A 57,671-nucleotide genomic window follows, 5' to 3' on the forward strand; every position below is an offset into this window, starting at 1 on the left:
CTTGATGTTGGCATCAAAGCGATCAATGGTCTTTTGACGGTGGGGAAAGGGCAGCGTATCGGCTTGTTTGCCGGCTCTGGGGTGGGTAAATCTGTCACCTTAGGGATGATGACACGCGGTACCACTGCACAAGTGGTGGTCGTGGGGTTGATTGGTGAGCGTGGCCGAGAAGTGAAAGAGTTTATCGATGATATCCTCGGAGAAGAAGGCCGTGCCCGAGCGGTAGTGGTTGCCGCGCCTGCCGACGCCTCACCGCTGGTGCGGTTAAAAGGCTGCCAAACGGCGTTGACCATTGCTGAGTATTTTCGCGATCTGGGTCTTGATGTTCTCTTATTGATGGACTCGTTAACGCGGTTTGCGCAGGCTCAGCGCGAAATTGCGTTGTCAGTGGGCGAGCCACCCGCGACCAAAGGGTATCCGCCCTCGGTGTTTGCGCGCTTACCCTCACTGGTTGAGCGCGCGGGGAACGGCGCCGTTGGGCAAGGGTCGATCACGGCCTTTTTTACCGTGCTGACCGAGGGGGATGATTTACAAGACCCTATTGCCGATGCAGCACGAGCGATACTCGATGGTCATATTGTGCTATCGCGCGAGTTAGCAGATAGCGGTCATTATCCTGCCATTGATGTTGAGCGTTCAGTGAGTCGAGTGATGCCCAATATTACCAGCGATGAGCAAATTCTGATGTCGAAAGCGGTGCGGCAAGTGTTGTCCGTGTGCCGTAAAAACCAAGATCTGGTCTCGATAGGCGCCTACAAACCTGGCAGTGATGCGGCGGTTGATCAGGCGTTTAGCTTGAAGCCCAAGCTCGACAATTACCTGCAGCAAGGGATCAAAGAAGTGGTTCCTTTTGATATGTGTGTCAACATGTTGCGTTCAACCTTACAGGGGTAACCGATGGCCGATCACGCACTTCAGTTGCTGTTAGACAAAGCCCAAGAGGATGAAAAGCAGGCTCAGCTCAGTGTGAGCGCGGCTCAGCAATCACTTGATGATTACTATCGCCAGTTGGAGCAAATTGAACAGTACCGGCTTGAGTATTGCCGTCAGATGTCTGAGCGTGGTCAGTCAGGCTTATCGGCCAGCGCCTTTGGTCATTTAAATAAATTCATTGTTCAGCTTGATGAAACCTTGGCAAAACAAAGAGATGCAGAGCATCAATTTAAAGATCATTTAGAGCAGTGCCGTCAGACATGGCAACAAACCCGCCAGCACCGGCAATCACTAGAGTGGCTGATAGAAAAACGAGAACGTGAGGAAGCAGAGCGTGCTCGTTACCAAGAACAACGACAAATGGATGAAATGGCAGCGATTATCGCACGTCGACGCCCCTCGCCCTTCTCTTCACAATAAAATGGCGCGATAATTGCTTTCTCATTACCGACGCGCCAGCTGATGCCAAGCTGACGCATAGGTAACCATAGGTAATGATGAGAAACTTATGACGCAGTCAATGCTGACACTTTCCAATGTTTCGAGTAAAACCCTGTCTGCGCCGAGTGAGGGCGCGTCCAGCGAGGTGAAAGGAGAGCAAAGTGCCGGCTTTTTGTCCGCTTTGCATCAATCCCTCGATGGAAGTGAAGGACAAGGGGAGTCTATCAAGCTAACCCCTGATGGCAAAACCTTACTCGTCGATGGTCAGGCCATTGATGCGGAAGCCATGTTGGCTGACGGTGTTTTCAGCGAGGCGGAGATGGAAAAAATTGCCGATATGACGGCAATGGAAGAAAGCCAATCTTTATTAATGCGTTTGAATCAAGCGGCGGACATGCTTACTGGCAAAACCTTGCCTGCCGGTGGGGATACCACGGCATTATCTGCCGATGCATTACCGATGAGCGACGCTGACAGTAACGCGCGAGTAGACCTACAGGGTCAAGAGGGTGAAGTAGACAAACAAGCACTGCTTGCCGAACTCTCTAAAGCGCTGCCGGATGAGGTTTCCGCGGAGGAGGTATTGGCACAGTTATCGCCCGAACAACTCGCCGCGTTAGTCGCCCAGGTTAAAGCCACGCAAGATCGTGGCGCCGCATTGGAACAAGGTGCTGGGCGCCAAGTGGCGCTTGATAGCAGTGGTGAGATGCCTAAAGGGGGGCAATCTCTCCCAGTGGATGGGTCGGCGATCAAATGGGCGGCCATGAAGGCGCAGCAGGAGAGTCAACATGGGGCTGCCGCCGCTAAGATGGCGCCCGGTGAGTCTGCCTTAGGCGATGCTGCGTCAGCCAACAAAGAGTCTGCGCTCAAAGATTTGTTGGCCAAAGAAGGGGCGACGACGAAAACGAACGAGCTGGCTGATAAGCTGCGACAGGCGACTGGCCTACCACAAAATATGGCAAACCCTGACGTAAAAGGTGGCGCAACAGGCAACCCGAATGCCGCTTCTATGTTAGCCGGGCAAAATGAACGGTCAGACAATGTCAGTAAAGCGGCATTGAAAGCGATGGCAGAACAGGCGGTTCAAACTGACGCCGCATTGGCTGCAGGCAGCGCTGCAAGCGCGGCGGAAGGGGCCTCACGAGGCGAGAACTTGGCCCAGCAATTGGCAAGCAGTCTAGGCACACCAAGCGCGAACGCAGCGACAGCACGGCAAGATATTCAGGTCGCTCAAACTGCGCAGGCCCCGCTACCTTTGGGGCAAACACCTAGCGACGCGGGCGCGGCACTGACTGAGCGAATCAATGTCATGTTGTCTAAAAACCTCAAGCAAGTGGATATTCGTCTCGACCCTCCCGAGCTTGGACGCATGCAAATTAAGTTGGGGATAAACAACGACCAAGCCTCTGTGCATATCACGGTGGCGAACCAGCAAGCGCGTGATGCTGTCGAGCAAGCGATGCCAAGATTGCGCGATATGTTGCAGCAACAAGGGCTACAGTTAGCCCAGGGCTCGGTTCAACAGCAAGACAGTGGTGCACAACAGATGGCCTCTGGCCAGCATGGCGATGGTGCTGGCAACGCAGGTGGAGCACCACGTGGCACGACAGGGCCGGATGATGGCGATGATGCCATGCTAGCCGGGCAAACGCTGAACGTCTCACACAGTGATCGCGCCGTCGATTACTACGCTTAAATAACAAGGAGCAAGACCAGCCATGGCAGATGATAACGCAACCCCAGAGCAAGGTGGGAGCAAGAAAAAGCTGATTATTATCATTGTCGCCGCCGTTGTATTGCTCGCGGCGGTAGGCGGTGCGGCGTTCTTTTTCCTATCTGGTGATGACGGCAGCCAAGAAGACATTGTCCTCGAGGAACAAAACAATGCCCTGCCCGCGATTTATGTCACCTTGCCTAAACCGTTTGTTTTTAATGTCACCGGTGATGAGCAACAACGACTGGTGCAAGTCAATACCCAGTTGTTAGTGCGTGGCAGTGAAATGGAAGCCTTGGCCAAAGAAAACTTACCGCTGATTGAGCACGCGCTTCTTAATACGTTTGGTGCGGCCACGGTGGAGCAACTGCGTACACCGCAGGGGCAGCTCGAAATTCGCCGCCAATCGGCAGAGAATGTGCGCGCGGCCTTAATCAAAGTAACGGGCGAGCCGGTGGTAGAGCGTGTGCTCTTCACTGGCTTTGTGATGCAATAGGTGATGACGTGACTGACTTACTCAGCCAAGACGAGATTGATGCGCTGCTTCACGGTGTTGATGACGTCGAAGAGGAAGACAACGAGCCCGAAGCGGATCAAGAGGGGGCCGTCTCCTTTGACTTCTCGTCACAAGACAGAATTGTCCGTGGGCGGATGCCGACGCTCGAGCTTATTAATGAGCGCTTTGCCCGTCATATGCGCATTAGCTTGTTTAACATGCTGCGTAAAACCGCCGAAGTGTCGATCAACGGCGTGCAGATGATGAAGTTTGGCGAGTATCAAAACACCTTGTACGTGCCGACCAGTTTGAATATGGTGCGTTTTCGCCCATTAAAAGGTACCAGCTTGATCACCATGGAAGCCCGTCTGGTGTTCATATTGGTGGAAAACTTTTTTGGTGGCGATGGGCGCTTTCATGCTCGCATTGAAGGGCGGGAGTTTACCCCGACAGAGCGGCGTGTGATCCAGATGCTGCTGAAGTTGATGTTTGAGGATTACAAAGACGCGTGGGCGCCCGTGATGGAAGTGGCCTTTGAGTATTTAGACTCAGAGGTTAATCCGGCAATGGCCAACATTGTCAGCCCTTCAGAAGTGATTGTGGTGAGCTCATTCCATATCGAGCTTGATGGTGGTGGCGGTGACATTCATATGGTCATGCCCTACTCAATGCTGGAGCCGATTCGCGAGCTACTTGATGCCGGGGTACAAAGTGACAAGATGGATACCGATGTGCGCTGGAGTAAAGCGCTACGGGATGAAATCTTGGATGTGAATGTTGAATTGAGTGCCAAGCTTTTAGATGTCACTTTATCCTTGCGCGACCTGATGGAGCTGCAAAAAGGCGATGTGATTCCGGTTGATATGCCGGATGCGTGTACGGTGTTCGTGGAAGACTTGCCCACCTATCGCGCGAAGATGGGACAATCTAACGATAAGCTGGCACTGAAAATTGTGGAAAAACTTAAGCGTCCTGAAATGGCGAAATCGGATATTTCGTTGTTGCAGGATAAACCTGAGCTACTCGATGATCTCGAGGAAGATTTACCCATCGATGATAAACAAGGTAATGCTCAGTGATCAGAATCTGTAAACAAGGGTGAGACGTCATGGATCAAAATGATGTAGACGATGATTGGGCTGCAGCCCTGGCTGAGCAATCTGATGCCGAGGGCTCTGATGATGTACAAGCGGCACCACTTGAAGAGCTCACTGATGACAGCGAGCAAAAAATGGGGGCGGATGAACAGCGCAAACTGGACGCGATCCTCGATATTCCAGTGACCATTTCTATGGAAGTGGGGCATACGCAAATTAACATCCGTAACCTGCTTCAGCTCAACCAAGGCTCGGTGGTTGAGTTAGATAGGTTGGCCGGGGAGTCGCTCGATGTGCTGGTCAATGGCACGCTTATCGCACACGGTGAAGTGGTGGTCGTTAACGACAAGTTTGGTATCCGCCTCACGGATGTGATTAGCCAAACTGAACGGATTAAGAAACTACGATAGGGATGACGGTGAACCGACGCGTTTGGGGTGTACTCTTGGTGCCAATGCCCGTGTGGGCGGCGGCGCCCGAGGTCAGTATAGTGACAATGCTGTTGTCGCTGGGGTTGGTGCTTGGGCTTATCTTTGCTCTGGCCTGGTTGCTGCGACGATTAAAAGTGCCGGGGCTGGCACAGCAAAGTGACGGAATCACGATCGTCAGCCAATTGGCAGTGGGTCAAAAGGAGCGCATTCTGGTGGTCGATATCCACGGCGAGCAGCTGGTTGTCGGCGTAACGGCTACCAGCGTGAACGTGTTAAAAACACTGGATAACCCCATTCCAACGGCGACGCCAGCGTCTGACAAGCCTTCTCGCTTTGCCAATCAGCTTAGCCAACTGTTGAATCGAAAATGACGATACGAATGTTATTGGCCGCTTGGGTCTGGGTGGCAGCTACCTTATTTACACCGTTTGCTGCAGCCGAACAAGAAGCGACGCCAGCACAAGAAAGCATCACCACCGAATCGATTAGCGAAAGTGGTGAGGCGGCACGTTTAGAAGTGGGTCGCAATACGGGAGGCGGGATCCCAGCGGTCACGATGCGTGTCAACCCGGATGGTAGTGAAGACTACTCCGTCACGTTGCAAATTCTGGCAATAATGACCGCGCTGGGCTTTTTGCCAGCGGTTGTCATTTTAATGACGTCGTTCACTCGGATCGTGGTGGTGATGGCCATTTTGCGTCAAGCCATGGGGTTACAGCAAACGCCATCGAACCAAGTGATCATTGGCATCGCGATGTTTTTGACCTTATTTATTATGTCACCTGTGATTGACCGAATGAACACAGAGGCGATTCAGCCTTATATCAATGAACAAGTCACAGCGCGGGAAGCCTTTGATCGGGTACAGGTGCCGCTGCGTGAGTTTATGCTCCGGCAAACGCGGGTTAAAGATTTGGAAACCTTCGTCAATATGTCTGGGTCGCAAGTCGATGAGCCTGAACAAGTCCCGATGACGGTGCTGATCCCCGCGTTTGTAACGTCTGAGCTCAAAACCGCGTTCCAAATTGGCTTTATGCTGTTCTTGCCGTTTTTGGTGATTGATTTGGTCGTGGCGTCGGTATTGATGGCAATGGGTATGATGATGCTATCGCCCATGATAGTGTCGTTACCCTTTAAGTTGATGCTATTTGTTCTGGTTGACGGGTGGAACTTGATCCTCTCCACCTTAGCCGCCAGTTTCGGCTAAAGGAGGCAGCGATGGCCCCAGAAGCGTTTGTCGAGCTTTTCCAAGATGCGCTCTATTTGGTGTTACTCCTCGTCTCAGCGATTGTGGTGCCTGGTTTGTTGGTTGGCCTGATTGTCGCCATCTTTCAAGCGGCAACCTCGATTAACGAGCAAACGCTGAGCTTTTTACCGCGTTTGATCGCGACCTTTATTGCGCTGATGTTTTTTGGCCACTGGATGACGCGAATGCTGATGGAGTATTTCTATCGTTTGATTGATCACATCCCCAACATTCTCTACTGACGAGGCAAGCCATGGAATATCCAGCCTCGGTGATTTTATCTTGGATGGCTAACTACTTTTGGCCCTTTACCCGTATTTCGTCAATGATGATGGCGATGACCTTCTTTGGCGCGCGGTTTGTGCCTGTGAGGATCCGCCTCTACCTCTCTTTAGCGATTACCTTTGCTGTGATGCCCGCGTTACCGGCCGCCCCCGAGAATATCGAGCTGGTCTCTTTTGCGGGGTTTACCGTGCTTGCGCAGCAAGTGATCATTGGTGTGGCGATGGGGATGGTCACCCAATTTATCACCCAAACCTTTGTGGTGTTAGGGCAAATTTTGGGGATGCAGTCGAGCTTGGGTTTCGCATCCATGGTCGACCCGGCCAATGGTCAGAATACCCCTTTGCTAGGGCAGTTTTACTTGTTTTTGGCTGTGATGTTGTTTCTCGCCACGGATGGGCATCTAAAAATGCTTAACCTGGTAGTGATGAGTTTTGACACCTTACCGATTGGCGAAATGATTGGTGCCGCCGACTACCGTAGTTTGGCACAGTGGTTTGGCATCATGTTTAAAGTAGCACTCAGTATTTCCCTGGCTGGCGTCATTGCCTTGTTGGTGGTTAACTTGTCTTTTGGTGTGATGACGCGGGCTGCGCCGCAACTAAACATTTTCTCTCTTGGCTTCGCTTTTGCATTGTTAATGGGGTTGCTGATCAGCTGGTATTTGCTGTTCGGTATGTTGACGCATTACAACAATCATTGGGAAACAGGGTTGAACCAAGTTTGTTCGCTGATTCGAATTAACTGTGGATAGAAGCTGATGGCAGAGAGCGACGGTCAGGAAAGAACAGAAGACGCCACGCCCCGAAGGCAGGAGCAGGCGCGGGAAAAGGGCCAAGTACCGCGCTCAAGAGAACTGGCTTCCGTGGCAGTGTTAGTGGTCGGGGCGATCAGTTTGATGTGGTTCGGGCAAGCGCTGGGTGAAGCCCTAATGGCATTGATGACGCGCCTATTCTCCTTGTCACGTGCAGAGATCTTTGATAGCTCAGAGCTGATGCTGGTGGTGGTCGGTGAGCTACTGCATTTGATTCTGCCACTTGGGCTGATCTTGATTGTGCTATTTATCTCCGGCCTCGTGGGGGCAGCCGGGCTCGGTGGTGTGAGTTTCTCTTGGGAAGCCGCACGGCCTAAGCTGTCGAAAATGAGTCCGCTTTCTGGGTTCAAGCGTATGTTTGGTACCCAAGGCTTGGTCGAGCTATTGAAGTCTGTCCTCAAAGTGCTGTTGGTCGCGGGCGTGGCAGCCTATCTGGTTTATGTGAACCTGGAAGACTTCTTTGAGCTGACCATTGATACCTTTCCCAGTAATCTCTATCACGCGCTCGACATTTTACTGAACTTCGTATTGCTCGTGTGTTGCTCACTGTTGGTTGTGGTGGTCATTGATGTGCCGTTTCAAATTTGGCAACACAATGAGCAGCTTAAAATGACCAAGCAAGAGGTAAAAGACGAGCACAAAGAAACTGAGGGTAGCCCAGAAGTGAAAGGGCGTATCCGAATGTTACAGCGTGAGATGGCGCAACGCCGGATGATGGCGGACGTGCCTCAAGCCGATGTGGTTGTGACTAACCCCGAACACTACTCCGTGGCGCTACGCTACAACAGTGATATCGATAGTGCGCCCGTCGTGATAGCCAAAGGCTCGGACTTTACTGCATTGAAAATACGAGAAATTGCGGCTGAATATGACATTGCCATTGTCCCCGCTCCCCCTCTGGCGAGGGCATTGTATTTTAGCACCGAGCTTGAGCAACAGATCCCTGACGGTTTGTTTACCGCCGTCGCGCAGGTCTTGGCGTATGTCTTCCAGCTTAAGCAATACAAAAAAGGACGGGGTCGACGACCCACTCGTCCTGATGACGCTTATTTACCTATCCCTTCCGACTTGCAACATGACTAAGCGTTGCCGAACGCGGCAATGTCAGCGCAGTGCCAAAATGCTGACACTTTATTGTCTTTTTTTGGCGTAAAACTTGCTTTCTCTGCATTCCCGTTTTGATTATACGCGGCACCAGGCCCGCGTTCACCAATCATGGATTTGAACGCTTAACATGTTAAAAGCCAACTGGCGATTGCCATTTTCTGACAAAGTGCCTTACCACAGGTTAGGAGCGATGCCGGCTATCGGCGCGCCAGCACTGGTATTAGCGACCTTAGCGATGGTGGTTCTGCCTGTTCCACCGATGCTGCTCGACTTGATGTTCTCATTTAACATTGCATTGTCGCTAGTGGTCTTGCTGGTCACCATTTATACACGGCGCCCACTTGAGTTTGCGGCTTTCCCAGCGGTGCTCTTGATTGCAACGTTAATGCGGCTGGCGCTTAACGTTGCTTCCACGCGTGTGGTTTTGCTTTATGGGCACGAGGGCCCGGATGCAGCAGGCCAAGTGATTGGTGCCTTTGGCTCGGTGGTCATTGGCGGTAACTATGCCGTGGGCTTGGTGGTCTTTCTTATCCTGATGATCATTAACTTCATGGTCGTCACCAAAGGTGCGGGCCGGATTTCAGAAGTGACCGCGCGTTTTACCTTGGATGCATTGCCGGGTAAACAAATGGCGATCGATGCCGACTTGAACGCAGGGCTTATCGACCAAGAACAAGCACGGTCACGACGCCAAGAAGTCACGCAAGAAGCGGACTTTTATGGCTCAATGGACGGTGCGTCTAAATTCGTTAAAGGCGATGCCATCGCCGGTATTTTGATCCTTTTCATCAACATTGTGGGTGGCTTGTCTATCGGGATGGGCCAACATGGCTTGGGTTTTTCCGAGGCGTTGGAGGTATATACCTTACTGACCATTGGTGATGGTCTGGTTGCGCAAATACCGTCGTTGCTGCTGTCGATAGGCGCCGCCATTATGGTGACGCGACAAAACACCGAAGAAGACATGGGACAACAGGTGGTGTTCCAGCTGTTTGATAATCCGCGTGCGTTGATGATTGCCACCGGTATTTTGACGGTGATGGGGCTAGTACCGGGGATGCCTCATTTGCCTTTCTTGCTGCTGGCAGTGATTTGCGGTGGCCTGGCGTACTGGAAATACAAGCAATACCAAAAAGCACAGCAAGCGCCGGAGCAAACCGATCTTCCAGAAGCCGCGCCCGCTAAACCGAAAGAGTTATCGTGGGACGATGTGCAGCCGGTGGATGTTATCGGACTGGAGGTTGGATATCGTCTGATTGCCATGGTCGATCGTGATCAGGGCGGAGAGCTGCTCGACCGAGTCAAAGGCGTACGTAAAAAGCTGTCGCAAGATTTTGGTTTTTTGATCCCACCGGTACATATTCGCGACAACCTTGAACTGCCACCCCATAACTATCGCATCACCTTAATGGGCGTCGCTGTCGGAGAAGCCGAAGTCCACCCTCAACATGAACTCGCGATCAACCCAGGTCAAGTTTTTGGCCCTATCGACGGCGAGCCAACCCAGGATCCGGCTTTCGGCCTTGAGGCGGTTTGGATTGAGCCAAGCCAACGAGAGCATGCCCAAGCACTCGGTTACACCGTGGTTGACTCTGCCACTGTGTTGGCCACCCACCTTAGCCAAATGTTGACCAACAACGCCGAGCGTTTATTGGGTCACGAGGAAGCGCAAAACCTGGTCGATATGTTAGGTAAGCAAGTACCGCGCTTGGTTGAAGGACTGATCCCGGATCAAATTCCGCTCAGTGTGCTAGTCAAAGTACTGCAAAACTTACTGAGTGAAGCGATCCCTATTCGTGATATTCGCACTATCGTGCAAACCATGGCTGAGTATACCGGTAAGAGTCAAGATCCTGACATTTTAACCGCAGCGGTCAGGATTGCATTGCGTCGTCTGATCGTTCAAGAAATCAATGGCAGCGCCCCTGAACTGCCAGTCATTACCCTTGTTCCTGAACTGGAACAGATGTTGCATAAAACTATGCAGGCATCCGGTGGCGAGTCGACAGGGATTGAGCCGGGTCTGGCTGAGCGGTTGCAGTCTTCGTTGGCTGAAGCGACGCAACAGCAAGAGTTGCAAGGAGAGCCGGCCGTATTACTAACGTCTGGCGTGCTACGAGCGACATTGGCGAAATTTGTTAAAAACACAATACCGACGCTACGCGTCTTGTCTTATCAAGAAGTGCCTGATGAAAAACAAATTCGTATCGTCAATGCGGTTGGCAACAATTAACATCGTTTATGAGTAGGGCAGTGCTTTGAAAATAAAACGTTTTTTTGCAAAGGATATGAGAGCAGCGTTAAGCCAAGTGAAAGAAGAACTTGGCGCTGATGCAGTGATCATGTCTAACAAAAAAGTGACAGGCGGCGTAGAAATTGTCGCGGCGGTCGATGCGGATACAGAGCCAATGCCTGATAAGCCCGCACCAAAAGCGCAGCAACAATCTGCTCAGGCTTATTCTCAGGCTCACCGCCAACTTGCGGATGATCAAGTGCAACTGCGTCAACGGCAACAGGCAGGTAGCCGTCAAAACGGTCATACTAAGCGCCCACCTCGTTTTTCTGCCATGTTGGATGAGTACCGTGACCAATCTCAGCCCGCGGAACCAGAAACAGAAGCTGATTCGTTGAGCGCGTTGCTACAACGCCAACAAAAGCAGCCAGCACGGAGCCCATCGCCATCAGGGGCTGACGAGCGGCCCGCCGCGCTAGGACGCGGTTATGAGCCTCGTCGGCAACTTAAAAGTAGCAGTCGTTCTGGCTGGCAAACGGCTGCCAATAAGTCGAGCGGTCCGCATGCATCTCCGTCAACGTCCAAGCCTAAGCTAGATCCATCCCGGTTTGAGGCACGTCAATCCCAGGCCTCTCATCAAGAAATTGATGCAATGCGTCAGGAAATGGCATCAATTCGAAGCTTATTAGAACACCAATTGTCGGGGCTTATGTGGCAAGAGGTAGAGCGGCGAGAGCCGTTACGCGCCATGCTTATCAAACGCTTAGAGCGTATGGGACTATCTTCTGAGCTAGCGGATCAACTGGCCTGTTATATCCCAGAAGAGACACCACCGAATGAGGCGTGGCAAGCGCTCCTTGACCTGGTTGCGGATCAGGTGATCACGGTTGACGAGAATATGCTAGAAACCGGCGGCGTGATTGCACTTCTTGGTCCGACAGGGGTAGGGAAAACCACCACGATTGCTAAGCTGGCGGCGCGAGCCGCGATGGAATTTGGCCCGGAAGATATTGCCTTGGTGACCACAGATACATTCCGTATCGGTGCCCATGAACAGTTAGCCACGTACGGCCGTATCCTTGGTTGCCCCGTTAAAGTGGCTAAAGATGCCGATGAGCTTGCCGACATCCTTTATCAGCTGCGTCATAGACGCTTGATATTGCTAGATACCGCCGGGATGGGGCAGCGTGATCTTCGCTTGTCGGAACAGCTCGATACCCTGATGCAAAATAGTGGCTCGCATATTCGTAGCCTACTGGTGTTACCGGCGACATCACAACGCCGCGTATTGCAAGAAACCATTGAACATTTTCGCCGCATCCCGTTATCGGGATGTGTTCTGACCAAACTCGATGAATCGCTCAGCCTCGGTGAACTGTTGTGTGTCACCATCGAAAATGCCCTGCCTGTGGCCTACTTAGCCGACGGGCAACGTGTGCCGGAAGATATCCGCCAAGCCACGGGACAGTTCCTGGTTGGCAAAGCCAGTGAAATGTTGGAGTCAGGTGCGGATCAGCACAATCACTTCTGGAACAGTGATGTCCCAGAGTCGAATGGGGCGGACTTTTATGATTGAGACAAGCATGCAAGATCAAGCAAGCGGCCTGCGCCGTTTAACCAATCCGTCACGCACCAAGGTTATTACCGTAACCGGGGGAAAAGGTGGCGTAGGGAAAACCAATGTCACACTGGGAATGGCCGCGTCTATGGCTCGCCAAGGGAAAAAAGTCATGGTATTGGATGCCGACCTTGGCCTCGCCAATGTGGATGTGTTACTTGGCCTAAGAGCGGGCAAGAATCTGTCTCATGTGCTTCAAGGCGTCTGTGATCTGAAAGATATTATTCTCGAAGGTCCGCACGGTATGAAAATCGTACCTGCATCGTCTGGTCTTCAAGGTATGACGGAGCTCACACCGGCGCAACATGCTGGTTTAATTCGCGCTTTTGGTACACTCGAAGAAGAGGTTGATGTACTCTTAGTGGATACTGCCGCGGGGATTTCAGACATGGTACTGAGTTTCTCGCGCGCCGCACAAGATGTCGTCATTGTGGTCTGTGATGAACCTACATCAATTACTGATGCGTATGCATTGATTAAAGTACTCAGCCGTGAACATGGTGTGACACGCTTTAAAGTTGTTGCAAATATGGTCAGAAGCTACCGTGAAGGACGAGACTTGTTCACAAAATTAACGCGAGTCACTGAAAGGTTTCTCAATGCTAATCTAGAATTAGTAGCATGTGTTCCCGTTGACGAAAGGGTGAGGCAAGCAGTGAGAAAACAAAAAGTTGTCATTGACGCATTTCCTCGCTCGCCCGCATCATTGGCAATGAATGCGCTGGCGAACAAAGCGCTGACTTGGCCGGTGCCGCGAAATCCGGGAGGCCATCTGGAGTTTTTTGTTGAGCGGTTGCTTATCAAAAATGATGACGCAGGAGAGTTAGTTCGTGAATAGAGCGCTCACGTATAGCCGCACAGGGGCAGATCGCCAAGCGGTACTTGAGCGTTATTCGAGTTTGGTCAAGCGCATCGCGCATCACTTGATGGGGCGCTTGCCACCGAGTGTTCAAGTAGAAGATTTGATCCAAGCTGGTATGGTCGGCCTCCTTGAGGCACAGCAAAATTATGACCCCTCCAAAGGGGCGAGTTTTGAAACTTATGCCGGTATTCGAATTCGCGGTGCTATGCTGGATGATATGCGCCGTGGTGACTGGGTGCCACGCTCTGTCCACAAGGCGAGTCGTTCAATCAGTGATGCTATCGCATCGCTAGAAAAAGCGTTAGGTCGGGATCCAACCGACGTGGAGGTTGCAGAAAAGCTTGATATGAGCTTAGAGCAGTACCATCAGGCGCTTAACGATGTAAACTGTGGACGTTTGATCGGGATGGATGATCTGGGCGTCTCTGAAGATGCATTCACAACAGAGAGTCGCCGTAATGACAACACTCCCTTTCAGGGTGTTGCGGAAGACAGTTTCAAAGCCGCATTAGCGGCGGCGATCAAAAGTCTTCCTGAAAGAGAGGCGCTGGTGCTATCTCTTTATTATGATGAGGAATTAAACCTCAAAGAGATAGGAGCAGTGATAGGGGTCAGTGAATCCCGGGTCTGTCAGATTCAAAGTCAGGCTACGCAACGTTTGAGAGCTAAGCTATCCGCTTGGCATAGTGAGTAAGTAACTGTTTCGACAATAAAACGAGACCTCACCGGAGGCAACCTTGGATAAAAACATGAAAATTCTCGTTGTTGATGATTTTTCAACAATGCGCCGTATCGTAAAGAATCTTCTTCGTGACTTAGGTTTCAACAATACCGTTGAAGCGGATGACGGCTTAACCGCGCTGCCAATCCTCAAAAAAGGCGGTATTGATTTTGTCGTGACCGATTGGAATATGCCTGGTATGCAGGGGATTGACTTGCTTAAAGAAATCCGTAAGGACGGCGATCTTAAGCACCTGCCTGTATTGATGATCACCGCTGAGGCGAAGCGCGAGCAAATTGTAGAAGCCGCGCAAGCAGGGGTGAACGGTTACATTGTTAAACCTTTTACTGCCGCTACGTTGAAAGAAAAGCTCGATAAGATTTTCGAGCGTATGTAATTCGCAAGCGCACAGTAAGAAGGAACCGCCATGATCAATCTGGACCAAGCGAAACAATTGGTCGCGTATCTTGAAAACGGAGAGCAAGATAACGCTAATACGCTTCTTACCGAAATAGCGAAAGAAGCGCGTGACCCACTGTTTAATGAAGTGGGGAAGCTCACCCGCCAATTACATGACTCAATTACTGACTTTCGTTTGGATCCTAGAGTGAGTGATTTGGCCAACGTGGACATCCCTGACGCTCGCGACAGGCTCACGTATGTCATGCAGAAAACCGAATTGGCCGCCAACAAAACCATGGATTCGGTTGAACGAACCATGCCGATAGCAAGCGAGCTGCAAGACAACTTGCAAGCTGTTCGTCCCAACTGGAACAGCCTGATGCGCGGTGAGATTGCCTTGGATGAGTTCAAGTCGTTGTGTCACAACATTGACGAACTCTTGACCCAAGTAGAAGGGGGCGCGACAGAATTGCACGCGCACCTGACTGAAATCCTCATGGCACAAGACTTTCAAGACTTAACCGGCCAAGTGATTCGGCGCGTGATTGAATTGGTGCAAGAAGTTGAGCAACAGCTGGTAGAAATACTTACCGCCTTTGGCATGGATAGCGCTGCGATTGACGCAGCACCGGCGAAAAAAGCAGATGATACCACCGATAAGTCAGCCCCTGAGGGTCCTGTGATTCACCCTGAAGAGCGCGATGACGTGGTTCACAGCCAAGATGATGTTGACGATTTATTATCGAGTTTGGGTTTTTAGAGGTGCGCTATGAGCTTTGAGATGGATGAAGAAATCCTTCAGGACTTTTTGATTGAAGCGGGAGAGATCCTCGAGCAGATGTCTGAGCAGCTGGTCGATTTGGAGCGTGCCCCTGATGATGCAGACTTACTAAACAGTATTTTCCGTGGCTTCCACACGGTAAAAGGTGGCGCGGGCTTTCTTGGCTTAAATGCGCTGGTCGATACGTGCCACGGTGCTGAAAACGTCTTTGACAACTTACGTAATCACGGACGTGAGCTGACATCAGATGTGATGGACACCATTTTGCAGGCGCTGGACACTGTCAATGATCAATTCGCCGCGGTACAAAACCGCGAAGAGCCAGTGCCAGCCGATAGTGCCTTGCTCGAAGCACTGCACCGCTATGCGAAACCCGCGAGTGAAGATGAGGCTGTGGCGGAAGAGCCTGCACCTGAACCAGACCCCGAGCCAGAACCCGAACCCGAACCTGAGGCGTCTGAAAGTGACGCATCAAGCCAGGACGACAGTGCGATCAGTGGCGACTCAGTGGATGAGATCACCCAAGATGAATTCGACAAGTTGCTCGATCAGCTCCATGGTGAGGGAAAAGCACCCACGGCGTCTGATTCAGCATCAGAAAAGCCTGAGGTGGTGGAAAGCACTGAGGCCGATAGCGGCGATATTACCGACGACGAGTTCGAAAAACTGCTTGATGATTTGCACGGTGCAGGTAAAGGCCCTGCTGGAGGGGCAAGCGACACCAGCAATGAAAGCCCATCAGCGCCATCGGATAAGCCCGCTTCGGCGTCGTCCCAATCTGGTGGTGATGAGCTGATTGATGACGACGAGTTTGAAAAGCTCTTGGATGATTTGCACGGTAAAGGCAAAGGCCCCGCCGCCGAAGCGGAGAAAGCGAAAGCGGATGCCGATAAGGTGGATGCACAAGCCAAACCTCAGCCAAAGTCGGAGCCTGCGCCCGCACAAAAAGCGAGCAAGCCTGAGCCCGCGAAAGAAAGCACACCGAAAAGTGCCGGCGCGGGTGCTAAAGCGCCTGCTGCGGCAGAAAAGGCACCTGAGAAGAAGCCACCGGCCGCCCCTCAACAAGAGCAAACGGTACGAGTTAATACCTCCACGCTTGACGGTATTATGAATATGGTCGGTGAGCTTGTGTTGGTGCGTAACCGCTTAGTGAGTCTGGGCCAAAGCAGCAACGATGAAAGCATGGCCAAGGCGGTTACCAACCTAGATGTGGTTACTGCCGACTTGCAAGGCGCGGTGATGAAAACGCGTATGCAGCCAATTAAAAAAGTATTTGGCCGCTTCCCCCGCGTTGTCCGTGACTTAGCACGTAGCTTGAAAAAAGAAATCGTCCTGGAAATGCAGGGCGAAGAAACCGATCTGGATAAAAACCTGGTCGAAGCGCTGGCTGACCCTATGGTCCACTTGGTACGTAACTCGGTGGATCACGGTATTGAAATGCCTGATGAGCGTGAAAAAGCGGGTAAACCTCGTGTCGGTACCATCACCCTCAAAGCGTCACAAGAAGGGGATCATATTCTCCTGACCATTGCTGATGACGGTGGCGGTATGGATGCTGAAAAGCTGAAGAGCATCGCGGTTGACCGTGGTGTCCTTGATGCAGAAGCGGCGGCTCGCTTAAGTAATAGTGAAGCGTACAACCTGATTTTTGCACCTGGCTTTTCAACCAAAACCGAGATTTCCGATATTTCTGGTCGTGGTGTGGGGATGGATGTGGTGAAAACCGGCATCACCAAGCTTAATGGCTCGATTAATATCGACTCTGAGCTCGGCCGAGGGACGGTTCTGGAAATCAAGGTACCATTGACACTGGCGATATTGCCAACCCTCATGGTCGGCGTCGGTGATAACCCGTTTGCGTTCCCTCTGTCGAATGTCAGTGAAATTATCAGTTTGGATATGTCCAGAACCAATACGGTTGATGGCCAGCTAACCTTAATCGTACGCGATAAAGCGATCCCACTGTTCTTCTTGCAAGATTGGTTGTGTAAAGGATCAACTGATATCGATAAAACCAAGGGGCATGTGGTGATCGTGCAAATCGCGCATCAACGCATCGCGTTTGTGGTAGACACCTTGTTTGGTCAAGAGGAGGTGGTCATTAAGCCACTTGACGAACTACTTCAAGGGACGCCGGGAATGGCAGGGGCAACCATCACCAGTGATGGTCATATTGCTCTGATCTTGGATGTGCCCAACCTGTTGAAACACTACGCAGGTTAATTTGAGAAAAGGACGCCCATGGCAGTAAAAGTATTGGTGGTAGATGACTCCAGTTTCTTCCGTCGCCGTGTTAGTGAAATCATCAATGCCGATCCGAGAATGGAGGTCATTGATAGTGCAGTGAATGGCAAGGAAGCGGTGGAAAAAACCGCTCAACTCAAGCCTGACGTTGTCACTATGGATGTGGAGATGCCAGTACTTGATGGTATCTCGGCGGTGCGCCAGATCATGGCGCAAACGCCCACACCAATTTTGATGTTTTCATCGTTGACGCATGATGGGGCGAAAGCCACGTTAGATGCACTTGAAGCTGGGGCGCTCGACTTTCTTCCTAAAAAGTTTGAGGACATCGCTCGCAATCGCGAAGAAGCGACCAGTTTACTGCAACAGCGCGTACTCGAAATTGCGCGTAAACGGCCGGTACTTAGACGTGCGACGCGCCCATCCTCCCCAGGCAGTACCGGGCAAACGGCTTCGCCATCGGGCGGTGTGCGCACGCCTGCGCGCCCAGCGTCCCGCCCTGCGGTGGGGACGAGTGCGCCGTCCAAGGCGCCAGCGCGATTTACCGCCACAGGGAAACGTTACCAATTGATGGCGATCGGTACGTCGACCGGAGGCCCCGTTGCGCTGCAAAAAGTACTGACCAAGCTACCTGCAAACTTTCCGCTGCCGATTGTTTTGATTCAACACATGCCTGCCACATTCACATCGGCGTTTGCGCAGCGCCTGAATGGACTGAGCAAAATCACTGTCGTTGAAGCGAAAGATGGGGACACGCTCAAACCTGGGCACGCCTACCTGGCGCCGGGAGGGATGCAAATGATGATTGATGGCAGACCAGGCGCGGCACGTCTAAAAATTCTCGACGGCGGCGAGCGGATGAATTACAAGCCTTGTGTGGATGTGACCTTTGGCTCCGCCGCTAAAATATATGGCGATAAGGTTCTGTCGATGGTGCTCACCGGTATGGGCGCAGATGGTCGAGAGGGCGCACGTATGCTAAAAAGCGCGGGGGCAACTATCTGGGCACAGGACGAGGAAAGCTGTGTCGTTTATGGCATGCCGCAAGCAGTGGCGAAAGCGGGTATCTCGTCGGAAGACTTACCGCTGGAGAGGATCGCCGAACGCATCATGGTTGAGCTGAATTTAAAATAAGGAGTGGGGCTTGATAGTCTGGAGTATCGCCAACCAAAAGGGCGGTGTTGGTAAGACAACCACCACGGTGACATTGGCAGGATTGATCAGTGAACGTAAGAAACGTGTCCTGCTAGTGGATACGGATCCACACGCTTCTCTCTCGACCTATTTGAATTTTGATTCAGAGCAGCTGCCAGCGAGCTTGTTTGATTTGTTTCAACTACAAACTGTCAATAAAGAGACGGTGAAGCCGCTCATTGTCAAAACACAGTTTGAGAATATGGACTTAATTCCTGCACACATGTCGCTGGCGACGTTAGACCGTGTGATGGGGAACCGGGGTGGCATGGGGTTGGTGCTAAAAAAAGCACTGGATGCATTGGCTGACGAATATGACTATGTGTTGATTGATTGCCCACCGATTTTGGGCGTGATGATGGTCAACGCGTTGGCGGCCAGTCATCGTGTATTGATCCCGGTTCAGACCGAGTTTTTGGCGATGAAAGGGTTGGAACGTATGATGCGCACGTTGCAGATCATGCAAAAGTCTCGTAGCTCTAACTTTAATCTCACTATCATTCCAACCATGTACGACAAGCGTACGCGGGCATCGCTGGAAACCCTACAGGAGCTTAAAATTCGCTATAGCGATCAGGTCTGGGCCTCAGCCGTGCCTATCGATACTAAGTTTCGAGATGCAAGCTTAAAGCATATGCCAGCGTCTTTCTATGCGAAAAATTGCCGCGGTGTATTTGCCTACAAAACTCTATTAACCTATTTGGAGCGACTGGAGCAGGATGAACAAGCATAATGCCCTATCCAGTGGTCAAGCGCTCGACGATTACTTTGAGGCCCTGCTGGATGACTTAGGTGAGGTAGCCCAACCAGGCAAACAGCCTGTAGAGCCCGCTCGTGCTACGCCGGAGGTGTCGTCTGCATCGTACCTCGGTGATGCTTCCCCACGGCTTCAGCCACAACCTGTCACGGAGGCAGTAACACCAGAACCGGTCGCGTATGCTGAACCAGAACGTGACTTGGCGGAAGTTGAGCGGTTACTTGCCCAGCTCAAAGTCGATGAAGAGGCGGAGCTGGAAGCGAAAACGGCGACCCAAACTGAGGAAGACGTTGCCCAAGAGACGGCCGAGCAGGTTGTCGATCCTGTTGTGGAAGAGGCACAAGAGCAAACCCTTGAAACCTATACCATGGCCGATTGGGGGCTTGATGTTGAGGAGCAGGTTCAGGTAGACGAGGCGGTCCCTGAGGTAGAAACTCTTACCGAGACCGAGACCGAGACCGAGACCGAGACCGAGACCGAGACCGAGACCGAGACCGAGACCGAGACCGAGACCGAGACCGAGACCGAGACCGAGGAAGAGGTCAGCGTAGAGGCCGACGTCGTTGCCCCTGAAGCCGATATCGGGGTGACTGAAGAGGTAGAGCAAGCAGCCCACACGCAGGAAACGGTGGAGGCTGACACCCAAGCGGGAGAAGATCTTCCTCCTACTCAATGGGAAAATGCTGAAACTGAAGCAGAGTTTCAGGTATTATTCTTTGAAAGTATGGGCGTGACCTACGCGGTCCCTTTAGCCGAACTTGGCGGTATTCATCAATTGGGCGAGTGCAATCGCCTTATCGGTCGGCCTGATTGGTATCTAGGATTACAGACAGAAAAGCAACAACAGCTTGATGTTGTCGATACCGCTCGCTGGGTGATGCCAGAAAAACTGGCAGATAATCAGCACAGGGACGACTATAATTACATTGTGATTCTGGGCGATAGTAAGTGGGGGCTGGCGTGTGATCAGTTACTCGGCACCCAGGCGCTCAGTGGCAAAGCGATTCGCTGGCGAAAACAAGCGGGAAAGCGGCCTTGGCTAGCGGGCATGGTAAAAGAAAAAATGTGTGCTCTGATCCATGTTCAAGCATTTATTGCTATGTTAAATCAGGGGATTGACGCCAAGGCGATGGCGTAATAACTAGTTACACAGCGCGTAAAGAGGAAAATCAATGTCTCAGGTAGCTGAAGTTCAAAAAGAAGGCGTCAATGACGAGGTGTTGCAGTGGGTTACTTTTCAGCTCGAAGAAGAGACCTACGGCATTAATGTGATGCAGGTGCGTGAAGTGCTGCGTTACACCGAAATTGCACCCGTACCGGGCGCCCCTGACTATGTATTAGGAATTATCAACTTGCGCGGCAACGTCGTTACCGTGATCGACACGCGTTCACGTTTTGGCTTAGCCTCTACCGAAGTGACGGATAATACCCGCGTGATCGTTATCGAAGCCGAGACCCAGGTGATTGGTATTATGGTTGATAGCGTCGCGGAAGTGGTGTATCTGAAAACATCAGAAATCGATACCACGCCAAGTGTTGGCACTGAAGAAAGCGCTAAGTTTATTCAAGGCGTGAGTAACCGCAATGGCGAGCTTCTTATCTTGGTTGATCTCAACAAGCTGTTGACCGACGAAGAATGGAATGAGATGGCAATGCTGTAATGATGGAGCTTGTGCTGACGTGGTCGCCTGTTGCTGTGACGGTGGTGTTTGCCATCGTTGCTTTATGGCGCCTTCGCGCAGAAAAGCGTGCCAGGCAGCGACTAGAGAATAAGCTGCAAGCTATGGAAACCGTGCTCAAGAGTGCGCGTCAACGCCATGACAGCTTAGCGAAGCAATTTAATGAATTGCGGGCAGGTAGCATGGGGATGGGGCAGAAGCTCGCCGATTTATCTGCCAATGTGGATGAGTTGTTAGAAAAGCATGTTGAGCTTGAAATGCAGGATTCAGAAAGCCGCCTCTATAGTCGAGCCAGTAAAATGGTTGATTTGGGCGCGGATGTTGACGAGTTAATGCAAGAGTGTGATCTCCCCAAAGCAGAGGCCGAATTGCTGCTTAATCTGCGTAAACGACAAGCTGCCAATCAGCAGCGCTAACCACTTAAACTCTCCGATACCCTATACCAATGTGTCTATCGGCGTATGTCCCTGCCAGCCTGGCGGGGTCTTTCCTTCCAGTACCCAAGCGTACGCAATCAATTCGGCAATCACTCGATAGAGCTCAGGTGGAATCTCATCATCTTTATCTAATCGGTCTAGCCAGGCGAGTAAATGAGCATCTTGATGAATGAGTGCGCCTTGTTCACTCAAGGCCTCAATCAGCTCCAGTGCGAGTTTATCCGTGGCTTTTGCTTTGACTTTTGGTGCATGGTAGCCGTCATACCCGAGAGCCACTGCTCGTTTTTTATCTTTCATCATTAAACCCTCATGGAAATGCCAGCGGCTGGCACATCACTCTCTGATTCTGGTCCGGTTTCATCGATCTCGTCATTGATGGCTATATCTAAGGCAATCGCTTGATGCGCAAACCGCTCACTGAGCCAGTCAAGCGTCTGATGAATGCGGTGTTTGAGTGTCGCTGTCGGTGCGGTCAGTGTGAGTGCTCTTTCGTGCTTGGACAAGGTTAAGTCGGCACGGACAAATTGGTGCCTAACGGGAAGATATAGGCGAACGTGCCACTGAACCGTTTCCTCAGTGGAGGGAGACGTTTGTTCACCTTGTTTTTTTGCCGTGACACGAACGGGCGGCCGCTGGAGATCGGAAAAAGGTAATACCCATTGCCATTCGCCAGGGCGTGATGACTCAGCCACTCTTTGCTCGGCCATCAGTCTTAATGCACCCGTAAGATTATCGCCCTCTGACTGGGGCGAGAGCCATTGCTTGAGTAGTGTGGCAAGCAACTTATCGGCAGGGCGTTGTGTGAGCCACTGGACAATGGTGTCTGAACTGGTTCCCTGTTGATGGCCGGGAGTGGGAAGCGTCCAAGCGGTAAGTAGTGATTGCATTAACGCTTGGGTTGATGCCGGTTGTTGTCTCATGGTGGCCGTCAGTGCAGGTAACAAATGTAACTGGGCTAACACATCGGCCAACCCTGTGCTGGCCGCGGTATGAATTAGGGTAAATTGTGCCTGCGACAGCGCGCGGCCATCGATTGATGGCAAGGACGGTGAGGCGATGGCTGCGGGTTTTACCATCAAATGCTGTAGATTGGTTGGTGCAATCTTCATGGTTTCTCACAATTATTTACGCGAGTCACACTTTGCAACCCTGTGGTAACTAACAGTCATTTTGACCATTGTGGTACTATGCGTCCACTTTTGTAACACAAGCAGGATGCAACATTTGTCATGTTGGAAGTGAAACAGCTTTGCTGTGTTCGTGATGACCGAGTGTTGTTTGATGCGCTGACATTCTCTCTGGCTCCTGGTGATCTCGTACAAGTAGAAGGCCCAAATGGAGCAGGCAAAACCACATTATTGCGTATCATCGCTGGCCTTGGGTTGGCGGACAGTGGCGAGGTCTGTTGGCAGCAGCAGGCGATCACCCAACAACGCGATGCCTTTTATCGCGATCTTCTTTTTTTAGGTCATACCACAGGGGTCAAGCGCGAACTCACCGCGTTTGAAAATCTGGCCTATTACATGCAGATGCATGGACGGTGTGATCATGATGCAATTTGGCAAGCACTTGCCAAGGTCGGTTTGGCGGGGCGTGAGGATATCCCCGCGGGACAGCTGTCTGCGGGACAAAACCGGCGCGTTGCCCTCGCACGGCTTTGGTTAAGTGACCGGCGATTGTGGATTCTCGATGAGCCGCTGACGGCGATTGATAAACAAGGGGTGAAAGTGCTTGAAGCTGTGTTTGAGCGGCATGTGCAACAAGGCGGAATGGTGCTATTTACCACTCACCAGGACATGTTTGTGGGTCACCCGCTATTGCGTCGTATTCGTTTGGGGGCGCAATGATCAAAGCGATGTGGTTGATTATTCGCCGAGAGTTAAAAGTCGCTTTTCGTCAGCCGGCTGATAGTCTCAACCCTTTGTGGTTTTTTATTATTGTGATCACCTTATTCCCGCTCGGTGTTGGGCCTGGCCCTCAGTTACTGCAGACCATCGCCCCCGGCATTATCTGGGTCGCGGCATTACTGTCTGCACTGCTGTCACTTGAGCGTTTGTTCCGTGATGACTACCTTGATGGGTCGCTTGAGCAAATGATGTTGATGCCCGTCCCCTTGCCGCTGTTAGTGATTGCTAAAGTCATTGCCCACTGGTTATTGACCGGCTTGCCCTTGTTATTAGTCAGCCCAGTGTTGGCGTTATTGCTATCGCTAGATGGGGTCCAGTATCAAGCGGTGGTGATGACCCTATTGTTGGGCACGCCCACATTGAGTTTTGTTGGCGCGATCGGGGTTGCCTTAACAGTGGGTCTTCGCAAGGGAGGTGTTCTTCTGAGCTTGCTGATCCTCCCGCTTTATATTCCTGTACTGATTTTTGCCACCTCAGCAATTGATATGGCGGGATTCGGTGCAGACATCAATGGACAGCTGGCGATCCTTGGCGCCATGTTGGCTGGGTCCGTCACCCTGGCCCCCTTTGCTATCGCCGCCGCGTTGCGTGTGAGCGTGAACTAATTATTAATCAGGAAGTAGAGCAATTGTCATGTGGAAGTGGCTTCACCCTTACGCAAAGCCGGAAGTGAGCTACCGGCTGTGTGGAAAACTTCTCCCTTGGTTTGCTGTGTTGGCAGGCTTGAGCTTGGTTGTGGGCATGGTTTGGGGCTTAGCCTTCGCGCCAGCAGACTACCAACAAGGCGATAGTTTTCGCATTATCTATATTCATGTCCCTGCCGCTATTTGGTCGATGGGCGCCTATATGTCGATGGCCATCGCGGCGTTTATTGGTCGTGTTTGGCAGTTAAAAATGGCGGATTGGGCGGTGGGTGCTATTGCACCAGTGGGGGCCGTGTTCACCTTTATCGCCTTAGTCACTGGGGCCATTTGGGGCAAGCCCATGTGGGGCGCGTGGTGGGTGTGGGATGCACGCCTCACGTCTGAGTTAATTCTATTGTTCCTCTACATTGGTGTCATGGCTTTGTATAACGCGTTTGACGATGCACGCACGGCCTCGCAAGCGGCGGGGATCTTGGCGATGGTGGGGGTGATTAACCTGCCTATTATCCACTTTTCGGTTGAATGGTGGAACACGCTGCATCAAGGCGCCACGATCACTAAGTTTGCCCGCCCCTCGATCGACCCTGGGATGCTTTGGCCGTTACTTGTTTGTTTATTAGGCTTTGCCTGCTTTTTTGTCGCCTTGACCTTGATGGGACTGCGTAATCAAATTTTATTAAGAGAGTCTCACCGGCCTTGGGTACGTGCACTGGCGGAGGGGAAATAATGCATTTTGAGAGTTTTAGTGCGTTTTTAGCGATGGGAGGCTATGCCGCTTATGTCTGGAGCGCATTTGGTATCACGGCGGCTGCGATGCTGGCACTCATCCTTGGTTATCGATGGACACATAAAAAACGCCTGCAAGCGGTCAAACAGCAAATCGCCCGTGAGCAGCGAATAAAAGATGCACAAGCACTGGAGAACACATTATGACGCCCCGACGTAAAAAACGGTTGTGGATCACGTTAGCGTTGCTAATTGGTGTTTCGACCACTATCGGTTTGGTTTTGTATGCCTTGAACCAAAATATGGATCTGTTCTACACACCGACTGAAATCGTGCAAGGCAAGCCGGATGGAAGCAAGCCCGAGGTGGGCCAGCGCTTAAGAATTGGCGGCATGGTGGTGGAAGGTTCAGTGAAGCGCGATCAGGAATCGTTGCAAATTCAGTTTGACGTTGCCGATGTGGGTCCCGCCGTCACCGTGACGTATGAAGGTATTTTGCCGGACCTTTTTCGGGAGGGGCAAGGTATTGTCGCCCAAGGCGTGCTGGTTAACTCACGCACTGTGAAAGCGAGTGAGGTGTTGGCTAAGCATGATGAAGAGTATATGCCGCCTGAGATAGCCGAGGCGATGGAAAAGAATCATCAGCCGCTTGAATACACAGAGGAGCAAAAACAAGGTAGTCAGTTATGATTGTTGAGCTCGGGCATTATGCGTTAATCCTGTCGTTGGGACTGGCGCTGTTATTGAGTTTCTATCCGCTGTATGGCGCCAATCAAGGCCATGAAGGGATGATGAAAATGGCGCGCCCTCTTTCGGTGGGGATGTTCGCCATGTTGCTGTTTTCCTTCATTGCATTGAGCTGGGCGTTTTATACCAACGACTTTACGGTGGCCTATGTCGCGAGCAACTCCAACAGCGCCTTGCCTTGGTACTATCGCTTAACCGCAGTTTGGGGGGCGCACGAGGGGTCACTGTTACTTTGGGTGCTGATTCAGGCGCTTTGGACCGTGGCGGTGGCGGTATTTAGCCGCGGCATGCCGTTGTCTTCGGTCGCACGGGTATTGGCCGTGATGGGAATGATTTCGGTCGGTTTCTTGTTGTTTATTATTCTTACCTCGAACCCGTTTGACCGCACCTTGCCTTATTTCCCCGTCGACGGGCGTGACCTCAACCCATTGTTGCAAGATCCGGGACTCATTGTGCACCCTCCTATTTTGTACATGGGGTATGTAGGTTTTTCGGTCGCCTTTGCGTTTGCTATTGGTTCACTGCTCGCGGGACGTTTGGACACCGCGTGGGCGCGCTGGTCGCGTCCTTGGACCACCGCCGCATGGTTATTTTTAACCTTGGGCATCGCGCTCGGCTCTTGGTGGGCCTATTACGAGCTTGGCTGGGGCGGCTGGTGGTTCTGGGATCCGGTCGAAAACGCCTCATTTATGCCTTGGCTGGCGGGAACCGCTTTGATGCACTCTTTAGCTGTGACAGAAAAGCGTGGCACCTTTAAAGCGTGGACGGTATTACTCGCCATTTCTGCGTTCTCACTTAGCTTATTAGGGACATTCTTGGTGCGCTCCGGGGTGCTGGTATCAGTGCATTCGTTCGCCTCCGATCCGGCGCGTGGCTTGTTTATTCTTGGCTTTCTTGTGGTGGTGATTGGCGGTTCATTGCTGCTTTATGCGATGCGCGCCTCTGAGATCAAAGGGCGCACAAAGGTGTCGTTCATTTCACGAGAAAATGCCTTGCTGGTTAACAATACCTTGTTAATGACAGCGCTTGTCATCGTCCTCATTGGCACCTTATTGCCGCTTGTGCACAAGCAGTTGGGCCTTGGCTCGGTGTCGATTGGCGAGCCCTTCTTTAACTTCCTGTTTGCGTGGCTGATGCTACCGTTTGCCTTTTTCCTCGGCATTGGACCTTTGATTCGCTGGAAGCGTGACAAGCTGTCAACCTTAGCCAAACCGATGCTCGTGAGTGGTATTGCGGCTGTTGTTCTAGGTGTCGGTGCCATCGCAACCTTAGCGGACAGTTTCAAAGCGATGGCGGCAATGGGCGTAACCATGGCGCTGTGGATCACCTTCCTGCATGGCTATGAGCTTCACTTGCGTGCTACCCATCGTCATGCCTTTACGGTAGGGATTAAAAAACTGGGGCGCAGCCATTGGGCCATGGTGCTGGGTCATATCGGCCTTGCGATCACCATTATTGGGGTGGCAATGGTTGAGAATTATGACATTGAGCGTGATGTCAAAATGGCGCCGGGCAGCAGCGTCACTTTGCAAGGTTATACCTTTAAGTTTACCGACTTATCAGACAAGCAAGGGCCTAACTACCAGGGTTACGTGGCCTCGTTTGATGTATACCGTGGTGACACCTTTATCAACCATTTGGATGCCGAAAAACGGTTCTATTCAGTGCAGCGCTCGATGATGACTGAAGCGACCATCGATCGTGGCTTAACGCGTGACCTATACATCGCCATGGGTGAAGAGTTGCCTGATGGCTCATGGGCAATGCGACTTTACTACAAACCCTTTGTGCGTTGGATTTGGTTTGGTGCCATTGTCATGGCGCTGGGCGGTGCGCTGGCGATCAGCGATAAGCGCTACCGGTTTCGTCGCAAGCGGGTACCCAAGCAGGAGGCCAGCGTATGAAGAAGGTACTGTGGTTTTTGCCATTATTGGCGTTTGCGGCACTGGCGGGCTTTTTTGTCGCTCAGCTCGACAACAACGCCAAAGGGGATGATCCGACTAAGCTGGAGTCAGTCTTGGTCGGTAAACCCGTGCCCGCTTTTCATCTCGAGGATCTACAAACGCCGAGCAAGGAGTATGACCAGGCCATTTTCACAGGCGAACCACTGCTGCTTAACGTATGGGCCACCTGGTGTCCGACCTGTTATGCCGAACACCAGTTTTTGAATAAACTGGCGGCGCAAGGGGTAAAAATCATTGGGCTTAATTACAAAGATGATAGGCAAAAAGCGGTCAAATGGCTGAACAACCTGGGCAACCCCTATCAGATTAGTTTGTACGACGGTGATGGGATGTTAGGGCTTGATTTGGGTGTGTACGGTGCGCCGGAAACGTTTTTGATTGATGGAAACGGCGTGATTCAGTACCGGCACGTGGGTGATGTGAACGCTCGTAATTGGCAGGAGACCCTCAAGCCGAAGTTCGACGCATTGAAGGAGGTTGACGGATGAAGCGACTGATCCTACTCAGCGTGCTGTGGCTGAGCGCGACCTTGGCGTTAGCGAGTGCGATTGACGTGTACCAATTCGACTCGGCCGAGCAAGAGGCTCGGTTTCGTGCCCTTACCAGTGAGTTACGCTGTCCTAAGTGTCAAAATAACAGCATTGCCGATTCTAACGCCGAGCTTGCGCAGGATTTACGCCAAAAAGTGCACCAAATGTTACAGCAAGGTCGGACGGATGAAGAGATTCGCAGCTTTATGATCGCACGTTACGGCAACTTTGTGACTTACAATCCGCCCGTCACCGCATCAACTGTAATTCTATGGCTGGCGCCTGCGCTGGTGCTGATGTCTGGCGTGGGGGTGATGATAGTGCGCAGCCGACGTGCCAAGCAGACCATCAATCACGCGTTGAGCGATGAGGAGCAGCAACGACTCGATGCGCTGTTGTCATCGACAGAAGGGGATGATGATTCACCTGCAGGCACCTCAGCAACGAACATGGATACCCCCGCGGAGCAACCGGCGTCATCTGAGCATGCGTCAACCCAGCAAAATAAGGAGCCAAAATGATTGAGTTTTGGGGCGCGACCTTGGTGTTTTTTGTCCTTGGCGCAGTGATGTTTTTGTGGCCCCTTTGGCAAAAAAGTGAGCACGATCATCAGGGGAGCCGTGATGCACTCAATAAAGCCTTTTACTTTGACCGTGTGGAAGAAATTGAAGCGGAAAGTGCTGAAGGCTTAATCGATAATGCACGCGATCTGAGGCAGGATCTGCAGCAATCATTGCTGGACGATATCCCAGAAAAGGAGAAAGCCAAACAAGCGCGTCATTTGCGCCTGACGCCGATGCAGTGGGTGCCAGGTTTAGTCGTGCTGGCGGTGGTTAGCTTCGGCTTATATGGCATTGAGGGCAGTGCCAACCAAGTAGCGCAGTGGCAACAAACTGCCCAACAGTTACCGTCATTGTCCAAGCGTCTACTGGACAATGAACAGCCGCTGACGCAACAAGAGATGCAAGACTTAACCTTGGCGCTGCGCACGCGCTTGCAGCATGAGCCGACCGATAGTACAGGGTGGCTGTTGCTGGGTCGTATTGGCCTTGCTAATCGAGACGGTGAAACGGCCAAGGGCGCAATGGAAAAAGCCTATGCCTTGGCGCCTTCACAACCTGATGTTCAAGTCGGGCTGGCGCAAGCCTTGTTGTTTGCCGGTGATGAGGCAGACAGTGTGCGGGCACAGAATTTATTAAAATCCGTGGTGAAAGCGGATCCCTTTAATCTGCAGGCGATGTCGTTGCTCGCTTATCAAGCGTTCGAGCAAGGGCGATATCAAGATGCCATTGCCACGTGGAAGGCGATGAAAACCTTGATAGGCAGTGACGATCCGCGTAACCAGACGTTAGATCAGTCGATCGCACGTGCGAAGCTAGCGCTTAACAGCGCCGATGGTGCGAAAGTCGCGGTAACAGTGGCACTGGGTCAGCAAGTGCAGTTACCCCAGGACGGCGTGGTGATTATTTCCGCGCATGCATCGGCAAACTCACCGATGCCAATCGCGGCCAAGCGCCTGCCTTTATCGAAGTTTCCCTTGTCTGTAGATTTAGCAGACACTGACAGCTTAAATCCTAATCAGGCGTTATCCTCGTATGATAAGGTGGTGATTCGGGCGCGGATTGACCAAGACGGCAATGTGGCCACCAAGCAAGGTGATTGGATTGGGCAGAGTTCTGAGGTAAGCGTGGGCAGCCAGGCTGAACTGGTTATCGACAAACAGCAATAACCAAGACAGAATAGTCATCATTGTTAGCAAGGCTGGGCATTCCCAGCCTTTCATTATGTAGAGGAATGCCATTTAATGTGGAAACGTCTGTGTTTGATGGTGGCGGTACTTGGCCTGCTAACCGGTTGTGTATCACGTCCACCAGGGGCAGAGCCGCACCCTGAAGACCCGCTAGAAGGCTTTAACCGTGCGATGTGGACGGTCAATTACGATTACTTGGATCCCTATGTCGCGCGCCCCGTCTCGATTGCGTATGTCGATTATGTGCCGAGCCCCGTGCGTACCGGGATTTCTAACTTTTTGGGCAACCTCGAAGAGCCTGCCAGCTTTTTGAATAGTTTGATCATGCTGGAAGGCGAGAAAGCCGCGACCCATTTTAACCGCTTTTGGATAAATACCTTTTTTGGCTTGGGTGGCTTGATTGATATCGCGTCAGCGGCTGATATTCAAAAATATGATCAGCGCGAATTTGGTGATGCGATCGGACACTATGATGTGGGAACGGGCGCGTACATTATGCTGCCTGGCTATGGCCCCACCTCGGTGAGAGAGGGCGCGGGCGAAGTCGTTGATGGCCTGTATCCGCCGCTTGCGTTACTCACCCTGCCGCAGTCGGTTTTAAAATGGATGTTTGATGGGATGGAGTCGCGCGCCGCGTTAGTGTCTCAAGAGTCGCAATTGGATAACTCACCGGACCCTTACGCGTTTGCCCGTGAGGCTTACCTGCAAAACCGCCGCTATCGTGCCAAAGGGGATGAAGCGCTTGAGCAACAACCTGCTTTGGATGATGAGTTTCTCGATGATTTTATCGATGATATCGATGCCGCTCCGTAAATCAGCGTAAGCGAGTTAGGTAAAACGCGATAAAAAACACCACGGCCAAAGCCGTGGTGTTTTTGTTGGATAAGGCGTGATGCTTAGAAACGATAGCTGGCTTGCACGCCGACTAACCACACATTACCGGTGGTTTCGCCTTCAAAGTTACCACCAAACGCTGAGCCTGACTGGTCGGACTCAATACCATCACGCGGCTCTTTCACCGGGGCATCTTTGGCAAACACATAGGTAAACGCCGCATCCAGCGTGAGCTTGGGGGTCACGTCATAGCCGGCGCCCACACTCAACCACGTCCGGTCAGTTTCTGGGATAGTCAGGGTGCGGTTTTTATCGCTTACCGCCGACGTGTCATAGGCAACGCCTGAGCGCAACGTCAGTTTCTGATCCCACTGATAGGTGGTGCCGATGGCAAAGCGGTAGTTATCTTCCCAGTTTTCTACTTTCACCATCTTTGGATCACTCGAAAGGGAGGGAATGTTCGCCTCGAGTTTGTCAAAGCTGCTCCACTCGGTCCAGTTAATACTGGTGTGTACCGCCCACTGCTCAGTCAGTTGATGCAACGAAGAGAGCTCGGCGGTCGCGGGGAGGGTGAGATCCATACTGCCTGAGTAGTGACGGTTTGGATTACTTGAGTCATAGCTTAACCCTTCGGCATGCCCCTCAAGTGTTAGATCAACCTCTGAGCGATAGTTAACGCCGACCCGGTGCTTATCATTGATGTCGTACACAGCACCCAATTGCCAACCCCAAGCACGATCATCGCCTTCCATGTATTTAAGGGTAGTCCCTTTCGGATATGGGCCGTATTGCGCGCTACTTTTCGCTCCAATACTGCCTTCCCCCAGCACATAACGAAGACCGGCGCCGAGGCGTAATTGCTCGGTGGCTTTCCAAGCGATATTAGGGTTGATTTCAAAGGTAGTCACCGCCGCTTCGTTACCAAACTGAGTCCCAGTAAAGTCATTGCCTAAATCGGTTTCCATGCCAAAGTTGGTCGCCAGGGCTAAGCCTGCGGTAAAGCGATCGTCGATTTGATGGACAAAATAGAAATTAGGGATCACGGCATCATGGGCAACATCATCGGTTGACGTTGCAGTCTTTTTATCATTCGAGATGTTTGTGTTTGTCCCATCAATATCAACGTTAGGGTTCACGTAGATGCCACCGGCTGATACTTGCGTGTCGGCAAGGTAGCTTAATAGCGCAGGGTTACGAAATTGCGCACTGGCGTTATCCGCCATTGCTGCTTCCCCTGCGAAAGCGCGGCCAAGGCCGGTTGCTGAGGTTTCTGCGAGCTGAAAACCGGCACTGTGTGCGGTCGTGGAAAGAGAGCCGAGCGCGGTGGCGACGGCAAGATAAACGATCTTATTATTTTTCATCTGCTTACTTGTTCGCTGTATAAAGGGAGGCCTAGAGTAAAAGCTCGCGTGCGTAAATCAATTTATCGCTACGATAAAGGGTAAAAACAAAATAATGAAACAACAAAAAACGAGTTTTTAGTGTTTTTATCTGCTGTGTTGGCGGGGATTTAAGCGACGAAGGATGAACTCAGCGCACACCTGTTACACATTAGGAGGCGAAAAGTCGTTGGCGCGGAAGGGAAAATCACAGCATGCGCCCTCTCTGCCTGCCGAGAGGGCGTACAATGCGCGATTAGATCGCTCTGGGGGTGAGTTGTTGTTGCAGTTGCTCGGCAATGGGGGCGGCAGCGCTTGTTGCCTCGCCGACCACGATCACGCTCGCCGATTGCACTGGACGGCTGATGGCTTGCATTTTGCCATCATTTTTCTGCGCGGGTGCCTGACTGGCAGACGGCACCACAAACACCGTATACGCTTGTCCATCCGTTTCCATCACCATGTGCAACGCATGGTGATCACCGAAACTACAATGGTTGATGTAAGTGACTTGGCCTGGTAGCGCATTAAAGGCCTTGCCAAACGGTTGTAACTTCGCATTGACTTGCTCAATGGTCGCCCCCTCGTTAATGCCTTCGATAAAAGCATGCTCGTGATAATAGTGCGCCAATGCCGTTTGATTAAGATCCAGCGTGGCACTGCCCCAGTTAAATTGACCGAGCGCGATGCCAAACACAAACGCAATAGAGGCCGCGATGGCAAGGTGCCAGCGAGGACGTTTTACCTGTTGCGCCACATCGGTGGTTTGTGAAAACAAAATTTTATCGGGCAAATCTTCAGGCACCTCAACGCGAAGCGCCTGGTCGATTTTACTGTCCAACTCCGCGATATCGTCCGCATAACGCTGGTGGTGGGTGGACTCAGTTTTGGCGGCTTGCAACTCAGGATCGGTATCATAAGGGTCTGCAAGTAGGCGGCGGCGAAATTCAAGATCGTCCATACTGTTGGCCTCCTGAGGTTGCGGCGGTATCCAGTGCTTCTTTAAGTTGGGCGCGAGCGCGAAAAAGACGAGTCATCACTGTGTTTTTGTTCAAATCCAAGATTTGGGCGATTTCGTCGCCGCTAAAACCGGCAATTACTTGTAAGACCAAGGGCTCGCGATATTCCGGTGATAAAGCGGCAATCTGCCGGTGTAGCCAGCGTTGTTCCATGGACGCTTCTTCGCTGGGTCGCGTTTTGTCTTCCAATTCGCCATCGTCAATGTCCACATGGTCAAACTGCTTCCGTTCGAAGCGCCTCGCATTCTCTCGGCGCAAAATGGTGATTAGCCAGGCTTTGGCTGCCTTGTCATCTTGCAAACTGTCTAACGAGCGCCAAGCGCGTAAGCAGGTTTCTTGCACCAAGTCTTCCGCGATATGCGGGTCTTTTGCTAACCAGTAGGCATAGCGGTAGAGGTCACGATGCCATGCGCGCACCAATGCCTCGTATCGTGCTTGTCGGGTCATACCGGATGAGCCTTTATCCATGGATTAGTCAGCCTATAAAGACCGAGTGATTTGTCATTTTATTTCATCTTAGGTGAAAAATCGGTACAAGTTTGATCTGTTTCAATATTAGAACCCGACAAGTCGGTAAAGTGACTCCTGTCGTTATCGGCCATGTGTCGACACTCGTGAGGTTGAGTGAACGGCGTTTCCTTTTTGAATGATATGACTTTCTGTTCGGATCTGGGTGCGGGAAAAGCACTGCACACTTCCCAGATTATCGTTTTGCTTTCCAATATTTTTGGGGCCTGCGTTCGCGCAAGGCCCCTTTTTTTATTTGCTTCTCCGTTGGTTTACCATGAACCATTGTGGTGACACGGGTAGCGGATCTGTGCGCCTGTTGGCAATCTTACCAATCAATTAAAACGGATGTTTTAAGCTGGTAACAATTTGGTTACACTTGTGGTCAGACCTGTAGAACATCCTAAGGAGCAGTGATGACGTCTCAGCAACACCTCAAAACCAGCAATGGTGATCGCATTGCTATTGTGTCTGGGCTACGCACACCCTTTGCCCGCCAATCAACCGCTTATACTGACGTGCCAGCGGTCGATCTCGGCAAAATGGTGGTACAAGAGATGCTCAACCGAAGCAGTATTTCCCCGAAAGACATTGATCAAGTGGTGTTTGGTCAGGTGGTGCAAATGCCTGAAGCGCCAAACATTGCTCGCGAAATCGTGCTAGGTACCGGCATGGATATTCACACCGATGCCTACAGTGTCACGCGTGCCTGTGCCACCAGCTTTCAGGCGGTCGCCAATGTGGCAGAGAGTATGGTTGCAGGCACTATTCAAGTGGGTATTGCCGGCGGGGCGGATTCATCATCCGTACTGCCCATCGGCGTTAGCAAAAAACTGGCGCGGACATTACTAGACTTGAGCAAGGCGAAAACCATGAGCAAGCGATTAAAGCTGCTCAGTAAGCTTTCGGTGAAAGATCTGGCTCCGGTTCCGCCCGCCGTGGCTGAATATTCGACGGGGCTGAGCATGGGGCAAACGGCCGAGCAAATGGCAAAGTCGCATCAGATCCCACGCAAAGAGCAAGATGCGCTAGCGCTGCGCTCCCATCAACTGGCGAGCAAAGCTTGGGATGAAGGCTTGCTCAGCGATGAAGTGATGACGGCCTATCCCGAACCTTACAAAACATGGATTGCACAAGATAATAACCTGCGCCCCGACTCCACGCTGGAGGACTACGCTAAGTTGCGTCCTGCATTCGACCGTAAGCATGGCTCGGTCACGGCGGCCAATAGCACGCCGCTGACTGATGGTGCGGCTGCGGTATTGATGATGCCAGAAAGTCGCGCGAAAGCATTGGGTCTTGAGGTGCTCGGTTACATTCGCTCGTATGCGTTCTCCGCCATCGGGGTGGAAAAAGACATGCTGATGGGCCCTTCTTACGCCACACCACTTGCGCTTGATCGTGCGGGGATTTCTCTTGCGGACTTAACCTTGATTGATATGCACGAGGCGTTCGCTGCGCAAACCTTATCCAATGTTAAAATGTTTGCCTCTGACGCCTTTGCTCGTGAGCATTTAAATCGTGACCGCGCGATTGGTGACATCGATATGGATAAATTCAACGTGTTAGGGGGGTCAATCGCCTACGGCCATCCATTTGCCGCGACAGGCGCGCGGATGATCACCCAAACCTTACGTGAATTAAAACGTCGTGGCGGCGGATTAGCATTGAACACAGCCTGTGCAGCAGGTGGCCTAGGCGCAGCAATGATCTTGGAGGCAGAATAATGACCACAGAAACCCATCAAGCCTTTCATTTAACGGTTGCTGATAACCAAATAGCCTGGCTGACCATTGATGTGCCGGGCGAGAGCATGAATACGCTGCAGTCAAGCTTTGTTGAGGGCGTTTCCGCGGTATTAGACCAACTCGAAAACGATAAAAGCGTGAAAGGGCTAGTGATTCACTCGGGTAAGCCAGATAACTTTGTGGCCGGTGCAGACGTGCGCATGCTCGAAGCCTGTGACAGTGCCGAGCAAGCCCGCGATATTGCCGCGCAAGGTCAGGCTCTGTTTTCACGCATTGAAAAGCTTCCATTTCACGTGGTGGCCGCCATTCATGGCCCTTGCCTAGGTGGTGGGCTGGAGCTCGCGCTTGCCTGTCACAGCCGGGTAGCCACAGATTGGGAGAAAACGCGCCTTGGCTTGCCAGAAGTACAACTAGGCTTGTTGCCAGGCTCGGGCGGTACACAGCGACTCCCTCGCCTTATCGGTGTGCCTGACGCACTCGATATGATGCTAACGGGCAAACAGTTACGCGCCAAAAAAGCGAAAAAGCTTGGTGTGGTGGATGACTGTGTGCCAGATACCGTTTTGCTCGACGTGGCCGAACAGCTGGCGCAGAAATCGAAACCAAAACGCAACCGCAGCTGGCAAAGCTGGATGCTGAGTGGGAATGCGGTTGGGCGTAACATCGTCTTTGATCAAGCAGGCAAAAAAGCGCGAGCGAAAACCCGTGGTAATTACCCTGCCGCCGATGCCATTTTATCCGTGGTGAAAAAGGGCCTCGATAAAGGTTTGAAAGCCGGCTTTGAGGAAGAAGCGCGCCAGTTTGGTGAGCTGGTGATGACGTCGGAGTCTAAAGCACTTCGTAGCATTTTCTTCGCGACCACCGCGATGAAAAAAGAAAACGGTGCCGATGCTGAGCCCAGCGATATCAGTCGTATTGGCGTGCTTGGCGGTGGCTTGATGGGCGCGGGGATTGCGCATGTTTCGGTCGCAAAAGCGGGTTATCCCGTACGCGTGAAAGATGTGAGCGAAGATGGCATTTTGAATGCTCTGCGGTATAGCTATCAACTGCTGGACAAAAAACGCAAGCGTAAACAGCTCAGTAAGGCCGAGCTGCAAGCGACGATGATGCAGCTATCGGGCGATACACAGGCGACGACCCTCTCTAACTCGGATGTGGTGATCGAAGCGGTATTTGAAGATTTATCGCTTAAACACCGCATGGTGGAAGAGATGGAGTCCATCACCGAGAAGGACGCGATTTTTGCTACCAATACCTCGTCATTGCCTATCCACCAAATCGCTGAAGGCAGCCAGCGCCCGGAAAACATTGTGGGCTTGCACTACTTTAGCCCGGTAGAAAAAATGCCACTGGTGGAGGTGATCCCCCATAAAAACACCAGTGATAAGACGATTTCGACTGTAGTTAAGCTGGCGCGCCAGCAAGGTAAAACGCCGATTGTGGTCGGTGATAGCGCAGGCTTTTACGTCAACCGGATCCTTGCCCCTTATATGAATGAGGCCGCGCGCGTGTTGTTGGCTGGAGAAAGCATTGAGCATATCGACACCGCGCTATTGGACTTTGGCTTCCCTGTTGGGCCTATCACCTTACTTGATGAGGTGGGCATTGATATTGGCGCTAAGATAGCGCCTATCCTGACGCAAGAGCTTGGGGAGCGTTTTGAAGCGCCGGATGTTTTCGATGTGCTGCTGAATGACGACCGCAAAGGGCGTAAAACAGGTAAGGGCTTCTATCGCTACGATGCCAGCAAAAAAGGCAGCAAGGCTAAGCAGGCCGACAAGAAAGTCTACAGCTTGCTCAATATTACCCTTAACGCCCAGTTGTCCGGTCATGAGGTGGCGCAGCGCTGCGTATTGATGATGCTCAATGAAGCGGCACGATGCCTCGATGAGGGCGTGATTCGTTCTGCACGTGACGGTGACATCGGTGCGATCTTTGGTATCGGCTTCCCGCCGTTCTTGGGCGGACCTTTCCGCTATATGGACCATATCGGCATTGACCGTGTGGTCAACTTGCTCAACGAGCATCAAAATCGTTACGGTGAACGATTTGCTCCTTGTGAGCGCTTAACCGTGATGGCCAAAGAAGGGCAGGTGTTTTACCCCGAAAGCTAACCGTTAGCCAGCCAATGATAGAAAGGGCAGCCAGTGGCTGCCCTTTCTATTGATTGGGAGATTAGTCCTCACTACGCTGACATAAAGCGCGGAAGGCAGCGATATCCGCAATCGGATAGGCACCGTCTAGGTGTGCATCTTGTTGATGTTCAGTCCCGCAACTGTGCATGACTAATCTATCTGCGGTTCTCGGTTTAAGTGTATTGACCACAAATCGCACCATATCCGCGCGACTGAGTGTCGCCATCGCCTCTGCAACCTGCTCGCGACGTTGGTATTGATAGTCTTTGTTGCCAATACTGATCCAGTAACGTTGAGCGCGAGCTCGTAGGTTATTATCCGGCTCTCTCACTTGTGCCAATAAGCTTTGCTTGCTGCTTTGCCAGCTTGCCTCCGTCATTTCTAACAGCACCATGAAAAAAGCATTGAGAAAGTCGTCAATCGCTGCCATTAACTGGTTGGGGCCTGCCATGGGGGACTGCACATAAAAAATCAGTCCAGGGTGGCGGTTTAGCGGTAAGTTATTAGCACCAACCATATAACCTAATTGCTGTTTGGTGCGCAGTTCGTTGAAAAAAGTCGCCGACATCAGGTGGTTGGCCAAGGTGTAGGTCGCCACAGCTTGAGGGTCGGTCGATGGGCTTTGGTAATACACTAAAAGTGCTGACTCAGCATGCGCAAGAGGGCGCTCAAAACTAACGGTACCGACGCCCTCTAGTAAGGTCAACGGACGCACAGACTCCTGATACGCTTGTCCTTTCACGCGCAAACTGTCTTTGACAGTTTCTGCTAAGGCCTTGGCATGATGGCGGTGCCAATTACCATACATAAACATATCGACATGCAAGGTGGCGAGCATGGCATCGACAAAGTCAGGTAAGTCACTCAGGGTCACCGTTTCCAATGCCGCTAAAAGGGCGTGATACGGTGGATTATTAGGCTGAAGCAGCCCGGTCATGCTGTTATATAATTGGCTCAGCGGCTTGTTCTTTTCTGCGTTTTCCCAGCTGCGTTGCAGCTGCGCTTTTATGGTCTCGAAGCGCTCAGGGTTGAAACTGCGCTGAGAGAAGGTTTTCAAGATAAGTTCGAGCAATAGCGGCTGCTTGTCATTGAAGCCACTGAGTGTCAGCGTTACCCCACCTTGGTGCGCGTATAAATTGTAATTTATTCCCGCAATTTCAGCCTGATAGGCTTGCTCATTTAGGGCTTCGAGCAACATTTCAACACTTAAACGGGTCATGACAATGTTTTTCACCGTCGCCACGGCATGTGGGCTATCGATGGCGATATAGATGTGGCCTTTAGGCACGCGAAAGTGGGGTTCTTGGCCATGCCAAAGGCGGAAACCAGGTAGCGCTTCAATTAAGCTTGGTACCTCGCTGGCATCTTGCTCGATAGCCAGTGGATGCAGGGCATCGGCAATATAAGGGTTGGGGTCAGGCAGTGTCAGTGCCGGTGAAATGTAATCGGTTTTCCATTTGGCAATTTGTTGCGTAGAAAAGCGTTTCACCGCGTAGGGCGTGTGATACCAATCGGCGCACTGATCGTAACTTAGCCCTTTGGCAACCAGCATCACGCGAAGATTATCGACGCTCATATGTTGTAGCATGGCTTGAATCTGGTGGCGATCAAACCCTGTCATCATGTAGTCGCCATACAGAAGATCGGCTGGCGCATAATGCTGCATGTTCATCACCAAATGACTGACGGTATCAATGGGTCGGTGCGGGTCTTGGTAATGAAATGCCAGCTCTTGGACTTGTCGTTTTTCTTGATAACGCCAAGGTTGTAATCCATCGCGCCGAATGAGGGCAATGGCTTGAAAAACATAGGCAATAATGTCGTCGAGATGGCTAAGCCCTAATGGCGTCAACGAAAAACCGAGGGTAAATTCACGAAAATCTCGCCCGCTGATCCCACCACCCGCAGACAAGGTGTTGATATAGCCCTTATTTTTTAATAGTGACATTAAACTCCCTGGCCCCTCATACCCCAATAAATGGGCAATGTAAGACAAAGGCTTAGTGCGGTATTGCTCGGGACTTTCAGGGACAGAAAACGCCAAGGTGAGCTTACGAACGTCTTTTAAAGGTTCAATGCTCACCCATTGATGCTGCTCATTTTTGGTGACTAAGGGCGCATTGATGGCAAGTTCGGGGTAGTGATGGTTGGCAATGGCGGAAAAATATTGTTTCGCGAAGCGATCAAGCTCATCCAATGACTGTGGCCCGGTCAATGCCAGTGTCATAAGATTGGCGCTGTAGTTAGCTTGGTAAAAGGCGATGAGATCATCACGCACATTGGAGTCATCGCGGTCCGCGAGCGTCTCGACACTGCCAACGGAGAACTTGGCAAATGGATGGTTGGGGTTGATGGTTTCTTTATGAACTTGATAGATACGTCGCACGTCGTCATTGAGCTTCATGCGATACTCGGCGTCGACCGATTGGCGCTCTTTATCCACGGCATCAGCATCAAAACGCGGTGAAATGAAAAATGCGCTGAAGCGATCTAAGCTCGCGGCGAACTGGCGGGGGCGAATATCGAAAAAGAAGGTAGTGTGTTCTGTGCCTGTCCACGCGTTATTGTGGCCACCATGCTGGCTAATAAAGCGCTGAAAGTCACCGATGACGGGGTACTGCTCAGTCCCCAAAAAAAGCATATGCTCAAGAAAGTGGGCCAGCCCTTGTCGCTCGTCTGGATCGTGGAAGTGACCGACATTCACTGACAATGCTGCGGCACTACGATGCGCATATGGGTCATTCACCAATAAGACACGTAATGCGTTAGGAAGCGTGATATAACGGTAGTGTTTATGGTCGTTAGGGCTAACGTGCACAAGCATCTCACTATCAGAGTAAATAAGTTAGTAGTAAGTATGACTACCAGTGACCAGAGTCGCAAACCACTTATTTGGTCTTTTGCGGTTCATCTTGATAGCATGCAGCCAATCTTGGCATATGAATGTGGGTATTAAGGCGATGAAAGTAATCATAATGCGTCATGGCGAAGCGCAAGCATTTGCGGCCAGTGATAGCGACCGCGCGCTAACTGCCAATGGTGAACAACAAAGTAAACAGATGGCGACGTGGCTGAACCAACAATTAGATGGAAAAGTGATTGATAAAGTGTTGGTGAGCCCTTACTTACGTGCGCAACAGACATGGCAGGTATGTGCGCCTTTATTACCCGATGCAAAAGAGGTGATCACGGAAGAAGAGATCACCCCTTATGGGCAAAGTGATCGTGTCTATGATTATGTCAATGCAATGATAGAGGTTGAGACGCTCGACGTGGTCTTGGTGGTCTCTCATCTGCCCTTAGTCGGATACCTCACTAACGAGTGGGTGCAAGAGGGGCAACCGCCAATGTTTGCGACCTCAGCCATGGCCATGATAGAAGTGGACGTCACGACCCATCAGGCGTCGCTGAGTGCGCATATGTCACCACGACAGCTTTTGAATCCGAAATAGATAAAGCGGCTTGATGCTGACCTGTTTCTTTAGCGACAGGTTGCTTTAGCGTTCAGGCACTTCAATCAACACCAGCAAGGCGGCATCCCCACCAAACTCACGTGGGGCTTGGTGAAACGCCATCACATTGGGGTGTTGTGCTAGCCACAGTGGAATTTTGTCTTTGAGTACGCGTTTACCAATCCCGTGCATTACGCTGGCGCAACGAATACCGTCTTTCACACAGGCCGCGAGCATCGCCCCCAGCTCTCGTTTGGCTTCTGTTTGGGTCATCCCGTGTAAATCGAGATAGATATCGGGCACATACACACCACGGCGAAGCCGCTTGACCTCGTATTTAGAGACATCCTGGCGGGCGTACTGCATCGGACCCGATTCACTGAGCAGCGGCTCGAACTCATCGGAAAAGTAAAACGCATGATCGCTACTCTGTCGCTCAAACTGACGTTGTTTGCGCGTTTTGGTCGTCTGGCGTTGTGGCGGGTTTATGGTATCCTGCTTCAACTTTTTTGCGCCTTTGACGGCATCACGGAATAGCGCCAAGTCCTCTTCCGTCATCGATGGTTTTTTGCTCATAAAAACTGTCCCCGAGGTGATGACCTGAATTGTACATTCAGCCAGCTCAAAATGCTGCTTATTGTACTGACCTCGCGTCAAAGGGCGACCCCCAATTGCATGAAGCCGATGGAGGCCAATGTGGATACGATTTTTACTGAAGAGGTGGTCAGCGAGTTACATACGCTGCAAGACATGCTGCGCTGGACCGTCAGTCGTTTCAATGCGGCAGGCTTGTTTTATGGCCACGGCACCGATAACGCGTGGGATGAGGCGGTACAGCTGGTCTTACCGACACTCTACTTGCCGATCGATGTGCCCTCAGAAACGCGCTTTTCGCGTCTGACCACCAGTGAAAAGCATCGTATTGTTGAGCGTGTCATTGCACGTATCAATGATAAAACACCGGTTGCCTATCTGACCAACAAAGCGTATTTCTGTGGCTTAGAGTTTTTTGTCGACGAGCGCGTGCTCGTTCCACGTTCACCGATTGGTGAGCTTATCCAGCAAGAATTCGCTGGCATCTTGCCTCACCCGCCTCGCCGGATTATGGATTTGTGCACGGGCAGTGGTTGTATCGCTATCGCGTGTGCTTATGCGTTCCCTGAGGCAGAGATCGATGCGGTGGATATTTCCACCGACGCGCTGGATGTGGCTGAAATCAATATTCAGGATCATGGCTTGGAAGAGCAAGTGATCCCGATGCGATCGGATTTACTAAAAGATGTCCCGCACGATAAATACGACTTAATTGTGAGCAACCCACCGTATGTTGACGCGGAGGATATGGACGACTTACCGGATGAGTTTCGCCATGAACCTGAGCTGGGGCTTGCCGCCGGCACGGATGGCTTAAAGTTAGTACGGCGTATGCTTGCTAATGCCCCCGATTATCTCACAGAAGAGGGCGTATTGGTCTGTGAAGTCGGCAACTCGATCGTGCATATGCAAGAGCAGTATGGTCATTTGCCTTTGCACTGGATTGAGTTCGAAAACGGCGGTCATGGCGTGTTTATGATCAGCCGCCAAGACCTCGTTGCGTGTGCCGATGAATTTGCGCTTTATCGCGATTAGCGGCAAGGCGTCTTTTCGACATAAAGCCAGCCTCGAGCTGGCTTTTTTATTCTCTATCACTGACAAGCGTTGCCTCATGCGCCTGGATTTTTTTTGCGTCTTTGGTTGCTTTATGGTTAATTGCTAACAAAGTACGCAAAAATACAACAATGCCCATCAGGCAAGTAGAGGAAGGCATGGCAGGCAACACGATAGGACAGATATTTCGCGTCACGACCTTTGGAGAAAGCCACGGCGTTGCGTTGGGGGCGATTATTGACGGCTGCCCGCCGGGGTTAGCACTGAGCGAAGCGGATATGCAGCATGATCTCGATCGCCGTCGTCCCGGCACGTCGAAATACACCACACAGCGTCGTGAACCGGATGCGGTGAAAATCCTTTCTGGGGTGTTTGAGGGGAAAACCACGGGGACATCGATCGGGTTGATGATCGAAAACACCGACCAGCGCTCGAAAGACTACTCCAAAATCAAAGATGTGTTTCGTCCCGGTCATGCGGATTTTACCTATCATCATAAATACGGCATCCGCGACTACCGCGGCGGTGGTCGCTCGTCAGCGCGTGAAACGGCGATGCGCGTGGCTGCAGGCGCGGTGGCTAAAAAATACCTCGCGCAAGTACATGGCATTCAAGTGCGTGCTTACTTGGCGCAGATGGGAGAGGTGACCATAGACACGGTCGATTGGGCGCAAGTCGAGCAAAACCCCTTCTTCTGCCCGGACGCAAATAAGCTCGAGGAGTTAGATGCACTTATCCGTCAGCTCAAAAAAGACGGCGACTCAATTGGTGCCAAACTGACCGTGGTGGCGGAGAATCTGCCGGTAGGCCTAGGTGAGCCGGTATTTGATCGCTTAGATGCAGATATTGCCCATGCGCTAATGGGGATCAATGCGGTAAAAGGGGTCGAAATTGGTGATGGTTTTGATGTGGTGCAGCAGCGTGGCAGTGAACATCGCGATGAAATTCACCCTGAAGGGTTTGCCTCAAACCATGCTGGTGGCATTCTCGGTGGGATCTCTTCAGGCCAGCCATTGGTGGCACATTTAGCGCTCAAACCCACTTCGAGCATTACCGTGCCGGGCAAGAGTATTGATGTTCACGGTGAATCCGCGGATGTGGTGACGCGTGGTCGTCATGACCCGTGTGTGGGTATCCGTGCCGTGCCGATTGCCGAAGCGATGGTGGCGATTGTGTTGATGGACCACTTGCTGCGTCATCGTGGACAAATGGGCGATAACCCCAGCACTTAACAGCGCTTTCTTCTCACGCGACAGACAAAAACCGCACTACGTTGTGCGGTTTTTTTATCAGTGTAGAGAGGAAGGGGCTTCAAAGCGGAAAACCGGTAACGACCAGCTAAAGCGAACAGCCGCCATTCGGAATCCAAAACCAATCACTAAACTGGCGACGGTCGCAATCAGTTCACCGACATCAAGTCGAATCAAACTAAAGTAGAGCGCACCGGTGACAAAGGCGACCAAGGCATACAGCTCTTTGTGCAATACCATAGGCGATTGACGACAGATCAAGTCGCGCAATAGCCCACCAAAAATACCGGTAATCAAGGATGAAACCATGCAAATTAACGGGTGTAACCCCATATCCATCGCCACACGGCAACCGATAATACTAAAAGCGGCAAGGCCCAGTGCATCTAGGGTAACAAAGAGTTTATAATTGCGAGCAACCCAACTGGCAATCCATGGCGTGATCAAGCCGGCGAGGCAGGTGATCACGAGAAAGTGTGGGTTAGCGACCCAGGTTAGAGGGTAGTGGCCAAAAAGAATATCGCGGACTGTCCCGCCTCCGATAGCGGTGGCACTAGCGACAAACATCACCCCAAACCAGTCCATGTGTTTTCGCCCGGCACTGAGCGCGCCTGTCATGGCTTCCGCGGTAATGCCTATGACATAAAGCGTCAATAACAACATACAACCCGACACCTTACATTGAGATTAGAAATTGACGCGCATTGTAGTGGCCTTATTTGCCTTTCACAATCAAATTTGTAGTAAAAAACACATTAAAAAGAATGTGTATATTGAAAGGTTTAGCCGAGGTATGTGCGGCTTTTTATCGCTAAGAGCGTGTTTTTGTTTTCTTATTGATATTTGATCTTATTAAAGAGCAGTATGACCCACGATTATCACGACTTGATCCAACTTTTTAACCAAACCTTTCTTGCCTCTTTCAATACTGAGCTGGTGCGTGGCGGGGATGAACCTATTTACCTACCTGCGGATGCGGCGCACCCGCATCACCGCGTGATCTTTGCCCGCGGATTTTTTGCCTCTGCCTTACACGAAATTGCACATTGGACCATTGCCGGTGAGCAGCGCCGTCAATGGGAAGACTATGGCTATTGGTATCATCCGGATGGCCGTGACGCTGACACGCAAGCGGCCTTCGAGGCGGTCGAAGTGAAGCCGCAAGCGATTGAATGGATCCTCTCTGCAAGCTGTGGGTTTCGCTTTCAAGTGAGCTGCGACAATTTAAGTGGTGTTGAGCCCGATCGCCACGCGTTTACTGATAAAGTTCGGCAACAAGTCGTACAATATGTCTCGGATGCATCGACAAGCGCCGCTTTGCCCGTGCGCGCCAAGCAGTTTTCTGATACCTTGCGAGACTTTTATGGTGTTGCACCGTTGACGCCAGATACCTTTACGTTGCCAAGCCAAGGTTAAAAAGATGAAAGTTCAAGACTACGAAGCACGCATTCTAGCGTTAATCGATGAGATGGTAGAAACCGCCTCAGACGATGAATTGTTTGCCAGTGGCTATTTACGTGGCCACGTTTCTTTAGCGGCAGCGGACTGTGAGTTGGAAGGCGTTGATGAGGTGCCAGCATTGAAAGCGCGCGTTGATGCCAGTCTCAATGACAATGCCAGTGAGCTGTCACCCGGCGACCAACGTCTCGTCGGGGCGCTGTGGGATCTATTGCAGCAGCAAGTGGAAAAAGACGCGTAACGCGCTGTTTAAAATGGGACATTAAGCGGTATCACAAACGATACGTCTTGAAAAAAGAAAGCCATCGCCTCGACGATGGCTTTTTTGTTGACCTTATCCGAGGGGGCTACAGTGCTTTACCTTTTAGCAGCTTACGAACCCACATCCGCCCTGGATGCAGAGTGTCTAGGACCGACTGAGGTAAAGGTAAAGGCTCGTCACACAGCTGTGCTGCTAGCACTTCTGCCGCCAATGGCGCTGAGGTGAGGCCGCGAGAGCCGAGCCCCAGTAAGCAAAATAATCCTGGGTAAACGGGAACGGCGTCCGCCTTTTCTTTGTCTTTTTGCAAGGTTTGGTAGGTGGAAACCAAGGCGTTGTAATCACAGACGTTGCCCACAAAGGGTAAATGGTCGCGACTGGCGCAGCGCACCCCAACGCGTCCTTCTTCCGCCAGTGGCACCGCGCGCGCCCACTCAGTGTCGATACAATCGGTTAAGCGTTGTTGATTTTCTAGCTGGTCGGCAGCTTGGAACGCTAAGTCAGCATTATTGCGACGATAGCTGGCGCCTAGACAATGTTCCTCCCCCTGATTAGCCGGTGTTAAATAGCCCTCGAAACACAATACAGTGTTGAGCTTACTGAGTTCGGTATTGGTGGGCACATGGCTGACTTGACCGCGCACGGGGTAAACCGGAATAGGCTGTGTTTGGCTGAAGCTATCTGCTTGGTGGCCATTGGCGATCACCACATTTTGATGACAACCCTCACCCATGCTGGTATCGAGTGTCCAACCATTGTCCGATTGTGTCAGCGCATTCACATGACAACCAAAATAAGCATCAAGCTGCCCGCTGGCTATCGCTGCATCAATTACGCCCGCGGTAAACTGTTGCGGGCTCATCCAGCCGCCAAGCGGATAAAACACGCCGGCATGTCCGGTTTCTAAACCGACTTTCTCGCTCACGCCATCGACATTTAACGGTGTGACCAATGCTTCAGGAAAGGCACCATCGACCATCTTAGTGAGCTTAGCGGCACTTTTTTCGTCGTAGCCGAGTTGCGTGACGCCACACCAGTCGTGTTCAAATGGGATACCTCGCGTGCGTTGCTGATCGATAAATTGGCGAGAAAACAAAAAGGCGGGGGCAAAAAACTGGCTTAAATTATCGTTATTGCCATTTAAAAGCGGATAAATGGCGCCTTGATGGTTCCCAGATGCGCCAGCCGCAGGGCGCGGGTCTTGGCAATACAGCGTGACTTGCTTGCCCCGTTGAAGCAATGCGGTGATTAAGGCGGCACTGGCAATTCCGCCGCCAATAATGGCGATGTCGTCCGCTGTTGAGGCGGGGGAGCGTGCATACCAAGGTGAGTAGCTTGCAGCGGCTTGGCGAGCAGGTAATGTGCCTGACAACATGTCGCGTTTGAAGCCGAAGCCTTTTACTTTTTTCATCTCAAAACCGGCCTCGATAAGGCCACGGCGCACAAATCCCGCCGCTGTGAAGGTGGCGCAGGTACATTGCTCGCGCGCAAGTCGTGCCATGCCATTAAACAAGGCTTGATTCCACATCTCTGGGTTTTTGCTTGGGGCAAAGCCGTCTAAATACCAAGCATCCACGATCCCTTCAGGGCCCGTTGGCACTTGTGGTAACCAATCTTTAATATCACCAAACCACAAATCGAGTGTAATCTGACCTTGAGCCAAGACGATACGTTGACAACCCGCGAGCGGGACGGGGTAATAGGCACGTAATTGCTCAGCATAGCTTGCCAGCTCTGGCCAAGCTTGATGTGCACGGGCGAGATCCTCTACTGTCAGGGGGTACTTCTCAAAACTGATAAAGTGAAGCTGGGTCACAGGTGCATTTGGATGGGTTTGACGGAACTGCTCGAAAGCTGCCCAAGTAGCCAGAAAGTTGAGCCCAGTGCCAAAGCCGGTTTCCGCAATCACAAACCGGGACGATGTGGCGGTTTGCCAACGTGCGGGAAGTTGGTTTTGTTCGATGAACACATAGCGGGTCTCGGCCAAACCGTCGTGATTGGAAAAGTAGACGTCATCAAACTGTTCCGCGACGGGGGTGCCCGTATCATTCCAGCTGATTTTTGCGTGGTCGATCGAGGGAGTGCTCACAAATGCCTCTTACACAGGAAAGGAAAAAGCAAATTGTACTGGCTCTAAGGAAAGCTGACCACTTATCAGCTTTAAAAACGCTATCATCCACTGCGAAATTAACGTCTAGGAAAGAATCATGAAACGAGCTGTCATTACAGGCATGGGGATTGTTTCCAGTATTGGTAACAACGTCAAAGAAGTGCTGGAGTCGCTCAAAGCGGGAAAATCTGGCATTAACTTTTCTCAGCAGTTTGCAGATATGAAGCTGCGCAGCAATGTTTGGGGTGATCTCAAACTCAACCCCGCCGACCATATTGATCGCAAAAGAATGCGCTTTATGGGTGACGCGGCGGGTTTTGCCTACCTAGCGATGGAACAGGCAATCGAAGACTCGGGCTTAGCCCCTGAGCAGGTTTCTAACCCACGAACTGGTTTAGTTGCCGGGTCGGGGGGCGCGTCATCCGTTAACCAAGTTACCGCCGTTGATACATTGCGCGAGAAAGGGGTTAAACGTGTTGGCCCTTACATGGTGCCGCGCACCATGTCATCAACTGTTTCAGCGTGTTTGGCGACTCCGTTCCAAATCAAAGGGGTGAACTACACCATGAGCTCTGCATGTGCGACTTCGGCACATTGTATTGGCCATGCCCTAGAGCTGATTCAACTGGGTAAACAAGATGTGGTGTTTGCCGGTGGCGGTGAAGAGCTGGATTGGTCGCTTACCATGATGTTTGACGCGATGGGAGCCCTTTCAACCAAATACAATGATGATCCGCAAAAGGCATCACGCACCTATGACGCGGACCGGGACGGTTTCGTCATTTCAGGTGGCGGCGGCATGCTGGTCGTGGAAGAGCTGGAGCATGCGTTGGCGCGTGGTGCGACCATCTACGGTGAAATTGTCGGTTACGGTGCAACGTCTGACGGGTATGACATGGTGGCACCGTCGGGTGAAGGCGCTGTGCGCTGTATGAATATGGCGATGCAAGATGTGGATGGTGAGGTTGATTACATCAATACGCATGGTACATCAACGCCTGTGGGTGATGTGAAAGAGCTAGGCGCAATTCAAGAAGTGTTTGGCGGTAAGAGCCCAGCCATTTCTGCGACTAAGTCAATGACAGGTCACGCGCTCGGTGCTGCTGGTGTGCACGAAGCCATCTATTCAACCTTGATGCTTGAACAAGGCTTTGTCGCGCCAAGTATCAATGTGGAGAACTTGGATCCCGCGGCTGAAGGGTTAGATATTGTGACCCAACCGCGAGAGCAAGCACTAACGCGCGTGATGTCGAACAGCTTTGGGTTCGGTGGTACCAACGCCACCTTGGTGATTGAAAAGTATCGCGGCTGATCCCGCGCCTGTTTCCAGGTTTGCAGAGAGACTCTGCCATCAGACACGGATCATTATCGTTGAGAGCCGTTAATGGTCTTTTCAGGTCCTGGATTTACCCGGCTTCGGCCGGGTTTTTTTATGCCTGAGGCCACCCGGTAAGCGGGGTAACCCGCTCAGCTGAAGGGTGTTTTCTTACCGTGAGACAGATACAATAACCTTCTCGCATTTAGCATCCGATAAGCGATGCACCGACTCACATAGGACGTTGAACGTGAAAATTGTCGTAGACGAAAACATGCCTTATGCCCAAACCTTGTTTAGTCAATTGGGTGAGGTGGTTGCATTACCCGGGCGCGCAATCCGTGCCGCGGATTTAATCGATGCTGATGCATTAATGGTGAGAAGCGTCACGCAAGTGAACCATGCGCTGATTGACGGTGCCACCCGTCTGCGTTTTGTCGGTTCAGCCACCGCTGGTGAAGATCATCTTGATTTTAACGCCTTGCACGCACAAGGCATCCATGGCACGGCAGCGCCAGGTTGTAATAAGGTTGGGGTCGCGGAGTATGTGATCAGTGCTTTATTGGTATTGGCACAACAGCAAGGGTTTAAATTGACCGACCGCACAGTCGGTATTATTGGCGTGGGTCATGTGGGGGACTACTTGGCTGCGCGGCTTGCGGCACTTGGGATTAAAACCTTACTTTGCGACCCACCTCGTCAGGCTCGAGAGAACCTTGCTGACATGGTGGACATTGACACTCTGATCGCAAAATCGGACGTGGTCACTTTCCATACGCCTTTGACCACGACTGGTGAGCACCCCACTTACCACCTCATGAATCAAGCTCGGTTAGAGGCGCTCGCGTCAGGCAGCATTTTGATAAATGCTGCGCGTGGTCCGATTGTTGACAACCATGCACTTAAAGCGCGGTTAGCACGAGGCGACATTGATGCGGTGTTGGATGTTTATGAACATGAGCCTGAGGTCGACCTTGCCCTTATGGACCAGCTCACGTTTGCCACACCTCATATTGCAGGCTATGGTCTGGAAGGAAAAGCCCGCGGTACCACCATGGTCTTTAACGCACTGTGTGAACACCTTGACCTGCCTCATCGTGTGCATGCCAGTGAGCTGCTGCCCACGGCGCCGATTCCACAGGTTGCCTTGGCACAGCCGTGGCAACAAAGCGATCTGATGGCACTGACCCAATTGGTCTACGATATTCGCCGAGATGACAGTGATTTTCGTCGTGCCATGCATACCGCAGGTGATGACAAACAGGCTCAGCGTACAGCCTTTGACCAATTGCGAAAAAATTACTGGGATCGACGCGAGTACAGTGCGATCACGGTAGCCGGACAGGCTGATTTCGGGTTACAGTCGCTGGCTAAGCTGGGCTTTAGTATTGAGGAGCATGCATGACACAAGCATTTGACGTTGCCATTTTGGGCGCAACCGGTGCGGTAGGGCGCACCATGATCGAGATTTTAGAAGAGCGCGATTTTCCCATTGGCACGCTACACCTCCTCGCCAGTGAGCGAAGTGCAGGTGAAACCATTAGCTTCAAAGGTGAGAGCTTGCGTGTGCAAAATGTCGACAAGTTTGATTGGACACAGGTTCAGCTTGGCTTGTTCTCGGCGGGCGCACAGGCTTCTGCGCACTGGGCGCCGATTGCAGCAGATGCGGGCGTCGTCGTTATCGATAACACGTCGCAGTTCCGCTATGACTTCGACGTACCCTTGGTGGTGCCTGAGGTGAACGCCGCCGCGATTGGTGACTTTCGTAACCGTAATATTATTGCTAACCCAAATTGCTCGACGATTCAGATGCTGGTGGCATTAAAACCTATTTACGATGCCGTCGGTATCGAACGCTTAAATGTGTCTACCTACCAATCGGTCTCTGGGTCAGGGAAAGCAGGCGTCGATGAGCTTGCCGGACAGACGGTTAAATTGCTTAATAGCCAAGATGCGGAGCCTGCACTATACAGCAAGCAAATTGCCTTTAATTGTTTGCCCCAGATTGATCAGTTTATGGAAAATGGCTACACCAAAGAAGAAATGAAAATGGTGTGGGAAACCCAGAAAATTCTTGCCGATGAGATGATAGGGGTTAACCCTACTTGTGTGAGAGTGCCCGTGTTTTACGGTCATGCTGAAGCTGTGCACCTTGAGTGCCGTCAACCGATTGACGCGACGGAAGCGGTGGCAATCTTGAGTCAGCATGAACATATCGAGGTCTTTGAAGGGGAAGACTATCCCACCCAGGTGAAAGAAGGCACTGGCTCAGATAAAGTGCTCGTCGGGCGTATTCGCAATGATATCAGCCACCCTAATGGACTCAACCTCTGGGTGGTGGCAGACAATGTGCGTAAAGGCGCAGCGACGAACTCAGTGCAAATTGCTGAAGTACTGGTTCGCGATTACCTTTAATCAACAAGCCTATGATCCGTAAAAGAGCGTGATAGCCCGCCCATCACCACACTAGGTTGATTGATACCCCATCCGTTGATGGGGTATTTTTTTAGGCATTAAATTTGCAAAGATGGACGATACGCGACGTGTGACGATGCTATCATCGAGTCAAAACTGAGGCAGAGCGCCCACAGTTTGATCGCGCAACACACTTTTATATCACCAAACTACAGTTTTTAGCATGGCTTCCGATATAGTTAGATATTTAGTGAGGCCATTTTTGCCATAAGGGAGTGCGGGTGTGTCCAACGCACAGCAAAGTGAACAGTCTTCTTCTCAAACTCGATTGACCAAAACCCCGCATCGCGTTAAGCGGCATCTCATTGCCGTCGCAGGGGTATTGGCGGTTGCGCTTGTCAGTGTTTCAACGGTGCCGGTCGAAGCGGCAATACGCATTCTTGGTCCGCAAGATGAAATGGCGGCCGAAACCGCCTCGCCCCAACCGACGCCAGCGGTTGCATCGGCACAACAATATGGCCCAACTGGGGCCAACGAAACCTTGTGGTCGATTGCGACTCAAATGCGTCCTAATACGCAAGTAAGTGTGTATCAGACGCTCGGTGCGATTTTTCGTCTTAATACCGACGCATTCACCAACAACAATATTCATAGCTTGCAGCCGGGTAGCACCTTAGTGATGCCGACGCTGACGCAAATTGAGCGAGAAAGCACCCAGGACGTGATCAATCGGCTTGAAATTGATGAAGCGCGTAAGCAAGCCCAAAATACCACGCCCCTGAGCGAACAGGTTGAGCAACCGAGCCCACAACCACAGTCAGCACAAGCCGATAATAACCAAGCTGCGCAGACCCAACCAGCACCAAATAGCGAAGACGCGTCAGACGCCCAACCTAGTGGTGAAAGCTCGACAGCGAGCGCCCCAGAGCCACAAGTGGTACAAAACCTACAGTCTCAGCTGCAAGCCTCTGATCAAGAGATGACTCGCCTGGTTGAGAGCAATCATGTGCTCAAGGTCCGTCTGTCTGAAGTGCAGCACGAGTTGAGCGCGTTAAAAGAACAGGTAAGTGGTGATGCCGAGCTTAATAAAGAGATCCGAGCATTTTTAGAAACCCAGCGTCAGCAACAGGTGGCAAAGGATACCCAACCCCCATCCGCGGTTGAGTCTTTACTTGATAGCCCATTATTGCTTGCCATGTTGGCCATCATTCCTGGGGCCTTGATTGCAGGCGCGATATTCTTCTTCCTCGCACGTCGTAGAAAGCAAGAGGAAGACGCGGAAGAGCCTGCGGCGCTGGATCATGATGATATGGACGATATGCCTGTGGTCATGGTGCCCGATCCGGATGACGATGAAGGCGATGTTGACGATCCGCAAGATGACGATGAGCTAGAGATCACCGATGACGGTAAGGGATACGAGGATGTCGCGTTTGGCGATGATACCGACCTGGACGATCTGGATCTTGATGACGAACTCGATGACATGGCTGGCAATGAATCGAGTGTCGCGCCCACCAGCGATGATGCTATCGGTCTTGAAGACATGGAGCGCGCATTGGATGAGTTGGCAGATGCGCCGCCGGCTGATACGGAAAGCGCCGCCGATGACACATCATCCGACGATGACAGCGAATTAGAAACGGGCGAGACAGAGCAACCTGAAGAGGAAATGAGTGCTGATGAAGCACTTGCCGCAGAGTGGGCCAAAGCGCTCGAAGAAGGCAATGACAGTGATGTCGACGATATCGATGCCTTGTTGGCAGGCGAAACGGGTGAAGACACGACTGCCGATGAGGTATCCGCTGCTGATGAGCCTGAGGACGAAAATACCGAGACCAAAGAACAGGCTTCACAAGAGAGCGAAGACAATGACGAGCAAGCGCCTAATGACGCCTTGTTTGACTCGGTGCTGGACGATGAGCCTGAGCTGGATTTAAGCCAAGATATTGACTTATCAGATGATGATAACGATGACGATGCCGTTTCTCTCGATAACACGACAGAGTTGCTTGATGAACTTGTCGGCGATGAAGAAGACGAGGACAGCTGGCTAAATGAAGGGGATGATACCGAGGACGAATTCGATGAAAGTAGTGATGCATTACTGGATGAAGTCTTAGACAAAGATGATGATCCTCATCTAGAAGATTCTGACGCTTTACTAGAAGAAGTGTTGGGGGATGACGATGAACCAGACCCACTCGCTGATGAGGACGATCCGGCACTGTGGGGAGAAGAAGATGACAGTGATCCGAACGAAGCGGAGCTCGAGCAACTTCTTTACGCGTCGGATGAGCAAGCAGAAGAAACACCTACAAGTGATCAAGGCTCAGAGACGCGCGTCGAGCAAGACAACGATGCCGACGACGAGCCGCAAGCAGAGTTAAATGAAGATGACGCACCGGCGGACGAGCCAGCTGCACCAGAAGCGACTAGCGAGGCAGATGAAACGGCTGACGAGGACGCTGACGACGAACCGCAAGCCGAGCTAAACGAAGACGACGCACCGGCGGACGAATCGGGCACGCCAGAAGTTAGCGGCGAGGAAGATGAAACGACTGACGAGGACGCTGACGACGAGCCGCAAGCCGAGTTAAGTGAAGACGATGCTCCAGCGGACGAGCCAGCTGAGCCAGAAGCTACCGGCGAGGTAGATGAAACGGCTGACGAGGACGCTGACGACGAACCGCAAGCTGAGTTAAACGAAGACGACGCACCGGCGGACGAGCCAGCTGCACCAGAAGCGACTAGCGAGGCAGATGAAACGGCTGACGCGGACGACGAACCGCAAGCCGAGTTAAACGAAGACGACGCAACGGCGGACGAGGACGCTGATGACGAGCCGCTAGCCGATTTAAACGAAGACGATGCTCCAGCGGACGAGCCAGCTGAGCCAGAAGCTACCGGCGAGGTAGATGAAACGGCTGACGAGGACGCTGATGACGAGCCGCAAGCCGAGTTAAATGAGGACGATGCACCGGCGGACGAGCCAGCTGAGCCAGAAGCGACTAGCGAGGCAGATGAAACGGCCGACGAGGACGCTGACGACGAGCCGCAAGCCGAGTTAAGTGAAGACGATGCTCCAGCGGACGAGCCAGCTGCGCCAGAAGCTACCGGCGAGGTAGATGAAGCGGCTGACGAGGACACTGACGACGAGCTGCAAGCCGAGTTAAACGAAGACGACGCACAGGCGGACGAATCGGCCGCGCCAGAAGCTACCGGCGAGGCAGATGAAACGGCTGACGATGACGCTGATGACGAACCGCAAGCAGAGTTAAACGAAGACGATGCTCTAGCGGACGAGCCAGCTGAGCCAGAGGCTACTCGCGAGGCAGATGAAACGGCTGACGAGGACGCTGATGACGAGCCGCAAGCAGAGCTAAACGAAGACGAAGCTCCAGCGGACGAATCGTCTGAGCCAGAAGTTACCAGCGAGGCAGATGAATCGTCAGCGCCTGACGGCGTTGACAACAATGATGCCTCTACGGATGACGGCGACAATCTCGATGACATTAGCGAAGAAGACTTACTTGATTTAACCAGCCTACCTGAGTACGACGAAGAAGCGGCATTGGCAGACGCTGAACCGGTTGACGAGCAAGAGCAAGCGGATTTAGATAGCGTGCCAGAGCCAGAGCCAGAGCCAAGCAATGAGCGTGACTATGAGTTTGACTCCTTCTCACTTGATGAGTTGGGCGAGTTTGGCGAGGATGACGCACTAAGCGCTGCGCTTGAAGAGCAGCGCGAGCTAGAATCTTATTTAGATGAGCAGCAAGAGGGTGACGCCGCCAAGGAAACGGAAACGCCTGAGCGTGATGAGCGAGATATCAGTGATCTCGACGATGACGATCACCAAGTGGGTGGCTTAAACATGGAGGCACTGCTCTCCGAGTCAGACGATGATACGCCACTGGATCTTTCCTCACTGTCCGATGAAGAAGCGGCAGTGTGGCAGGCTGATAATGAACCTGAGCCTGAAGCAGAGAGTGAAGACTGGAGTCAGCAACCCGCAATAGATCCTGCCTCACTGGAAACCTTTGAACTCGAAGAAGCCTTAGACGAGGATCTACTGGGTGAGGGGGAAGCAGAAAGTGAGCTGATTGGTGAAGAGCAAGAAGAAGATGACTACATCAGCATTGAAGAGCTTATGCGAGATGATGGTTCTACGCCAGATATCGATCCTGATAAAACGGAAATGAACCTGAATGTGGGTTTAGATGAGTTTCCTGATGTGTTAGAAGATATTAGTGCCATTGATGTGGACGGTGATACTGCAAGTACTGAAGCATCAACGAATCTTGACCTCGCCAAAGCGTATTTGGAAATGAACGATGTCGATGGGGCGATTTCTTTGCTCGAAAAAGTGATGCAATCGGGCAACAAGACCTTGCAGCAAGAAGCGCGTCAGTTGTTAGAACAGCTGAGGTAGTGAAAAAAACAGGTAGCGAGAGCTGCCTGTTTCTTTATGACGGCAGTGATGGCGAAGCACGCGCTTTTAACCTGCAACTCGAAGGCTTTATGGGTATAATGCGGCGCCTTATTGACGAGTAACGAGAAGGCAGGGCATGAGATTCGCGTTAGGCATTGAGTATGATGGTGCTCAGTTTTACGGCTGGCAGAGGCAACGAGAAGTCACCAGTGTACAGGAACACCTCGAGCGTGCTTTATCGACGGTTGCCAATCACCCTGTCGCCGTACAGTGTGCGGGACGTACCGACTCTGGCGTGCATGGAACAGGACAAGTGGTGCACTTTGACACTGACAATCAACGTCCTTTAAAAGCTTGGACGATGGGTGTCAATGCGAATTTGCCGGATCCGATTGCAGTGCGATGGGCTAAGCCCGTGACAGACGAGTTTCATGCCCGTTTTAGTGCCACTGCGCGACGCTATCGTTATGTCATTTATAATCATCCCTTGCGCCCGGCGATCTTAGCCAAGGGAGTCAGTCATTATCACGCTGAACTTGATGAAACCTTAATGCACCGAGCCGGTCAGTATCTACTTGGGGAGAATGATTTTTCCTCATTCCGTGCCGCTCAGTGTCAATCGAAATCCCCTTGGCGGAATTTGATGCATTTATCGGTCAACCGTCAAGGACGCTTTATCGTGATTGATATTAAAGCCAATGCGTTTGTGCATCATATGGTGCGCAACATCGTGGGGAGTTTAATGGCGGTCGGTCGTCAAGAGCAGCCTCCTGAGTGGATGGCTTGGCTGCTGGCGCAAAAAGATCGAACCCAGGCTGCTGCGACCGCGAAAGCTGAAGGCTTGTATTTGGTTGAGGTGGACTACCCCGAAACATTTGGGTTGCCTCGCTCACCCATTGGCCCCTTGTTTTTGCCGGATTAGGTGATTGTGTCGGCAAGTACGCTGTACGCATACAGCACGGAGACAGAATAGGTAGTACCAGTTTTTTATCCCAAGTCTGACGGACTTGTGATTTAATTCGGTCTAATTTGTTACGAATCCAAGATAGCTGTCCGTTCGCGAGAGTTATCACTAAGTAAAGGTTGTCCATGAGCTGGCTAGAAAAAATATTAACCAAAAGTAATATTGGTTCATCACGCAAGGCGTCGATTCCAGAAGGTGTGTGGACCAAGTGTACGTCGTGTGATCAAGTCCTCTATCACGCTGATGTCGAGCGTAACTTGGAAGTTTGTCCAAAGTGTGAACACCATATGCGCATGCCAGCACGCCGCCGGCTCGACGTGTTTTTGGATAAAGACGGGCGTGAAGAGATTGCCAGTGAGCTTGAACCTAAAGATGTGTTGAAGTTTCGCGATTCGAAAAAGTACAAAGATCGCTTAGTGTCGGCGCAAAAAGCGAGTGGTGAAAAAGACGCCCTTGTGGTCATGAAAGGCAGCGTGTTTGATGTACCCGTGGTGGCCTGTGCCTTTGAATTTAAATTCATGGGCGGCTCGATGGGGGCCGTTGTGGGCGCTCGCTTTGTGAAAGCGGTGGATGCTGCGATCGAAAACAACTGCGGTTTGGTGTGTTTTTCTGCCAGTGGCGGTGCGCGTATGCAGGAAGCGCTAATGTCACTGATGCAAATGGCAAAAACAAGTGCCGCATTGGAACGCCTTTCTCGCCACAACCTGCCGTTTATCTCGGTATTAACTGATCCGACATACGGTGGTGTGACGGCAAGTTTTGCCATGTTAGGTGATATCAATGTGGCCGAGCCTAAAGCGATTATCGGTTTCGCGGGGCGCCGAGTCATTGAACAGACCGTGCGTGAGAACCTCCCTGAAGATTTCCAAACCAGTGAGTTCTTGCTTGAGCATGGCGCGATTGACATGATTGTCGACCGCCGAGAAATGCGTCAACGCTTGGCGGGGCTGCTTGCCAAATTGAATAATATTCACTCACCGCTTGTGGTCGA

General features: G+C 51.8%; 55 protein-coding genes (2 of these 55 cut by a window edge). 46 read left to right on the forward strand and 9 right to left on the reverse strand.

All coding sequences use genetic code 11. The features are described 5' to 3' along the window. The 23 genes from fliI to BZG20_RS02420 form a co-directional block, all read left to right on the forward strand. Positions 1–894: the 3' portion of a flagellar protein export ATPase FliI gene (gene fliI / locus BZG20_RS02310; RefSeq protein ID WP_077578005.1), read on the forward strand. Its footprint begins 426 nt before the window's first position; 894 of the gene's 1,320 nt are visible here — the last part of the coding sequence; its start codon lies off the left edge, out of view; its stop codon occupies positions 892–894. 3 nt (positions 895–897) lie between these two features. Then, complete coding sequence (fliJ, locus tag BZG20_RS02315) at positions 898–1,353, forward strand: flagellar export protein FliJ (protein WP_046074944.1); 456 nt, start codon at positions 898–900, stop codon at positions 1,351–1,353. Positions 1,354–1,441: 88 nt separating this feature from the next. Further along, positions 1,442–3,070 (forward strand): flagellar hook-length control protein FliK, encoded by a 1,629-nt coding sequence (locus tag BZG20_RS02320; RefSeq protein ID WP_077578006.1) that lies wholly within the window; start codon positions 1,442–1,444, stop codon positions 3,068–3,070. Between the two features lie 22 nt (positions 3,071–3,092). Further along, entirely contained in the window at positions 3,093–3,584 is a 492-nt protein-coding gene (fliL, locus tag BZG20_RS02325; protein WP_077578007.1) for a flagellar basal body-associated protein FliL, read from the forward strand. A gap of 8 nt (positions 3,585–3,592) precedes the next feature. Next, positions 3,593–4,663, forward strand: coding sequence for a flagellar motor switch protein FliM (fliM, locus tag BZG20_RS02330; protein ID WP_077578008.1), 1,071 nt, complete (start codon positions 3,593–3,595; stop codon positions 4,661–4,663). A 29-nt stretch (positions 4,664–4,692) separates the two neighbouring features. After that, positions 4,693–5,091 carry a flagellar motor switch protein FliN gene (gene fliN, locus BZG20_RS02335; RefSeq protein ID WP_046074940.1) on the forward strand — a complete coding sequence of 133 codons (399 nt, stop codon included), beginning with the start codon at positions 4,693–4,695 and terminating at the stop codon, positions 5,089–5,091. A gap of 8 nt (positions 5,092–5,099) precedes the next feature. Continuing rightward, a complete protein-coding gene (fliO, locus tag BZG20_RS02340) occupies positions 5,100–5,483 on the forward strand; it encodes a flagellar biosynthetic protein FliO (RefSeq protein WP_158010009.1) in 384 nt (127 codons plus the stop codon). Beyond that, a complete protein-coding gene (gene fliP, locus BZG20_RS02345; RefSeq protein ID WP_077578010.1) occupies positions 5,480–6,319 on the forward strand; it encodes a flagellar type III secretion system pore protein FliP in 840 nt (279 codons plus the stop codon). Before fliO ends, fliP begins: the two co-directional genes overlap by 4 nt. Positions 6,320–6,330: 11 nt before the next feature. Next, a complete protein-coding gene (fliQ, locus tag BZG20_RS02350; RefSeq protein WP_046074938.1) occupies positions 6,331–6,600 on the forward strand; it encodes a flagellar biosynthesis protein FliQ in 270 nt (89 codons plus the stop codon). Positions 6,601–6,611: 11 nt separating this feature from the next. After that, positions 6,612–7,394 (forward strand): flagellar biosynthetic protein FliR, encoded by a 783-nt coding sequence (fliR, locus tag BZG20_RS02355; RefSeq protein ID WP_046074937.1) that lies wholly within the window; start codon positions 6,612–6,614, stop codon positions 7,392–7,394. A 6-nt stretch (positions 7,395–7,400) separates the two neighbouring features. Beyond that, the gene (gene flhB, locus BZG20_RS02360; protein WP_077578011.1) at positions 7,401–8,537 is read left to right on the forward strand and encodes a flagellar biosynthesis protein FlhB; all 1,137 of its coding nucleotides are present in this window, start codon (positions 7,401–7,403) and stop codon (positions 8,535–8,537) included. Positions 8,538–8,688: 151 nt separating this feature from the next. Next, the gene (gene flhA, locus BZG20_RS02365; protein WP_077578012.1) at positions 8,689–10,794 is read left to right on the forward strand and encodes a flagellar biosynthesis protein FlhA; all 2,106 of its coding nucleotides are present in this window, start codon (positions 8,689–8,691) and stop codon (positions 10,792–10,794) included. A gap of 25 nt (positions 10,795–10,819) precedes the next feature. Next, positions 10,820–12,370: a flagellar biosynthesis protein FlhF gene (flhF, locus tag BZG20_RS02370; protein WP_077578013.1), complete on the forward strand. Its 1,551-nt coding sequence runs from the start codon at positions 10,820–10,822 to the stop codon at positions 12,368–12,370. Next, the gene (locus BZG20_RS02375; protein ID WP_046074933.1) at positions 12,363–13,250 is read left to right on the forward strand and encodes a MinD/ParA family protein; all 888 of its coding nucleotides are present in this window, start codon (positions 12,363–12,365) and stop codon (positions 13,248–13,250) included. Before flhF ends, BZG20_RS02375 begins: the two co-directional genes overlap by 8 nt. Continuing rightward, positions 13,243–13,968 carry an RNA polymerase sigma factor FliA gene (locus tag BZG20_RS02380; RefSeq protein ID WP_077578014.1) on the forward strand — a complete coding sequence of 242 codons (726 nt, stop codon included), beginning with the start codon at positions 13,243–13,245 and terminating at the stop codon, positions 13,966–13,968. The genes BZG20_RS02375 and BZG20_RS02380 overlap by 8 nt, the downstream gene beginning before the upstream one ends. Positions 13,969–14,023: 55 nt before the next feature. Further along, positions 14,024–14,392, forward strand: coding sequence for a chemotaxis response regulator CheY (cheY, locus tag BZG20_RS02385; protein WP_046074931.1), 369 nt, complete (start codon positions 14,024–14,026; stop codon positions 14,390–14,392). 30 nt (positions 14,393–14,422) lie between these two features. Continuing rightward, positions 14,423–15,157 (forward strand): protein phosphatase CheZ, encoded by a 735-nt coding sequence (locus tag BZG20_RS02390; protein WP_046074930.1) that lies wholly within the window; start codon positions 14,423–14,425, stop codon positions 15,155–15,157. A gap of 9 nt (positions 15,158–15,166) precedes the next feature. Further along, positions 15,167–17,401, forward strand: coding sequence for a chemotaxis protein CheA (locus BZG20_RS02395; protein WP_077578015.1), 2,235 nt, complete (start codon positions 15,167–15,169; stop codon positions 17,399–17,401). Positions 17,402–17,419: 18 nt separating this feature from the next. Further along, positions 17,420–18,556, forward strand: coding sequence for a chemotaxis response regulator protein-glutamate methylesterase (locus BZG20_RS02400; RefSeq protein ID WP_046074928.1), 1,137 nt, complete (start codon positions 17,420–17,422; stop codon positions 18,554–18,556). A 10-nt stretch (positions 18,557–18,566) separates the two neighbouring features. Beyond that, positions 18,567–19,349 carry a ParA family protein gene (locus BZG20_RS02405; RefSeq protein WP_046074927.1) on the forward strand — a complete coding sequence of 261 codons (783 nt, stop codon included), beginning with the start codon at positions 18,567–18,569 and terminating at the stop codon, positions 19,347–19,349. After that, positions 19,336–20,511 (forward strand): chemotaxis protein CheW, encoded by a 1,176-nt coding sequence (locus BZG20_RS02410; protein ID WP_077578016.1) that lies wholly within the window; start codon positions 19,336–19,338, stop codon positions 20,509–20,511. Before BZG20_RS02405 ends, BZG20_RS02410 begins: the two co-directional genes overlap by 14 nt. A gap of 34 nt (positions 20,512–20,545) precedes the next feature. Beyond that, positions 20,546–21,034: a chemotaxis protein CheW gene (locus tag BZG20_RS02415; protein WP_046074925.1), complete on the forward strand. Its 489-nt coding sequence runs from the start codon at positions 20,546–20,548 to the stop codon at positions 21,032–21,034. Further along, positions 21,034–21,468: a DUF2802 domain-containing protein gene (locus BZG20_RS02420; protein ID WP_046074924.1), complete on the forward strand. Its 435-nt coding sequence runs from the start codon at positions 21,034–21,036 to the stop codon at positions 21,466–21,468. The genes BZG20_RS02415 and BZG20_RS02420 overlap by 1 nt, the downstream gene beginning before the upstream one ends. 21 nt (positions 21,469–21,489) lie before the next feature. Here the strand turns inward: BZG20_RS02420 and BZG20_RS02425 are convergent, their stop codons facing one another. Continuing rightward, the gene (locus BZG20_RS02425; protein WP_327294534.1) at positions 21,490–21,789 is read right to left on the reverse strand and encodes an EscU/YscU/HrcU family type III secretion system export apparatus switch protein; all 300 of its coding nucleotides are present in this window, start codon (positions 21,787–21,789) and stop codon (positions 21,490–21,492) included. Further along, positions 21,789–22,598, reverse strand: coding sequence for a hypothetical protein (locus BZG20_RS02430; RefSeq protein WP_077578017.1), 810 nt, complete (start codon positions 22,596–22,598; stop codon positions 21,789–21,791). Before BZG20_RS02430 ends, BZG20_RS02425 begins: the two co-directional genes overlap by 1 nt. Before the next feature lie 120 nt (positions 22,599–22,718). On the opposite strand from BZG20_RS02430, the gene ccmA reads away from it, so the two are divergent. From ccmA to BZG20_RS02480, 10 genes are all read left to right on the forward strand, one after another. After that, the gene (gene ccmA / locus BZG20_RS02435; protein WP_077578018.1) at positions 22,719–23,336 is read left to right on the forward strand and encodes a cytochrome c biogenesis heme-transporting ATPase CcmA; all 618 of its coding nucleotides are present in this window, start codon (positions 22,719–22,721) and stop codon (positions 23,334–23,336) included. Then, positions 23,333–24,001: a heme exporter protein CcmB gene (ccmB, locus tag BZG20_RS02440; protein WP_077578019.1), complete on the forward strand. Its 669-nt coding sequence runs from the start codon at positions 23,333–23,335 to the stop codon at positions 23,999–24,001. The genes ccmA and ccmB overlap by 4 nt, the downstream gene beginning before the upstream one ends. Before the next feature lie 28 nt (positions 24,002–24,029). Next, the gene (locus BZG20_RS02445; RefSeq protein WP_046074920.1) at positions 24,030–24,767 is read left to right on the forward strand and encodes a heme ABC transporter permease; all 738 of its coding nucleotides are present in this window, start codon (positions 24,030–24,032) and stop codon (positions 24,765–24,767) included. Next, positions 24,767–24,973 carry a heme exporter protein CcmD gene (ccmD, locus tag BZG20_RS02450; RefSeq protein ID WP_046074919.1) on the forward strand — a complete coding sequence of 69 codons (207 nt, stop codon included), beginning with the start codon at positions 24,767–24,769 and terminating at the stop codon, positions 24,971–24,973. The genes BZG20_RS02445 and ccmD overlap by 1 nt, the downstream gene beginning before the upstream one ends. After that, positions 24,970–25,455, forward strand: coding sequence for a cytochrome c maturation protein CcmE (gene ccmE, locus BZG20_RS02455; RefSeq protein ID WP_046074918.1), 486 nt, complete (start codon positions 24,970–24,972; stop codon positions 25,453–25,455). Before ccmD ends, ccmE begins: the two co-directional genes overlap by 4 nt. Beyond that, on the forward strand, positions 25,452–27,416 hold the full coding sequence (locus BZG20_RS02460; RefSeq protein WP_077578020.1) for a heme lyase CcmF/NrfE family subunit: 1,965 nt from the start codon (positions 25,452–25,454) through the stop codon (positions 27,414–27,416). The genes ccmE and BZG20_RS02460 overlap by 4 nt, the downstream gene beginning before the upstream one ends. After that, entirely contained in the window at positions 27,413–27,964 is a 552-nt protein-coding gene (locus BZG20_RS02465; protein ID WP_077578021.1) for a DsbE family thiol:disulfide interchange protein, read from the forward strand. The genes BZG20_RS02460 and BZG20_RS02465 overlap by 4 nt, the downstream gene beginning before the upstream one ends. Then, positions 27,961–28,527 carry a cytochrome c-type biogenesis protein gene (locus BZG20_RS02470; RefSeq protein ID WP_077578022.1) on the forward strand — a complete coding sequence of 189 codons (567 nt, stop codon included), beginning with the start codon at positions 27,961–27,963 and terminating at the stop codon, positions 28,525–28,527. The genes BZG20_RS02465 and BZG20_RS02470 overlap by 4 nt, the downstream gene beginning before the upstream one ends. After that, positions 28,524–29,735 (forward strand): c-type cytochrome biogenesis protein CcmI, encoded by a 1,212-nt coding sequence (gene ccmI, locus BZG20_RS02475; protein ID WP_077578023.1) that lies wholly within the window; start codon positions 28,524–28,526, stop codon positions 29,733–29,735. The genes BZG20_RS02470 and ccmI overlap by 4 nt, the downstream gene beginning before the upstream one ends. A 75-nt stretch (positions 29,736–29,810) precedes the next feature. Continuing rightward, the gene (locus tag BZG20_RS02480; protein ID WP_077578024.1) at positions 29,811–30,569 is read left to right on the forward strand and encodes an MlaA family lipoprotein; all 759 of its coding nucleotides are present in this window, start codon (positions 29,811–29,813) and stop codon (positions 30,567–30,569) included. 83 nt (positions 30,570–30,652) lie between these two features. Here the strand turns inward: BZG20_RS02480 and BZG20_RS02485 are convergent, their stop codons facing one another. The 3 genes from BZG20_RS02485 to BZG20_RS02495 form a co-directional block, all read right to left on the reverse strand. Beyond that, positions 30,653–31,951 (reverse strand): outer membrane protein transport protein, encoded by a 1,299-nt coding sequence (locus tag BZG20_RS02485; RefSeq protein WP_077578025.1) that lies wholly within the window; start codon positions 31,949–31,951, stop codon positions 30,653–30,655. 274 nt (positions 31,952–32,225) lie between these two features. Beyond that, the gene (locus tag BZG20_RS02490) at positions 32,226–32,930 is read right to left on the reverse strand and encodes a DUF3379 family protein (RefSeq protein ID WP_046074911.1); all 705 of its coding nucleotides are present in this window, start codon (positions 32,928–32,930) and stop codon (positions 32,226–32,228) included. Beyond that, a complete protein-coding gene (locus BZG20_RS02495) occupies positions 32,917–33,435 on the reverse strand; it encodes a sigma-70 family RNA polymerase sigma factor (RefSeq protein WP_046074910.1) in 519 nt (172 codons plus the stop codon). Before BZG20_RS02495 ends, BZG20_RS02490 begins: the two co-directional genes overlap by 14 nt. 476 nt (positions 33,436–33,911) lie before the next feature. Here BZG20_RS02495 and fadI point away from each other — a divergent pair, with 476 nt between their 5' ends. Then, positions 33,912–35,222, forward strand: a complete 1,311-nt coding sequence (gene fadI / locus BZG20_RS02500) for an acetyl-CoA C-acyltransferase FadI (RefSeq protein WP_077578027.1) — start codon at positions 33,912–33,914, stop codon at positions 35,220–35,222. After that, positions 35,222–37,357, forward strand: coding sequence for a fatty acid oxidation complex subunit alpha FadJ (gene fadJ / locus BZG20_RS02505; protein ID WP_077578028.1), 2,136 nt, complete (start codon positions 35,222–35,224; stop codon positions 37,355–37,357). Before fadI ends, fadJ begins: the two co-directional genes overlap by 1 nt. 61 nt (positions 37,358–37,418) lie before the next feature. On the opposite strand, the gene BZG20_RS02510 is transcribed toward fadJ, so the two are convergent. Continuing rightward, positions 37,419–40,196: an insulinase family protein gene (locus BZG20_RS02510; protein WP_077578144.1), complete on the reverse strand. Its 2,778-nt coding sequence runs from the start codon at positions 40,194–40,196 to the stop codon at positions 37,419–37,421. A gap of 142 nt (positions 40,197–40,338) precedes the next feature. On the opposite strand from BZG20_RS02510, the gene sixA reads away from it, so the two are divergent. Beyond that, on the forward strand, positions 40,339–40,830 hold the full coding sequence (gene sixA / locus BZG20_RS02515) for a phosphohistidine phosphatase SixA (protein WP_077578029.1): 492 nt from the start codon (positions 40,339–40,341) through the stop codon (positions 40,828–40,830). A gap of 45 nt (positions 40,831–40,875) precedes the next feature. On the opposite strand, the gene smrB is transcribed toward sixA, so the two are convergent. After that, entirely contained in the window at positions 40,876–41,406 is a 531-nt protein-coding gene (smrB, locus tag BZG20_RS02520; protein WP_046074905.1) for an endonuclease SmrB, read from the reverse strand. Between the two features lie 120 nt (positions 41,407–41,526). Here smrB and prmB point away from each other — a divergent pair, with 120 nt between their 5' ends. Continuing rightward, positions 41,527–42,459, forward strand: a complete 933-nt coding sequence (gene prmB / locus BZG20_RS02525; RefSeq protein WP_046075040.1) for a 50S ribosomal protein L3 N(5)-glutamine methyltransferase — start codon at positions 41,527–41,529, stop codon at positions 42,457–42,459. A 176-nt stretch (positions 42,460–42,635) separates the two neighbouring features. Then, positions 42,636–43,709 (forward strand): chorismate synthase, encoded by a 1,074-nt coding sequence (gene aroC, locus BZG20_RS02530; protein WP_077578030.1) that lies wholly within the window; start codon positions 42,636–42,638, stop codon positions 43,707–43,709. Positions 43,710–43,766: 57 nt separating this feature from the next. On the opposite strand, the gene BZG20_RS02535 is transcribed toward aroC, so the two are convergent. Then, the gene (locus BZG20_RS02535) at positions 43,767–44,390 is read right to left on the reverse strand and encodes a trimeric intracellular cation channel family protein (RefSeq protein ID WP_046074903.1); all 624 of its coding nucleotides are present in this window, start codon (positions 44,388–44,390) and stop codon (positions 43,767–43,769) included. Between the two features lie 201 nt (positions 44,391–44,591). Here BZG20_RS02535 and BZG20_RS02540 point away from each other — a divergent pair, with 201 nt between their 5' ends. Together BZG20_RS02540 and BZG20_RS02545 are read left to right on the forward strand one after the other, a co-directional pair. Next, positions 44,592–45,143, forward strand: coding sequence for an elongation factor P hydroxylase (locus BZG20_RS02540; RefSeq protein WP_077578031.1), 552 nt, complete (start codon positions 44,592–44,594; stop codon positions 45,141–45,143). A gap of 4 nt (positions 45,144–45,147) precedes the next feature. Continuing rightward, on the forward strand, positions 45,148–45,426 hold the full coding sequence (locus BZG20_RS02545) for a YfcL family protein (RefSeq protein WP_046074901.1): 279 nt from the start codon (positions 45,148–45,150) through the stop codon (positions 45,424–45,426). Positions 45,427–45,532: 106 nt separating this feature from the next. Here BZG20_RS02545 and mnmC read toward each other — a convergent pair whose 3' ends face one another. Continuing rightward, positions 45,533–47,533, reverse strand: a complete 2,001-nt coding sequence (gene mnmC / locus BZG20_RS02550; protein ID WP_077578032.1) for a bifunctional tRNA (5-methylaminomethyl-2-thiouridine)(34)-methyltransferase MnmD/FAD-dependent 5-carboxymethylaminomethyl-2-thiouridine(34) oxidoreductase MnmC — start codon at positions 47,531–47,533, stop codon at positions 45,533–45,535. A 118-nt stretch (positions 47,534–47,651) separates the two neighbouring features. On the opposite strand from mnmC, the gene fabB reads away from it, so the two are divergent. The 6 genes from fabB to accD all read left to right on the forward strand — a co-directional run. Further along, positions 47,652–48,866 carry a beta-ketoacyl-ACP synthase I gene (fabB, locus tag BZG20_RS02555; protein WP_046074899.1) on the forward strand — a complete coding sequence of 405 codons (1,215 nt, stop codon included), beginning with the start codon at positions 47,652–47,654 and terminating at the stop codon, positions 48,864–48,866. Between the two features lie 253 nt (positions 48,867–49,119). Then, positions 49,120–50,274 carry a 4-phosphoerythronate dehydrogenase gene (locus BZG20_RS02560; protein ID WP_046074898.1) on the forward strand — a complete coding sequence of 385 codons (1,155 nt, stop codon included), beginning with the start codon at positions 49,120–49,122 and terminating at the stop codon, positions 50,272–50,274. Continuing rightward, entirely contained in the window at positions 50,271–51,284 is a 1,014-nt protein-coding gene (locus tag BZG20_RS02565; protein ID WP_046074897.1) for an aspartate-semialdehyde dehydrogenase, read from the forward strand. The genes BZG20_RS02560 and BZG20_RS02565 overlap by 4 nt, the downstream gene beginning before the upstream one ends. 283 nt (positions 51,285–51,567) lie before the next feature. Next, positions 51,568–55,716 (forward strand): FimV/HubP family polar landmark protein, encoded by a 4,149-nt coding sequence (locus tag BZG20_RS02570; RefSeq protein WP_077578033.1) that lies wholly within the window; start codon positions 51,568–51,570, stop codon positions 55,714–55,716. 136 nt (positions 55,717–55,852) lie between these two features. Continuing rightward, positions 55,853–56,638 (forward strand): tRNA pseudouridine(38-40) synthase TruA, encoded by a 786-nt coding sequence (gene truA / locus BZG20_RS02575; protein ID WP_077578034.1) that lies wholly within the window; start codon positions 55,853–55,855, stop codon positions 56,636–56,638. A 167-nt stretch (positions 56,639–56,805) separates the two neighbouring features. Then, positions 56,806–57,671 carry the 5' portion of an acetyl-CoA carboxylase, carboxyltransferase subunit beta gene (gene accD, locus BZG20_RS02580; RefSeq protein WP_046075243.1) on the forward strand. Its footprint extends 61 nt past the window's final position, so 866 of the gene's 927 nt are visible here — the first part of the coding sequence; the start codon lies at positions 56,806–56,808; its stop codon lies beyond the right edge, outside the window.

Origin of the sequence: Salinivibrio sp. IB868 (assembly GCF_001995655.1) — a bacterium.
Taxonomy (GTDB): Bacteria; Pseudomonadota; Gammaproteobacteria; order Enterobacterales; family Vibrionaceae; genus Salinivibrio; species Salinivibrio siamensis.

Bases quoted from the DNA above. Each gene is read 5' to 3' on its own strand.
- ccmD (WP_046074919.1), top strand. From the start codon at position 24,767: ATGCATTTTGAGAGTTTTAGTGCGTTTTTAGCGATGGGAGGCTATGCC.
- ccmI (WP_077578023.1), top strand. From the start codon at position 28,524: ATGATTGAGTTTTGGGGCGCGACCTTGGTGTTTTTTGTCCTTGGCGCA.
- BZG20_RS02425 (WP_327294534.1), bottom strand. From the start codon at position 21,789: ATGATGAAAGATAAAAAACGAGCAGTGGCTCTCGGGTATGACGGCTAC.
- BZG20_RS02390 (WP_046074930.1), top strand. From the start codon at position 14,423: ATGATCAATCTGGACCAAGCGAAACAATTGGTCGCGTATCTTGAAAAC.
- BZG20_RS02535 (WP_046074903.1), bottom strand. From the start codon at position 44,390: ATGTTGTTATTGACGCTTTATGTCATAGGCATTACCGCGGAAGCCATG.
- BZG20_RS02460 (WP_077578020.1), top strand. From the start codon at position 25,452: ATGATTGTTGAGCTCGGGCATTATGCGTTAATCCTGTCGTTGGGACTG.
- fabB (WP_046074899.1), top strand. From the start codon at position 47,652: ATGAAACGAGCTGTCATTACAGGCATGGGGATTGTTTCCAGTATTGGT.
- BZG20_RS02375 (WP_046074933.1), top strand. From the start codon at position 12,363: ATGATTGAGACAAGCATGCAAGATCAAGCAAGCGGCCTGCGCCGTTTA.
- fliP (WP_077578010.1), top strand. From the start codon at position 5,480: ATGACGATACGAATGTTATTGGCCGCTTGGGTCTGGGTGGCAGCTACC.
- flhA (WP_077578012.1), top strand. From the start codon at position 8,689: ATGTTAAAAGCCAACTGGCGATTGCCATTTTCTGACAAAGTGCCTTAC.
- BZG20_RS02415 (WP_046074925.1), top strand. From the start codon at position 20,546: ATGTCTCAGGTAGCTGAAGTTCAAAAAGAAGGCGTCAATGACGAGGTG.
- BZG20_RS02565 (WP_046074897.1), top strand. From the start codon at position 50,271: ATGACACAAGCATTTGACGTTGCCATTTTGGGCGCAACCGGTGCGGTA.
- BZG20_RS02320 (WP_077578006.1), top strand. From the start codon at position 1,442: ATGACGCAGTCAATGCTGACACTTTCCAATGTTTCGAGTAAAACCCTG.
- fliL (WP_077578007.1), top strand. From the start codon at position 3,093: ATGGCAGATGATAACGCAACCCCAGAGCAAGGTGGGAGCAAGAAAAAG.
- ccmB (WP_077578019.1), top strand. From the start codon at position 23,333: ATGATCAAAGCGATGTGGTTGATTATTCGCCGAGAGTTAAAAGTCGCT.
- cheY (WP_046074931.1), top strand. From the start codon at position 14,024: ATGAAAATTCTCGTTGTTGATGATTTTTCAACAATGCGCCGTATCGTA.
- fliQ (WP_046074938.1), top strand. From the start codon at position 6,331: ATGGCCCCAGAAGCGTTTGTCGAGCTTTTCCAAGATGCGCTCTATTTG.
- flhB (WP_077578011.1), top strand. From the start codon at position 7,401: ATGGCAGAGAGCGACGGTCAGGAAAGAACAGAAGACGCCACGCCCCGA.
- BZG20_RS02400 (WP_046074928.1), top strand. From the start codon at position 17,420: ATGGCAGTAAAAGTATTGGTGGTAGATGACTCCAGTTTCTTCCGTCGC.
- fadJ (WP_077578028.1), top strand. From the start codon at position 35,222: ATGACCACAGAAACCCATCAAGCCTTTCATTTAACGGTTGCTGATAAC.
- fadI (WP_077578027.1), top strand. From the start codon at position 33,912: ATGACGTCTCAGCAACACCTCAAAACCAGCAATGGTGATCGCATTGCT.
- fliN (WP_046074940.1), top strand. From the start codon at position 4,693: ATGGATCAAAATGATGTAGACGATGATTGGGCTGCAGCCCTGGCTGAG.
- ccmA (WP_077578018.1), top strand. From the start codon at position 22,719: ATGTTGGAAGTGAAACAGCTTTGCTGTGTTCGTGATGACCGAGTGTTG.
- truA (WP_077578034.1), top strand. From the start codon at position 55,853: ATGAGATTCGCGTTAGGCATTGAGTATGATGGTGCTCAGTTTTACGGC.
- fliJ (WP_046074944.1), top strand. From the start codon at position 898: ATGGCCGATCACGCACTTCAGTTGCTGTTAGACAAAGCCCAAGAGGAT.
- smrB (WP_046074905.1), bottom strand. From the start codon at position 41,406: ATGAGCAAAAAACCATCGATGACGGAAGAGGACTTGGCGCTATTCCGT.
- fliR (WP_046074937.1), top strand. From the start codon at position 6,612: ATGGAATATCCAGCCTCGGTGATTTTATCTTGGATGGCTAACTACTTT.
- ccmE (WP_046074918.1), top strand. From the start codon at position 24,970: ATGACGCCCCGACGTAAAAAACGGTTGTGGATCACGTTAGCGTTGCTA.
- aroC (WP_077578030.1), top strand. From the start codon at position 42,636: ATGGCAGGCAACACGATAGGACAGATATTTCGCGTCACGACCTTTGGA.
- BZG20_RS02490 (WP_046074911.1), bottom strand. From the start codon at position 32,930: ATGGACGATCTTGAATTTCGCCGCCGCCTACTTGCAGACCCTTATGAT.
- BZG20_RS02480 (WP_077578024.1), top strand. From the start codon at position 29,811: ATGTGGAAACGTCTGTGTTTGATGGTGGCGGTACTTGGCCTGCTAACC.
- BZG20_RS02445 (WP_046074920.1), top strand. From the start codon at position 24,030: ATGTGGAAGTGGCTTCACCCTTACGCAAAGCCGGAAGTGAGCTACCGG.
- BZG20_RS02465 (WP_077578021.1), top strand. From the start codon at position 27,413: ATGAAGAAGGTACTGTGGTTTTTGCCATTATTGGCGTTTGCGGCACTG.
- BZG20_RS02470 (WP_077578022.1), top strand. From the start codon at position 27,961: ATGAAGCGACTGATCCTACTCAGCGTGCTGTGGCTGAGCGCGACCTTG.
- BZG20_RS02420 (WP_046074924.1), top strand. From the start codon at position 21,034: ATGATGGAGCTTGTGCTGACGTGGTCGCCTGTTGCTGTGACGGTGGTG.
- BZG20_RS02430 (WP_077578017.1), bottom strand. From the start codon at position 22,598: ATGAAGATTGCACCAACCAATCTACAGCATTTGATGGTAAAACCCGCA.
- BZG20_RS02495 (WP_046074910.1), bottom strand. From the start codon at position 33,435: ATGACCCGACAAGCACGATACGAGGCATTGGTGCGCGCATGGCATCGT.
- sixA (WP_077578029.1), top strand. From the start codon at position 40,339: ATGAAAGTAATCATAATGCGTCATGGCGAAGCGCAAGCATTTGCGGCC.
- BZG20_RS02485 (WP_077578025.1), bottom strand. From the start codon at position 31,951: ATGAAAAATAATAAGATCGTTTATCTTGCCGTCGCCACCGCGCTCGGC.
- BZG20_RS02545 (WP_046074901.1), top strand. From the start codon at position 45,148: ATGAAAGTTCAAGACTACGAAGCACGCATTCTAGCGTTAATCGATGAG.
- BZG20_RS02540 (WP_077578031.1), top strand. From the start codon at position 44,592: ATGACCCACGATTATCACGACTTGATCCAACTTTTTAACCAAACCTTT.
- BZG20_RS02395 (WP_077578015.1), top strand. From the start codon at position 15,167: ATGAGCTTTGAGATGGATGAAGAAATCCTTCAGGACTTTTTGATTGAA.
- BZG20_RS02410 (WP_077578016.1), top strand. From the start codon at position 19,336: ATGAACAAGCATAATGCCCTATCCAGTGGTCAAGCGCTCGACGATTAC.